This is a genomic window from Bacillus sp. NPDC077411 (assembly GCF_044543425.1).
Taxonomy (GTDB): Bacteria; Bacillota; Bacilli; order Bacillales; family Bacillaceae_G; genus Bacillus_A; species Bacillus_A bruguierae.
The window spans coordinates 1-57,671 of record NZ_JBITWA010000024.1 but is presented as its reverse complement, the minus strand read 5'-3'; the positions used below and the strand labels follow the sequence as shown (position 1 = coordinate 57,671).

The window sequence follows — 57,671 nt, the reverse complement described above, 5'->3', positions numbered from 1 at the left end:
TCTTGATTTATCCGTGGTTGCATCTTTGTATCCTAAAAACTTACATCTCTCAATTACAACATTACGACAAGCGTTAATATCCATCATATGAGCATTAATAACATCTTTGAAAGTAATATCTCTAAACGTTAGATTTTCCCCCCGAGCCCATCCTGTCATGTTAAATCCTTGGGGAAACTCAAGGACATTACCATCAAACGTTCCACCTTCAATACTTATGTTGCCGTTACCATTATAACCTTCAAACAAATTTCCTGAATTTCCATTTTTCACAATACCTCCTGGATGCCCTCTTAATAAAATCGCATTTTTCCCTAGACGTATTTTCGTATTTTTGTAAACAGTTAAATATTTTGTTATACGATAAATACCTGAAGGAATAAAAATATCAACTCCTCCTTCATGTAATGCAATATCTAATGCTTTTTGTATAGCTTCGGTTGTTAATGTACCTTGTGTTCCGTCTGCTTTTGCACCATACATTCTTACATCAACATAAGGAAAAGTTGAGTCCTCAGTTTTCACATTAGTTTCCATTTCAATATTCTCGTTACCTAAGGATTTATTTGAATTATTATCTATTTGATGAATCATGTTATCTCTCCTTTTTATAGAAACAGTTAAAGTTATATAATATTACATTGTTATATACTTATATTACTAGCCGTAATATAAAAGATTTCCCCTCACTACGTGATTTTAAAAACAAAAATACAGAAAAAATAAAAAATCCGACTCATAAGAGCCGGCTCTCGTCTTATCTAAGCCAATTTACATAAGATTCATCAAAATACATCCAACCTTCAACACCTTCACCTGCGACATAAATCCAGTCAACATATCGATAATGTACTTCATAAGCAGAACGTTTTGTAATTTTATTGATGACAACATCGCCAGTACTTGCACCTTTACGTAAGTTAATATCCACACCATTTACCCAAACGACACCTTGTGATTTGCCATCCTTATTAATTTTAGCTACATCATCACGAATCCAGTTACCTTCTGCGATTTTATACCAAAAATGAGATCCGTCATGATGCCATGCTAAGTATACATGATTACTACCCTTTAATACTTGTCGCTTAATTACTCCGTCAGTAGATGGATTTTCCCGTACATTTGCAACATCTGCTGTTACAGTGATACCGCCAAGGTTGTTATCTTGCCAATCTGGTGGAAGAACAACATTTTCTTCTGGAAGGTTGTTTTTCTTACTAATAAACCAAGATAAAGGCTTGTCCCCATTTAAGTAATTTAAGTCTACCTTTCCGATACCATCAAGCCATCCGCCTGTTTCACCGTCTGCATATTGCCAAATGTCACAAGCATATTTTGGTGGATTTGTACTGTATCGTGGAATCCATAAGAAATCTGCTTTTACGCTTTGTAAATTGTAAAGAGGATACAATTCATGAGATACATAGAACCCTACTTTCCAACCAGCCACTTTTAAAGTGTCAATAAATGCTTGAGAAGCCGCTGCTAAATTTGCACCACCACATGCAGCTAATGTATCTTTCTCACAATCTAACACTAGGAATTTGGCATTTGGATTTACACGCGCTAAAAAGTCTTTTGCTTCCACAATTGCATCATTTACAGACACATAGCAACCATAAGCATATGCAGCATGTGGAATGCCATATGATTCTAATGCCTCCACATATTCGTTGTATTTAATATCTTTCTTACTTGAACCATATTGCACACGACAAATAGCTAAATCTAATTGTGGTGCTAATACATCCCAATCTGGATTTTCGTTGTGGTATGAAATATCAATAATACGTTTAGTCATTATTTATTCTCTCCTTTGTTTTTGTTATTTAAAATCTCAACAGCGTTTGTTAGTGCTGCTGGTAACTTAATACCCATACGACCTGCATTTTCTAAGATTGATAACAATTCATTTCCTGCAAAGAAAAAAATAGTTGCCTCACGAATTGCACTGTTACTTCCAAACATGGCATCTACTTGAGCAGCAGCTCCGACCAATAAAAAAAGCACTACCTTTTTGGCAATGCCTCGAAATCCGATTTTACTTTTTAACTCCCCGTTATATCCTGCAGCAATCATTCCAGTAATATAGTCAATTGCAGCCATCGTAATTAGAATTTTCAGCGACACATCCCACCCCCCTAAAAAATAACCGCAAAAGCCACCGAAGGCAGCTATAAATGATTTAGTTAATACATCGATACGATCCAATTGTTTGCATCTCCTTTCAAAATAAAAAGAGAGACGATTTGTCCCTCTTTGCTTAAAAACAATTCCTCACTCCACATTAAAAAATATACCATCTAAAGCAGTGAATGGTTTTGTTGTTGTTGATGTGGTAGTAACTAAAATCACATCCCCATTCGTTTTTATTTCAATTCTATTTCGCTTGTCTGCTCCACCAGAAGCTTGGGTATTGTGAAACTTATTACGTTTAGGAGCATATGGAAAAGGCAATTTAAACAATACTAAATTAGGATCTTGACTTGTATAAGAATGGGTACATACTCCTTCGAAATATACAATTCCATTACTATCTTTTCCGTACCTTACAGAAACGTCAACACCATAGTTAGTTACGCCTGGTTCTAGAGTTGCATCAATCCATTTAATTGAATTAGAAACCGAAATTTCTGTATTCAAAGAAGTGTTAATTTTTTCGAACTCCAGTAATCCACATAACGAGAAATACATTTTACTACCAATAATATGACATACAACAGGGACGAAGCTGCCATTGTATTCATAGAATGTCACACCTTCGTTTTCATACCTAAAATTATTAATGTCTATATTTTGGTTATCAAATCTTCTAACTAACGCTCCTAACTCTTTTTTGTTAAGTTCAATAGTACTTAATATAGTGTTATTAAAATCAATAACCGTTAAGACAGGGTATGTTTTCCCACGTCCTAATACAATTTTATCGTCAATAATTGTAAGACCTTGTGTTTTTTCACCATTAGCGATAACGTTGCTAAAAAAGATGGTTTTAATTAAAATGGGTTCACTATTTACAACAGATTTAAAATCATAAATATACACACCCTCTGTTCGATCTGCACTACCAAAAGAAGTAACTAAATACTTATTATCTTTATCTTTCCCTAGTTTTGAACCTCCTAAAACAGGAATATTATCTCCTAATACTCCATCATCGTAATTAAAGATGGCTAGATTCTTATCATAAGTAGTCCGAACTAGGAAACATAACTTGTTGTTAATATCATAATAGAATGGTAATCCTTCTTGAAAAGCACCCTTTGATTTTGCGAATGACTTTGTGTCTATCAAATCACAATTTGGCAGGGAATATCTACTGATTTTAACATCTGTTCCACCGTTTATCTGCCGGGATATATACAACTCATTTTTTTCCTGATTTATAGCGAATCCTTGAGGAAAATCTAACTGGCCATCAAGCAAGATATTAGTAGAATACAAAACTTTTTGATGCTCTAAGAAATTCTCGAATTTTTTATTTAAAATATTTGATAATGATTCCAATGGCATAATGCCACCTCCCATAATAGTTTCGGTTCTAATACTGTTGATTTTTTTCTAACTCAAATCGGCTATCGATTTATTAACTAATTTCATATATTCCTCACCTATAGTTCTCATCTCCTTTCGTAGAGTAGAAAACTGAAACAGATTTCTTTGGAGATGGCTTTGCCATCTCTTTTCTGTTCCAGCTTCCCCTCATCAAACCGTACGTGAGGTTTTCCCTCATACGGCTTTCCGATGTTCTTCTTTCTTTGGCTTTCAACTACTTTCTCAACATACCGTCCTCCGTACCCCGAGGGATTCCTCGATGCTGCGCTTCCATGGTCTTCACATCTTCCATGGTCTTCACCTATATTCTCCAAGCTCGACTTCCCCTTGTCCTATTCCTAGTTTGTTTTTGACGAGGCGGCAAGGTTCACTTTATATTACGGTCTGCTGATTCGCTCGCACTTCTATTAGAAGTTACTTTGTCACAGGGCTTCAACCTTAGGATTTCTCCACCAGTTGCCTGTCAGCTACTAGGCGACTTGGTTCTTACCTAGACTGGACTTTCATCAGTAAGCAGTGCCCAGCTTAGCTGGGCACGCATAATAAAAAGCACTCCCTAAGAATTACGGTAAAATTAAAAAAGGCATGAGTCCTTTACAATATCGGACCCATGCCCAAGAAGCTGCCTAATGTAATAAACTGTCTAACTTTTGGGCGTCACTTCAATAAGAGCCGTCTCTTTTATTATCGAATCCAACGGATAATTTTTTCGTCAAATTCTACCCAACCTTTATCTTTAATGTAAATCCAATTGTTATCTCTAAACTCAATTTCCCACTGACCAACACCTACACGATCACGTATGCCACTATTATAATTAGCATGATGGTAACACTCTAATCCATTCCATTCATTCCAAATGACACCTTTACTTTTACCGTCTTTTTCGATACGCATTGCTGTTTCCGGAACCCAATTGTCATTTGCAATTTTAAACCAAAATCTTTTTCCATCCCATGCGCACGCTAAATAAACATGACCACTGCCAAGAGGAATCTTTCCTACTACTTCCGCAAACTCACTTGGCTCTTTATATACCCAAGATTGGCGTTGCATACATTGCAGCCATCCTAAGTTATTAGTTAGCCAATCAGACGGTAACGAGATATTCTGACGTGTATCTACATCCGTAGGATCAGTGTTGCCACCGTCCCCTTTCCCCAAATAGTCTAACGGGTTCACAGCATTACTCTTATTAATATCCCAGCGCCCTTTATGCAATTCAAAGTGTAAGTGTTGGCCACTAGACTGCCCCGTGTTCCCCATAACTCCAATTGTTTGTCCTTGTGTAACATAATCGCCTTCTTTAACCGTTCGAGAACCACTACGCATATGAGCGTATACAGTTTCCCATATAACTCCATCTATAGTATGCACAATCATAATACATTCACCATAACTGGATGAAGGATAAGAACGACTGACTTTCCCACTAGCCGCTGCATAAATCGGATGATCACCCGCTTCAGCAAGGTCTACCCCATGATGATCTGGTCTGTCACCTCTAAAACCGCTTGTTACTCTCGTTGTATCTGTTGGATAAATAAATTTTGCCATATTAATCTTCCTTTCTATTTTTACACAATATAAAAAAGGTACTTACATGAGCACCTTCGTTCACTGTCTATATTTATTATTTTTTGGATATATTATAGTTTTTCAAATTTTAAGATGAACAGAACGAAAAGCTCTCTGTCGTTACCTAACATCAAAATGTTCTTCTTTTAACCATGTACTGTTTCCAATATATAACACAGGTTGTTCATATCAAGCTGCACTTAAAATAAAATACTGTGTTTTATCATTAATTACGTTATCCGTAAAATATCCACCTTGTGCTTGGCTATATAGAATAACACACCAGCCAATTGGATATTTAGATATAGCAATTCCACGACCTATTGATTGCAGAGGTTTTTCAGAAGGATCAATTTAGAAACTAGTATCCTATTATATTCCACTTTATCTTAAAAAAATTTGAAAGTTTGGAGCATTTTAAACTAAAATTAAAGAATAATATCCATTATTATAATCACAAAAGAATTACGGTAAAATTAAAAGGCATGAGTCCTTTACAATACCGGACCCATGCCCAAGAAGCTGCCTAATGTAATAAACTGTCTAACTTTTAGGTGTCACTTCAATAAGAGCCGTCTCTTTTATTATCGAATCCAACGGATGATTTTTTCGTCAAATTCTACCCAACCTTTATCTTTAATGTAAATCCAATTGTTATCTCTAAACTCAATTTCCCACTGACCAACACCTACACGATCACGTATGCCACTATTATAATTAGCATGATGGTAACACTCTAATCCATTCCATTCATTCCAAATGACACCTTTACTTTTACCGTCTTTTTCGATACGCATTGCTGTTTCCGGAACCCAATTGTCATTTGCAATTTTAAACCAAAATCTTTTTCCATCCCATGCGTTCGCTAAATAAACATGACCACTGCCAAGAGGAATCTTTCCTACTACTTCCGCAAACTCATTTGGCTCTTTATATACCCAAGATTGGCGTTGCATACATTGCAGCCAACCTAAGTTATTGGTTAGCCAATCAGACGGTAACGAGACGTTCTTTCGAGTATCTACATCTGTAGGATCGGGCTCTTTAGGATTAGAACCATTTCCTATGAACCATTCAATAGATTTATTTCCAACTAAGTAGTTTAAATCTACATTACCAGAATTACCAGTTATGCCTGCAACGCTACCTCTATCAGTATATTGCCAAATATCACAGCTATAAGCAGGTTTACTTCCACCATAACGAGGAATCCATAGAAAATCTGCACTTACACTATTTAATCCATAACTTGTATACATGTGATGTGATACATATAATCCAACTTTCCAGCCTGCTGCTCGGCAAGTATCAATGAAAGCCTGAGACGCTTTTGCCAAGTTAGTTGGCCCGCAACTAGCAAGTGTATCATCTTCTACATCCAATACAAGAAACTTTGCATCCTTGTCAGCACGGTTCATAAAATCATTTGCTTCTACAATAGCATCCTGAACGCTTGTATAACATCCATAAGCATAATGACCAAATGGAACTCCATATGCTTTACAACCTTGTACATATTCCTTGTATTTTGAATCAATTTTATTAGATCCATATTGTACACGAATAATTGCAAGCTCCAACTCTTTACTCGCTTCTGCCCAATTAATAGTTCCATTATAATAAGATATATCTGCTATTTTCTTCATTCTTACATACTCCTTTTTTAATTACTGCAAGAAATTTTCCCTTTCTGCTAATAAGTTTATCTTTGAATGAATTTACAAAAACCGCTAAAGAAATACGCTAAAACTTCTCCTTTTCTCTATAGTTAACACCTCAGGAAGAAACCCACTTCGTATTTATCAACATAAAAGTTGTATATTAAGATACCTTCTATAACAAAGCTATTTTTAAGTTCATTATTGATGTAAAAATAAAGAAGAACCGGCTCATAAGAGCCCGCTCCTTTTTATCGAATCCAACGGATGATTTTTTCGTCAAATTCTACCCAACCTTTATCTTTAATGTAAATCCAATTGTTATCTCTAAATTCAATTTCCCACTGACCAACACCTACACGATCACGTATGCCACTATTATAATTAGCATGATGGTAACACTCTAATCCATTCCATTCATTCCAAATGACACCTTTACTTTTACCGTCTTTTTCGATACGCATTGCTGTTTCCGGAACCCAATTGTCATTTGCAATTTTAAACCAAAATCTTTTTCCATCCCATGCGCACGCTAAATAAACATGACCACTGTCAAGAGGAATCTTTCCTACTACTTCCGCAAACTCATTTGGCTCTTTATATACCCAAGATTGGCGTTGCATACATTGCAACCAACCTAAGTTATTGGTTAGCCAATCAGACGGTAACGAGATATTCTGACGTGTATCTACATCTGTAGGATCAGTTCCTCCATTAAAATCCACATATTGTTTAACAATTTCAGCGTAGAAAAAATTCCCACCATTTTTATATCGATAGCCACCATTATATGCCACAGCGATAGGGTGACTATATCGAACCATAGCGCCAGTGTTATTTCCAAGAGATGGTGCAACAACAGTTTTAGAATACTGTTCTGCCACCTGTAGTGAATGCTGTTTACTGTTAGAAGCTAACCAACGGATGTAAGCACGTCCAAAATTATATGCTTGAACAATAGCACTTAAATCATTAATACCGTACTTCTTTGCATCTGCAAAAGCTCCTTTTAAATGCATTACTCCGTAATAAATTGACTCCTTAGGGTTGTCAATTGAATTCATAGGCCTTCCTTGTGATTCGCTTGACTGCATAATATCGGGGGTCTTTTCGGAATCCCCATCACTTTCCACCATAATAATTCCAAGCACATAAGGCACTAACTCAGATACAGCTTGTGCAGTACATTCATTTTCTACCATTGTCTGCCATCGTAGAACCTGTTGCGGCAGATTAACTGTTTTAGTTGAAGCAACTAATTTATTCATTACTAAACATCTCCTTACTTTCCCTATTATTTTCTGTCTAAAAAACCTACTACATTTACTAAGTACATCTAACTGCTAAATGCTCATTATTCTGTAAAATCAATTCATAATACTTTCTTTCATAAGAAAAAGAGCAACCATAAAATAGTTGCCCTTTCGTCAAAACCTTATATTACTACTATAAATCATTTTTTCAATGGTTTCTGTACACCACATGTAACCTACATAAAGGTAACATTAAAATTCATCTAGAAACTTGACAATCTTTCTTATTTCAGCATGCTTACGTCGGATATAGCCTGTACTATAATGCAAATCAAAAGCTATTTGTTCTAAAGTCATTCTGTCCACATATTTCATTTTTAGTATTCGATTTTCTAATCCTGTAAACCTACTAATCAAATACTTTAAATCATACATAGCATTCATCTTATGAGCTAATTCATATTCAATTGCTTCAAGATGTTCTTCTACTTTCGCACCGTCCGATTCAGCAGTTAAACGCACATCCCGTAAATCACCACTAATCCATCGTTTTAATTCAACTTTTGTTTTATCTAAGTTGTAGTCCAAATAAGCAATGTCTTCTTCTAATTTCTGATAGTCTTTCATCCAGTCAAACAAATGATGATTCACCTACTTTCTTCTATTTGCATTCTGTTTTTGTTCAATACCACGAACTTTTGTAACCATATTCACCATTAATTGAGCCTTCGCTATGCCAACGGACCCATACTTTATTATTGAGCGTATCTTTAATGTTTTTTCAACTTGTGTAATTTGTGGCCTATCCTCCATCTCACAAACAACTCAATACCCGATTGAGACTTTTGTAAAACCTTTACCTATTTGTAAATCCATTTTCTTTTCTCCTTCTTAATCTAACGCTTCAATTTCTTCTAAAGATCTATTAGAAATCTCTACACTACGAATTCGAAAATCATAATGTTTACGATATTTCTCACGTATTAAGAGCCGTACTTCTTTTTCATTTTCAACTTTACAAAACTCCAATTTAAAACCGTAATTTGTTCAGTCATGGCTATTACCTTCTAGGGATAATGTAATTGTTATTTGCTAATTTAAGATTGCTCCAATTACTGCGTTCATCCATAAATGGCTACTAACCTTTCGTTTTAAGAATGTAATTACTGTTATTAATTCTGCTGTAGAGAATACACTAAATTCTCCTAATCATTCTTGGTGGAATCTACCGCCACGTTTTTCTATTTTCATAGAAATGTCATTCTCTTTTACAAACTGTTCGGCTGCAGTTAAATTGAATTGCTGTACTTTATTTCTTCCAAACAGCTCAATCAGCTTTTTCATAACATCCTGCATTACATAAAAATCTACAACTTTTACACTTTTATCTATTTCATCACAACATTTTTGACAAAGTGTTTTTTCGCATCCTTCAATATACATGGAACGCATTTCGAAACTTTCTATTTTATCTCCGCAAATGTCACACCAATCTCCTACCTTAAATAGATCAAACATGTAAACATCTCCTAGGATTTATATTTTTGCAATACAGCTTCTAATCTTTTACGCTCTTCATCTATATTTGAATGAGTATTTTGTTGATGCTGTTCTCTTGAATCTTCATTTTCTTGTTGATGTAGCCATTCTGGTACCACTTCATTTCGTTGTGTGTATCCTGTACCAGATTTCTTTCTATTCTTACTAAGCTCAAACTGTGTATCTAATGCAGCAACATCATTTAATGTTTTTACTTTTTGCTTTTCCCAGTTACTAAGAATGGAACGTATATATCTCCACTTTGGTGCATTTTCATCGAGAGCTTTGTTTACTGCATGTACAATTAGTTCGCTTCCTAAAGTGTTACAAAACTCTCCTAATTCTGTAATCGCAATTTCGCTTAAAGGGATTCCTTTTCCTAGCAAAAAGTTGTAACTTATTTTAAATTCTTCATCAATCAATTTTTGAGTTGTGATGTCATTATCAACATGATGATGATTAGTATTTTGTATATCAGTACTTAGTTCTTTAGTACTTTGTATATTAGTATTTAGTAGCTGGCGATTTTCCACCGGTGGTTTTTCAGCCGGTGGAAAATCATCCACTGGCTTTTCCACTGGTTGGTTTTCATCCACTGGGATTTCGTAAATAACAGTCTCCCATCTAATGATTTTGTTTTTTTCATTCCTTATAGGGAATCGTTTAACATATCCATGTTCTTTTAATTCCTGCATCCCAGCTCTCAAACTGTTAATACCATCTTTCGCATGGCTAGCTAATTCTTCTCTATAAAACACCCAATCATCTGGAAGAGTAAGAATATATGCCAAAATACCTTTTGCTTTCCAAGAAAGCCTTTCATCTTTTAAACTGGTATTATTTATGACAGAATAATTATTATCCTTTTTAACTCGAAAAATCCCCATAATATCTACCTCTCACGTTTTCAAACCTTTAATTACTTGCTATAATAAATGCAGTTCTATTTATTTTAGGAACCCATTGCCGTGGGTTTCTTTTTATTCATTTAACACGTACTCAATGATATGGTCCGGTATATCGACCTCACGCATTCTATTTGCTACCATTTCTACACGGTCACGCTCTTCCTTTTTGAAGAACAGCTTTGCTAGTTGCTCATTACATTCTTTAGCTTTTTCTCCCCATTCCTCATACTCTTTACAAGCTTGATAGAATTCTTTTGTTTTACCTTCTGTATTTTTCTGCCTAGCAATGCAAGTTAACAAGAATTGATTCTTTATGTAGTTCTCCTTCTTGTTACGCAATGATTTTGCTAACTCTACATCTTCTGATAAAACTAAGCTTTCAATTTCCATTAGATTCACCTTCCTTTTTTTAATCAGAGCGTTTAAACATATAAATCTGTTCTCAATTAAACGACGTTGCTTTTTATTTGGTAACGTATAATGAGCTAGTAATCTAAGATAATCAGATACTTTTACATTGTTGTAATCGATTATTAACATAATTAATCCATCCTTTCTTCTGCCCACTCTATTAAAAACGCTTGAACCTGTTTTGCTGGAAAATACCATTTCTTACCCACTTTAAATTTTGGGAACCGCGGATCAAAGAAGAACTGATCTTGAATTGTATTCCACGACATACATACACGCTTTTTAAGTTCTTTGGTATCCCAAAACGTTAATTCAGCATCATATTCTTTAACCTTCTTTTGAATTTCTTCCACACATAATTCCTTCACAACACCCTCGTCTATTTGAACATTTAACATAATCGTTTCCCCCCGAGTTTCAAACTATTGGTCTCCAGCCATTTATAAAGTTCAAAGCTTCCTCAAAATCCTTCTTCAAAATGTCACGATAACTATTAACATTGAATGCATCTTTCAAATTACGCCCCAATAATTTGAATAGCTTGCGAGTAGAATCATGTATTTCTCTATCTACATGCTCGTTTTCCCATAAGAAGTAGATTCTTTTGGCTTTACTCTTCTCCAGAATACGTTGCTGACCGTAATCAATAGTTAATTGCGTTTCAATTTTTTCTTCTAAGGATGTAACTCTGTTGTTTAAATCCAGTGTCCCTGTTGCTAGCAGTTTAATTTGACTGTAAGTGTTTCCTAGCATTTCTTGCTCCCCTTGTATTTGCCTTTTCATTTTTTCAAATTGCATAACATATGTAGCAGTAAAAAGTATTCCCTTTTCACCGGTTAATTTATTTGCTACCAAGTCACAACCCTTACGAGTTAAGAGATACTTTTTGTAAGCTTTGTTATTACCCTCAGTGGTATAATTGTCCTCTACAAAAAAATTCTGAGAACGCATTTTTGCGTTTTCTAAAATTTTTATATAATTTTCAATACTTCTTAATAAATCCGTGTGACGTTTACCTATCATATTTGCAACTTCTCTACTATCAACTAACAATTTTCCACCCTGATTTATAACTCTTAATGAAAACTTCTCTTCCACTACAGCTAGTTGGTCGTACATTCCGACTCCTCCCCACTATATTTAACTTGTATTTCCGTCATTTTTGCCAATAAATTAAGGTCTAACTCCAAAACAGAAGCTAACCTTATAAAAGTTTTCAAACTAGGAGTATACCTGTCATTTTCAATATCAGAAAGGTAATTCCTAGATATAGAAGCTGATTTTGATACTTCAATTTGTCGCAACTTTTTATTTTGACGACTTTTTTTGACTATCATCTCCAGTGTTTCATGCTATTCCATCAGTTAATCACCGCCTTACAAAACTTATTGTAAGGTATTTCCGTCATATTGTAAATAGATTTTCTATTGTTTTTCCGTCATTTTTGCATTAAACTTTTCACAAAGGTCGATAATACCGACATTTCAGGAGGGAAACATGCCTTATGAGCATATCAATAAACATAAAAAAATATAGGAAAGAAAAGAAAATGACACAAAAAGCCTTAGCAGAAAAAGCTAATATTTCACGCTCGTATTTAGGTGATCTTGAAAGTGGAAGATACAATCCTAGTTTAGACACATTAAGAACAATCGCTTCCGCTTTAGATATTGATATTAATTTATTACTTACTGAAGATGGAGCTACTCAAACAAGTAACCTTACTTCAAAAGATGAAAAAGACATAGCAAAGAGAATGGAAGAAATAAAAAGAGATCTTCAAGGTGAAGATGGTTTAATGTTCTCTGGCGAACCTATGAGTCCGGAAGCTGTAGAATCGTTATTGGACGCAATGGAATACATCGTGAAACAAACTAAAGTAATCAATAAAAAATACGTTCCTAAGAAATATCGTAATACTAACGATAACTGATGCGGGCTTAGGAGGGAAAATATTGAAATTCGTCATAAGAGATCTAGTCAAACAACTTTGCAAAAAATACAACACGAATAACCCCTATGAGCTTGCAGATTACTTAAAGATTAATATACTAAACTGGGATCTACACGAGGAAATAAACGGATTTTACAAATATGAAAAAAGAAATCGTTTTATTGTTATTAATAATAATTTATCTCCATCCATGCAAAGAACGGTTTGTGCTCATGAATTAGGACATGCAATCCTACACACTCATGCAAACACACCTTTTCTGCGTAAGAACACATTTTTTTCTGTTGATAAATTAGAGATAGAAGCAAATACTTTTGCTGCGCTTTTGTTAATTGATGATACAACCATTAATCTGGGAGATACAAAAGCATGTATAGCATATAAAAATAATATCCCAGTGGAACTCTTAGAGTTTTATAAATTTTATTGAAGGAGAGGAAATAAAATGGCTAGTTTTCAAAAAGTAAGTAACGGCTGACAATATCGTATTAAATTCAAAGACCCTTATACTCAAGAGTTTAAAGAAAAAACTAAACGTGGATTCAAAACAAAAAAAGAAGCCCAAATTGCTGCGGCTGAAGAAGAAAAAAATATTGAATGGTTTAGAAGTTGAAAGCACCCCTACATCATTAAAGTATTACCTTCGTGACTAGTTAAAATTATTTAAAGAAAATACAGTTAGAAAAAACACTTTTATTCTACATGAGCGTAATATTGAAAAACATTTAATTCCTTATTTCAAGAACATCAACTTAAAAGAGATTAAACCTATGATGTATCAAAATTTCATCAATCACTTGACTGATAAAGGATATAGTAAACGTACAATAGAAATTATCCATGGTACAATGCATAACGCTATGAAAAAAGCTGTTAGTTTAAAAAAAATTGAATACAATCCTTATGAAGACATAGTAATTTCTAATAAAAACAATAAAGAAAAAGAAGGTCTCAAGTATATGCGAACTGAAGACATCCCTCTTTTTCTAAAAAATGCTTATCAATATAACTATATCTATTATATCTTTTTCAAAACTCTAATCAATACAGGCATGCGAAAAGGTGAAGCTGCAGCATTACAATGGAGTGATATTGATTTCAAAGAACAAACCATCAATATCACTAAAACCTTAGATTTTTCAGTTAAACAAGGTGAAAATCTTTTCGGAGATACCAAAACATTCACTTCTAGACGTACTATTATGATGCCTAAGCCACTAACTAACGATTTACTTAATCACAAGAAATGGAAAAACGAAAACAAACTTGTTTTACAAGAAGCATATGAACATGAGTTAAACTTAGTATTTACTAGAGTAGACGGTAGATTTTTACCAAAATCAACTTTATTCAATGCGTTTTCGCGAATCCTTAAGAAAGCAGACTTGCCAAAATTAGAAATTCATTCACTTCGACATACACATGCAGTTCTTCTATTAGAATCTGGTGCAAGTATGAAATACTTTCAAGAACGATTAGGACACAAAAATATAGAAATTACCTCGAATATTTATTCACATATTAGCGACAAAATTAATAAAGTTTCCATCGCTGAATTTGAAGCATATATGAATGATATCTTAGGATAAAAAAATTTTTTCGATTTTTTGTGGCTCTTTTTCTGCTCATACCCTCAGCGTTGATTTACCCACAAAAAGAAAAAAGCCCCGATACCAGTAGTATCAAGGCCTCCCACTCTTAGTAAAGAGTCATATATTGATCGCGTTCCCATTGGTGAACTTGCGTACGGAACATATCCCACTCAATTTCTTTCGCTTCGATAAAGTGCTCAAGTAAGTGTTCTCCTAACGCACCGCAAATGATTTCGCTTGATTTTAGTTCATTTAATGCTTGTGCTAATGTAGCTGGCAAATCAATAATGCCTGCTTTTTCGCGTTCTTCTGGAGTCATTACATAAATGTTGCGATCTACCGCAGGTGGTACCGCTAGTTTATTTTTAATCCCATCAAGACCTGCTGCTAGTAATACAGCCATTGCTAAATATGGGTTTGCAGCTGGGTCTACGCTACGTACTTCTACACGCGTACTTACACCGCGAGATGCAGGGATACGGATTAACGGGCTACGGTTTTGTGCAGACCACGCTACGTAACAAGGTGCTTCATATCCAGGTACTAAACGTTTATAAGAGTTTACAGTTGGATTTGTTACAGCTGTAAAGCTTGGTGCATGTTTCAAAATACCTGCGATGAAGTGGCGAGCATCGTCACTTAATTGTAAATCACCATTTTGATCGTAGAATACGTTCTCACCATTTTTGAATAGTGATAAGTTACAGTGCATACCAGAACCGTTTACACCAAATAGTGGTTTTGGCATAAATGTTGCGTGTAAACCGTGTTTACGCGCGATTGTTTTTACAACAAGTTTAAACGTTTGAATATCGTCGCATGCCTTAATTGCACTTGCATATTTAAAGTCAATTTCATGTTGTCCTGGTGCAACTTCATGGTGAGATGCTTCAATTTCAAAGCCCATTTCTTCAAGTTCAAGAACGATATCACGACGGCAGTTTTCCCCTAAATCCATCGGAGCAAGGTCGAAATATCCGCCATTATCATTTAATTCTAATGTTGGATTTCCTTTTTCATCAACTTTAAATAAGAAAAACTCCGGCTCTGGCCCAAGATTGAAATCAGTGAAGCCTAGTTCTTCCATTTCTTTTAACATGCGTTTTAAGTTGTTACGTGGATCACCTTCAAACGGTGTACCATCTGCATTATAAATATCACAAATTAATCTCGCTACTTTCCCTTTTTCAGCAGTCCACGGGAAGACTACCCATGTATCTAAGTCTGGATATAAGTACATGTCAGATTCTTCAATGCGAACAAATCCTTCAATAGAAGATCCGTCAAACATCATTTTGTTATCTAGAGCTTTTGTTAACTGACTAACTGGAATTTCTACGTTTTTAATACTTCCTAAAAGATCCGTAAATTGCAGACGGATATACTTTACATTCTCTTCTTTCGCTAAACGGAAAATATCTTCTTTTGTGTACTTTGCCATGTTCAATTCCTCCTTAGTCCCTCTAAACATTCTCAAAATTATCAATCATTAATGAAAAAACCTTGAAATATCACCTTGTCGTAAAGACGTTCGATTAAATCTGCCTGTATGTTGCAGTTCATCTCGAAGAATTTTACGAAGCTCAGATTTCGAAATTTCCTTCACTTCTTCTCTTACTTGTTTCGCCTCTGATTGATTTTCCTTCATTAGTAGTACTTGCTTAATACCAGCCATGTTTAAACCTTGATCTAACAAATCTTTAATCTCTAACAATTTATCTACATCGTTAAATGAAAATAATCTACGATTTCCTTTTGTACGGGTTGGGGAAATCAATTTATGTTCTTCATAGTAACGAATTTGACGTGCAGATAATTGTGTTAAATCCATAACTATACTTATTGGAAACAGCGGAGCAGAACGTCGATCATTTTGCGTCACTTCAGTTCCCCCTTCGCCTTAACTTGATCTCATTTTATACCATGTTATGTATCATGTCAACAGATGTCAGCTTTTCTTACATGGTTTTTTGAAAAATTTTTTCACTCTTATTAAAATGGCTCAATTCATTACTTATATACAAAAAAGCCGCCAAAATTGGCAGCTTTTATTTAAGAAATTACTAATAGTTTTTTCTCAATAAGCGTATCAATAGCAGAACAAATCGCAATCTTCACATGCGAATATGTTAAGCCCCCCTGTACATAAGCAACATAAGGCGGACGAATTGGACCATCTGCTGATAATTCAATACTCGCACCTTGAATAAATGTACCTGCAGCCATAATCACATCGTCTTCATACCCCGGCATGTAATTTGGATATGGTGTAAAATGCGAATTAATCGGTGATGCATATTGAATCGCTTGGCAAAATGCAATCATACGTTCTTTATCATCAAATTGAACAGATTGTATTAAATCTGTTCGCGGCGCATCCCAAGTTGGCGATGTATTCATACCAAGCCTTTCTAAAAAGGCCGCTGTAAAAATCGCACCTTTTAGTGCTTGACCAGCAACATGTGGCGCTAAGAAAAACCCTTGATACATCTCTTGTAAACTATATAAAGATGCACCAGCTTCTGCTCCAATGCCTGGGGACGTTAAACGATATGCACACGCTTCTACATATTGCCCTTTCCCAACAATATAGCCGCCCGTTTTCACAATGCCGCCACCCGGATTTTTAATAAGTGAACCTGCCATTAAATCTGCACCGACATGACACGGTTCTAGCTCTTCTACAAATTCTCCATAGCAGTTGTCTACAAACACAACAACATCCGGTTTAATTTCTTTTACAAATGCAATCATTTCTTTAATTTCGGCAATTGTAAATGACGGGCGAGTTGCATAGCCCTTTGAACGTTGAATCCCAATCATTTTTGTATTTTCACGAATTGCCGCTTGCACTGCAGCAAAATCAACACGTCCCTCTTCTGTTAAAGCAACTGCCTGGTAACCGATATTATACTCTTTAAATGAGCCAACGCCTTTTCCGCGAACACCAACAATTTCTTCTAACGTATCATATGGCTTCCCAGTTATATATAACAATTCATCACCAGGGCGTAAAATTCCAAACAACGCTGTAGAGATTGCGTGAGTTCCAGAAATAATTTGCGGACGTACGAGACCTGCTTCTGCCCCAAATACATCAGCATACACTTTTTCTAACGTATCACGGCCGATATCATCATAGCCATATCCTGTTGTTGGAATAAAATGCGCGTCACTAATTTTATGATTACGAAAACTTTCTAACACACGAAATTGATTACTTTCAATTACTCCATCAATATATTTATGTATTCCCGCAATTTGCATTTCTACTTCTTTTACAATTGGGGCAATCTTTTCCCCATTCTTCAATCGATTAAACATCTTCTTTCTCTTCTCCTTTTCTCGTTGAATATTTATGGATTTGTCCGTTTAGCGGAGAATGAGCAAAAATATACCCTGTACATTCATATGCTTGCTTCTCTTCTCGAAACGTCATTGCTTTTAATACTGTTTCTGTTTTTAAAAGCGTCAACAATCTGCCTTCATGCACCGGAATCATTAATTCATACGAATCCATTCGCTTCATCATTTCTATTTCTACAACTTCTTTTAATTTTTCTAAATCCACCGCTTGAAAAGCACTTGTCATAATAAAATCATTCTTCGGGAACGGAATGAAGTTTGGATGTAACTTATCTTTTTTATTGTACACAGTAATAATTGGAATGTGATCAAATTCAAGATCTTGCAATAATTTTTTCACCGTCTCTTCATGCCCAATATAATTTGGATCAGCTGAATCGATAACATGCAAAATAACGTCCGCTTCATTTACTTCTTCTAACGTGGAACGAAATGCTGCAACTAACGATGTCGGTAAATCTTGAATAAACCCAACTGTATCTGTTAATAACACTGTATATCCACATGACAACTGCATTTTACGTGTCGTCGGATCAAGAGTTGCAAACAGTAAGTCTTCCTCAAATGTATCAGCCGCTGTTAATCTGTTAAACAGCGTAGATTTTCCAGCATTCGTGTATCCAACTAAAGAAACTTGAAAAACCTGATTTTCCTTACGTCGTTCACGGTATCTTTTTCGATGCTCTACTACACCAAAGAGTTGCCGTTTAATTTCATCAATGCGAGAACGAATATGACGACGATCCGTTTCTAACTTCGTTTCCCCCGGACCTCTTGTTCCAATACCACCGCCAAGACGAGATAACGCTTGCCCTTGTCCTACAAGACGCGGCAACGCATATTGTAGCTGTGCAAGTTCCACTTGCAATTTCCCTTCTCTCGACTTCGCGCGCTGAGCAAAAATATCTAATATCAGTTGTGTACGATCAATAACTCTCGCATCTAACTGTGCTGATAAATTTCGAATTTGGCTCGGTGTTAATTCATTATTAAAAATGATAACATCTGGTTCTAGTTCTTCTGCAAGCAAAGTAAGTTCTTCTAACTTCCCCTTCCCGATATACGTTGCTGGATGGAACTTAGAACGCTTTTGCACCGCCATAACTAACACTTCTGCTTGTGCTGTTTTTGCTAATGAAGCTAGCTCTTCCATTGAATGTTCAAAACGTTCGTCATCATCTTGGGGTAATTGACAGCCAACTAGTATCACTTTTTCTTTTTTTTCTAACAAATATCTTCACTCATCCTTTTCGAAAATTAAACCTTCTAATATAATAGCAGAGTAAAAACATTTCATCTAGTTAGTGGGGGAGAATTTCATGGCATGGGATTTATTTAGCATCATTGGTACAATTGCCTTTGCTTTAAGCGGAGCAATCATCGCGATGGAAGAAGAATATGATATTTTTGGGGTTTATATTTTAGGGATGGCAACCGCCTTCGGAGGAGGCGCAATGCGCAATTTATTAATCGGTTATCCAATTGTTTCGTTTTGGCAACAAGATATGCTATTTCAAATTGCACTATTATCAATAACTATTATCTTCTTATTTCCAAATAAACTTATTAAACATTGGAAACGCTGGGAAAATATCACCGATGCAATTGGTTTATCTGCTTTTGCAATTCAAGGTGCACTATATGCACAAAAACTAAACTTACCAATTAGCGCAACGATTGTAGCATCTGTGTTAACAGGAATCGGGGGTGGTATTATCCGTGATTTATTAGCACGCCGAAAACCACTTGTACTACAATCAGAGATTTATGCACTTTGGACAATTTTAGCCGGATTGTTAATTGGTGCTAAAATTGTTGCGAGTGACTCAGCATTGTATATTTTATTCGTTCTTATCGTATGTTTCCGTATGATTTCTATCTATTACAAATGGCATTTGCCACATCGTAGTGTAGAAAAGATTGAACATTTCAGTGATAGATAAACAAATGAACCCTTTACTTTTTTTGTAAAGGGTTTTTCTACTTTCCCCTATCCTAATCAAAAAAACATTCCACTTAATCCTCCTTATCATCATTAGTAACGAAAAATACCACTCATGAAAGTATTATTTTATTGCATGTTTTTTGCACATATCCGTAAATACTATTCCATAAAGAGAGGTGAGACAAATGACAAAGCACGTGAATAAAGGCGCGCAAAGAAGTTCCGTAGATCAATTTGGACATGATGTAAATTCCGCATACGAAAAAAGCAAAAAAATGGAGCGCTATCACAAGGCATATCAACAAAAAGCAAAAGAAGAACAGGGGTGAGGTAAAATGGCAAAAGGAAATAACAAACGTAATCGTGGACAAAGCAGCAGCGTTAATCCACAAGGACTCGCTTCAGATGTAGCAGATCAAAGTCCAAAAAGCCAATTAGAACAACGCGCAAAAACAAAGAATACGAAATAAAACACGAAGCATTACGCTTCGTGTTTTATTATAAACAATTTATGAACTGTGCGTTTCTTCTTCAAGTGTTAAATCACTACTAGAAATTGTTATTAAATCATATTTATCGTACGTTTCTTCCTGAAGCAGCCTCATCGCTTGTGTACGAATAGACTTTTCCACAATATTACGAACGTAACGCCCATTGCTAAAAGACGTAACCTGAGATGAATATTTTACTGCATTTAAATGATCGCGAAGATTCCACTCTGCCTCTTTTGATAATTGATACTCCCGTTCATCGTACATCCGTTTCCCTATCTCTAATAGTTGATTGACGGTGTAATCCGAAAACTCAATAATGAAAGGAAAACGAGATTGCAAACCAGGGTTTAGTGATAGAAAATGGTTCATCTCACGTGAATACCCTGCTAAAATGAGCACAAAAGCATGTTGCTTATCTTCCATGTGTTTAACGAGCGTATCAATTGCCTCCTTTCCAAAATCTTTTTCACCACCACGTGCAAGCGAATAAGCTTCATCAATAAACAAAATCCCCCCCATTGCTTTTCGAATGAGGTCACGCGTTTTTTGTGCAGTATGCCCAATATATTCACCGACTAAGTCCGCTCGTTCCGCTTCAACTAAATGCCCTTTTGACAACACATTCATCTCAAATAATAATTTCCCAATCATCCTAGCAACAGTTGTTTTCCCCGTTCCTGGATTACCTTTAAATAACATATGAAGAACTTGTTTCTCTGATTTCAAACCCATTTCTTGCCGCTTTTTATTTACATAAATCCATGCATAAATTTCTTTTATAATTTTTTTGATTTCCTGCATTCCAACAAGCTTGCTCATTTCTTCTTCAATTCGCTGCAACATTTCATGTTTTGTAACAGTTTCAGTTGAGAGATTTTGCTTTTGTTCTGTAGAAGAAACAGAAACCTTCTTTCGGTGATTCAGCACAATGTTAATTTGGTTATTATTCTTCTTTCGCATCGACTGTTCCATACAATCACCTCATTTTTATCATTTCACTGACGAATATTGTCAACATTTGCGCTTTCCCAAGAAATAAACATTTTCTGAAAATTTTTGTTATAATATAAGAAAACTAGGGAGGTGGGACTATGTCAACAAAAGAAATTAATGATACAGTACAAGCTTTCTCTGCTTATTTATTAAACAAGGGACGAAAACCTTCAACTATTAAACGATACGTCTACGACATCGAGGATTTTGTTCATTGGTTACAAAAAAACAAAAAAGTTTCTTCTAATAATATATGGGAGACTCTTTGTCCAAAAGACTATGAAGATTATTTTTCGGACTTAAAAATAAAACGGCATTACTCCGAAAAAACAATGCACCGTGTTTTCATTGTGTTAAATCGACTGTATCATTTTTTAAACTTGCCTAGCCCACTAAAAGACATGGACCTTATCATACAGCCAGATCGTACATTGCGAGATGAAGATTTCATTTCGCCACAAGAAGAACAGCGTTTAAAATATATTTTAACTTCTTTAGAAGGACTGTCAGATAAACAACGACCTGTACGTCCATTACTCATGGATCGAAACGTATGCATTATTATGCTTCTGCTCGATTACGGTTTATCGTTACAAGAACTTGTCTCATTGAATATGCAGCATGTCCATTTTGAAAATAATACATTATCTATTCCCGCCGTCTCTGGAATAGAACGAGTCATTTCATTAACTGAAGAAGATAAAAAAAAGCTATATCATTACTATAAAAAAATTCCCGAGCCAGTACGCCCAAAATACCATAGCTCGGATCCATTATTTGTAGCCTTTGATTTTAATCGAAATACATTCCGTTGGGTATATGAAAATGACGCTCCAAAAGCATTAACAGAAATTTCCGTACAAAAAATGATTCGACTTGAAGTAGCACGCGCAGGATTGCGCAAAGGTATCTCTGGTCAGCATTTACGCAATACATTTATTTTACGACTCATTCAACACCACATTCCTGAACAGGAAATTATAAAACGTATTGGTTTCAAGTCAAAGATTTCATTAAAAAGATATTATAACTATGCAAAGCAAAAAGAGAACGCCTCGTAATAGGCGTTTTCTTTATTTTTAAAGAGATTTCCACCAGTAAGAAGTGCCCAGGCTTAGCTGGGCACGCAAATAAAAAAGAGCGAATGATTCGCTCTTTTTGCTATGTACAATTCTTTACTATTCTAATTCGATTGAAACGTTCTTTTGTGGAACAAATGTAGAAATCGCATGTTTATAAATAAGCTGTTGCTTACCTTCTGTTTCCAACAATACAGTGAAATTATCAAATCCTTTAATTAAACCACGAAGTTGGAAGCCATTTAATAAGTACAGCGTGACAAACGTATTCTCTTTACGGAGTTGGTTTAAAAATTGATCTTGAATATTGATTGATTGCTTCATGTCGAATCCTCCTCTTTTTCTCTACTACTTATTATTCGACTTAAGTTGTAGCTTTCCTTCTGTGTACTGTAAAATTTCTCGAAATTTTTCACCACTTGTAACATCAAACCACTCAACATCCATTTTATTACGGAACCAAGTTAATTGTCGTTTTGCATAGCGGCGAGAATTCGTTTTTAAAGCGATTACCGCTTCTTCTAACGAAGTTTTCCCATCAAAATATTCATACAGTTCTTTATAACCAATCGCTTGAATAGATTGACAATCCCGAATTTCTTCTTCATACAAGCGCTTAACTTCATCTAATAAACCTTGCTCCATCATAATGTCTACACGTAAATTAATGCGACTATATAATAAATCTCGATCCATTGTTAGACCAATTAAAGCAACGTCATATAACAATTCATTTTCTTGTTGTTCTAATTGATCACTCATTTTTTGCCCTGTTGTATGAAAAATTTCTAAAGCACGAATGACACGTCTTACATTGTTTGGATGAATACGCTTTGCGCTTATTGGATCAACCTCTCCCAGCTTTCCATGTATATACTCTACACCATGTTCCTCTGCTAATTGTTCTAACTGTTTACGGTACGCATGATCTCCCGGCTCATCAGAAAACTGGTAATCATATAACACGGATTGTACATATAAACCTGTTCCACCAACAATTATAGGTAGTTTACCACGATTTGTAATATCTTCTATATGACCGCGTACAAGTTCTTGAAACTCAGCAACAGAAAAGGAATCTTCTGGATTTTTTATATCAATCATATAATGCGGAATTCCGTCCATCTCTTCTTCCGTAACTTTCGCCGTACCTATATCCATATTACGATAGATTTGCATTGAATCGCCGCTTATAATTTCCCCATTTAACGCTTTTGCCAATTCAATGCTAAGCTTTGTTTTTCCAACTGCAGTTGGTCCAATAATAACAACAACTTTGTCCTGTTTTTCTGTTCCCATACACTTCAACTCTCTTTATGTAACGTTATACATCTGATTATTATACCCAATCTTACCAATTTTAATAGCCAAAATGCAAGTTATCTTATTACGGTAATTGAAATTACAAATATATTTGTTAAAAAATATAATCTATTTTACATGTTTTGTCCAACCGCTTCATATACATAGTAAAAACAAAAATGGAGATGATACTATGAAAGTTGGACAAGCTACTATTGATTTCCGCTCATTAATAGAAGATTTAATTTTAGCAACAGCAACAAATGAAATAGATCGCTCCCAGGAAGAGGTATACTTTGCACTAAATTGTTTACTCCGCTCATTTCATATACTACTTACAAATGAAGAAACAGACACAATGAATACCGAATATATCCAAACTCAGTTTTGCACCGCATATAACATTTTGACAGGACGAACAATATATCCATTCTAAATAATCCTCCATCTTCATCTAATTGTTTAATGAGTTCGCTTACGAATGTTTTTAAGAGGCTTGTAAATTCATCGTGTGCCCTTTTATCACTTCACTTTACAATAAATACTCCATTAACAGTTGCTATATAAATCCATTTTAATTTTTCAACATCTTTGTCTAACTCCAGCGGCTAGAACAGTCGGTGGCTTCGCGTCTTCCGCCGAGGCAAAAAGCGCCTCTATGTCAGAAGCTCCATCCCCCTCTTGTTCTGAGCGAGCCGCTTCCGCTTTTCTTTATAAGTCGCTGCTATGCGGAATACAACATGATCTGCACTTGCTTTCTCCTTTTGTTTTAAACCTTGCATGTGGCAGAAAAAGGAACTGACCGCTTCTATGCATGGCCAGACGCTCTCGTCCTCCCCTAAAAAGAAAGGGGTTTTGATGTCATTTTTTTAACTTGTATATATAGTTTGGTGAGAATATTAACAAATAAAAAACACCTCTTTATTAAAGAAGTGTTTTTGTTTCGTTATAATGATGCTTGATAAATTGCTACAACATCTTGTTTATTTAATTTTTTAAACTGTCCAAACTCACCATATGCCATTGCCTTTTCTGCCATAATATCAATTTGGTCTTCATCAATTTTGTAATCAGCTAAACGAGCCGGCGCTCCAATAGATTTCCAAAATTGACGCAATGCTTCAATTCCTTCTAATGCTATGTCAACATCAGTTTTCCCTTCTGTTTGAACATGAAATACTCGAATCGCAAATTGTTTAAAACGATCTACATTTTCATGTAAAACATGTTTCATCCAATTTGGGAATAAAATTGCTAAGCCACCGCCATGCGGAATATCATACACTGCCGAAACAGCATGCTCAATGTTATGCGTTGCCCAGTCCCCGCTTACGCCCATCGCCAAAATACCATTTAACGCCATTGTACCGCAATATAAAATCGTTTCACGATGCTCATAACTTTCTAAATCATGCAGCAAATTCGGAGCTGTCTCAATAACCGTTTGTAAAATTGATTCACAGTAGCGGTCCTGCAATGCCGTATTTGTACCTTGGTGAAAATATTGCTCGAGTACATGCGACATAATATCAACAATACCGTAAATTGTTTGGTTACGCGGTACAGATATTGTGTGGTTCGGATCTAAAATAGAAAATTGCGGAAATGTTACTGGACTCCCCCAGCCATATTTCTCATTTGTTTCCCAATTTGTAATAACTGAACCTGCATTCATTTCAGAACCTGTTGCAGCTAGAGTTAATACTGTTCCAAAAGGTAACGCTTCTTTTGCGATAGCTTTTTTCGTAACAAGATCCCACGCATCTCCATCATACTTACTACCAGCGGCAATAGCTTTTGTGCAATCTATTACACTTCCACCGCCCACAGCTAAAACAAACTCGATATCATTTTCTTTACAAATTTGAATCCCTTTGTTTACTGTCGATAAACGCGGGTTAGGTTCCACTCCACTTAACTCAAAAATTTCTGCATCTATTTCTTTTAACATAGATATCACGTTATCGTAAATTCCATTTTGTTTAATACTTCCACCGCCATATACGAGTAACACCTTTTTCCCGTATTGAGGTATTTCTAATTTTAATTGTTCTAATTGTCCTTTTCCAAAAATAAGCTTTGTTGGATTACGAAACATAAAATTTTGCATACACTTCATCCTTTCTAGATAAAAGTAACTATACTTTTGTATATCATATATTTAGTTTTTTATAAAAAAATATGCTTATACAAAAAAAGAATCTCAGCTAAAACTGAGACTCTTTTAATAATAAGGTGAAATCATTAAGTATACGATAACTCCAGAAAGACTTACATATAACCAGATTGGCATCGTCCAACGTACAATTTTACGATGACGAGTCAATTGATTTGTAAATCCATATACTAAAGAAAATAATGCAAGCGGCACAATAATAGCAGCAAGGAAAATATGCGTAATTAAAATAAAGAAATATACATATTTAATGATTCCTTCTCCACCAAAATGCGTTGCTGGCGCTAAATAATGATACGTTAAATACGAAACACAAAATATTAATGTTGTTGTAAATGCGGCAAGAATAAATCCTCTATGTAGCTTTACATTCTTTTTAATAATCGAGAACAACGCTGCTAGTAAAAACACGAATGTAAAACTATTACAAATCGCATTGACAAGTGGCAAAATTGTTACATCAAAATGCACTTCTCCTTTGTATCCAACTGGTCCAAAAAACAAAAATAAAATAATCGCATTGACGATCACAGAAAGCGTTATTACAACAGGAGCATAGCTCTTCTGTTTCACAGAACGATCAGTCAAATTACTCACTCCCTCATTTTTCTTAAAATATACAGTAGCTTCATTATTTTAACATATTATCAATATTGTAAATGTGACAAATGTTTGAATAATTATATAACGTAAAACTCCCATCAGCGCTGTTCTTATCGATATTTAAATGAAAAGATAAAAAATCCTCCTTAAGTCTTTTACCACTTAAGAAGGATTGTATCGTTTCACACTAAAAATTTCAAACTATAACACTCACATTAGTTTTTATTAAGAAACATATCGCTATATGCTTGAAAAATCTCAGTTAATTGAAAACCAATCAGAGACATTGCTGTTAATGAAAAGAAACCAATTAATACGAAACGAATCCACATACGAATCTCCTCCTTGTATCATTCATTTAAAATTCAGATGACAAATTGGATGATAGTGGTCGTCTCCTTCTTTTTTCTTTACAACAGCGGTAATATAACGAATAAAGAGCATAATAATTATAGGGAAATATACATGCTTCAAGTTTGTCTGTCTTAGTGATATTTCTCCTTGTATGTCGGACGGGGACGTTAAAGAAAAATTAGCACTATTCATTTTCCCATATAAAAATAGGAATTGAATACATAATACAATACTTACAATTGACATGATATCTTCCCAATCAGTCGTATACAAAAAATTATATATATCTAGCACATATTCCTCCAACGTTACCCCTCCTTTCTTTTTTTATTATTTTCCTAATATTCGTATAAAAAGTCAAGAAAAATATTTTATATACACTGTGGTAATATTGATTACATATAATGGAATCTCCTAATTGATCCATCTTCACCTGTACCTCTTATTGTTATTTACATCTACTTTATCCAAGTTATAACAAGAATATTTTCAGTCCAAGGCCGCATTACCCAAAGTTTTTTCTGTCCCATCGGTAGGAAAGATCCTCCAATCATTATTCCTTCAAAACAATCCCCATCAAAAACAATTCAACCAACTCTTTGTAAAATATTATCTTTTGTAGAATCTGCATTTTTTTCGACTCAAGTAAAATATACATATGATTTATTGTCTTCATTTCCAGAAAAGATGCCTTCTCGTGAAGGATTTAGTCTTATTTCTCAAGCTTATTCTCCTGGAAAATTAGCTCCCGTTCAATTAGTAATTGATACAAAAGGAAAAGAAGTAGCTATCGAATCTGAATTGAAGAAAAATACGAAAATTGGTGCAATCTCTCAACCACAAAGCGGAAAAATACATGAAAATTTAAAAGTATATCATGTGAATTTTGCTATTAATCCATATTCGCCTGAAGCAATGAACGAAATTCCTAAATTTCACAAAGCAGCTGAAGACGCTTTAATGAAAACTGGTATAACAGACGTACATTCGAGAGTTTGGATTGCCGGTCAAACTGCTACTCAATATGACACAATGATAACAAGCAATAAAGATTCAAGCCTAATCATCCCGATTATCATTGGTCTTATCTCGCTATTACTCGTTGTATACTTACGCTCTATTACAGCTATGCTGTATTTAATGGCTACTGTTATACTATCATTTGCTTCAGCTCTAGGACTCGGGTGGTTAATTATTCATCATATAATGGGAGCAGAAGCAATTCAAGGCGCTATCCCTCTGTACTCCTTTGTATTTTTAGTTGCTCTTGGTGAAGATTACAACATCTTTATGATCTCAAGCATTTGGAAAAAAAGAAAAACAATGCCACTAAAACAAGCAATTCGAGAGGGGGTTCAAGAAACAAGTCGTGTTATTACCTCAGCAGGTGTAATACTCGCTGTTACCTTTGCCGTACTTGCTACCTTACCAATTCAAGTACTTGTACAATTTGGGCTAATCACTGCATTAGGTGTGTTAATGGATACCTTCATCGTTCGTCCTTTCTTAGTACCTGCTATCACTGCTTTACTTGGGCGATTTGCATTTTGGCCAAGTAAAATACAAATTGCAGAAGAACAAACAAACCAAATTGATTCATAAAAATAAGGTCATAGTGTATACACTATGACCTTATTTTCTTACTATTTAAAGCCAAACTATATAAATAATAGTAAACAGTATCTCTATTATTTATGGGTGAAATATAAAACGTAGCGCCCGACTTAAAACAGTCGGTACTACAGATCCATGATTTTCTCCCTCAGCCTCACGAAACGAGAATCGTAATCTGCTATGCCGCATCTTGTATAATCGATCAGATAACGCATTTACATCTTGAACCATATGATCTTTTTCTAATGACCCCACTGTAAGAAATACACCAATCTCAGAATCTATTTTATTTAATTCATTTATAAAATTAGATTCTTTTTCTAAAACGGATTGATTATTCCACCAAATAGAAGGGCTGCTTATAAAGTATGTTTGAAATGCATGTATGTTTGTAAATAAGACATGTAAAGCAAATAACCCACCTAACGAATGGCCGCATAATGTTTGTCTCTTTGTATCAATCGGAAAATATTTAGTAAGCTCAGGTTTTAGCTCTTCTTGAATAAACTCTAAAAAATGATTCGCTCCCCCTGTTACCGGCCACGGTTTACCATCTGGTTTTGGCGGCAAAATAAGAGATGATGCTGGAGGAGTGAAATCATAAAATCGATATGTAGAAGAAAAACTTTCTTTTATTTGATAGCCAATTCCAACAATAATTGCTGGTACAATTCCTGTTTTTTCAGATCTAACTGCTTGGATGCGCACAGCTTCTTCAAACGTTTGAAAAAAAGCATTCCCATCTAATACATAAATAATAGGATAACCTGAAGGTGGTTCTGGCTGTTTCGGCTTTGCTATATAAATTTGATACTGACGATTTTCTCTTTTCGAATACATCATCCATTGCTCTGTGTTAGAAATTACGACATTTTGTGTCTCTGGTACAGGCTGCATTGTCGCCCTCCTCTTACATGTTTAATTTGTTGCATAAACTTTTGCACATCCTTCTTGTAATGCACTATCATACCCAAAGCACACCGGAGCACCATTATAAGGATCTATCATTACCCTTGCATCAATATGAAACACACGTTTCAATACTTCATTTGTAATGATTTCTAATGGGCTCCCAATCTTAATGATTCCCCCTGCTTTCATCGTAATGATTTCATGTGAAAAACGTGCTGCATGATTAATATCATGTAAAACCATAACAACTGTACATTTATGTTCTTGGTTCAATCGTTCAACAATTTGCAGTACTTCTAGCTGATGAGCCATATCAAGATAAGTTGTTGGTTCATCTAATAGTAAAACTTCCGTTTCTTGTGCTAAAGCCATTGCTAGCCATACTTTTTGTCTTTGTCCTCCTGATAAATTTCCAATTTGACGGTTGCGAAAAGGAGTGGTATTTGTAATTTCCATTGCCCATTCAATCATTTCTTTATCTTTTGATAATAATTTATTCACATTATTACGATGCGGATATCGTCCGTAAGAAATAAGCTCTTCTACTTTTAATTCTGATGGAGCAATTGGATTTTGTGGTAATAACGCAAGTTGCTTCGCAATTTGTTTTGTTGAAATGGTATGTAAATCTTGTCCTTGCAAGTAGACCTTTCCACTTTTCTGCTTTAAAATTCGCCCCATTGTTTTTAGTAGCGTAGATTTCCCGCATCCATTTGGCCCAATAATCGTCGTCACTTTTCCTTCTTGTATTTCTACATTTAAATCACGAAATACCGTAAGCTTTTCATAGCTCGTTTCTAAATTTTCTGTACTTAAAACACTCACTCATCTTCACTCCTTTTACGCTTTCGCTTTAAATAACAAATATAGAAAATACGGTACACCAATGATAGAAATGACAATTCCAACCGGTAACTCTATTGGTGCGAAAACAGTCTTTGCAATAAAATCAGAAACAATAACAAGTAACATACCAATCACACCACATATCGGAATAACTTGATTATGATGAATTCCAACGAGACGTTTTGCAATATGCGGTGCCATCAGCCCAGCAAATCCAATACTTCCAGAAACAGAAACGCAAGCACTCACTATCCCAATACCGCTTAATAATAAAATGGATTTCTCTTTTTCGACTGAAATTCCGAGACTTTTTATACTCGTCTCTTCTAGTTGAAACATATCGAGTAAATATGCTTTCCTTTGTATAATAGGCACTAAAATAATTAACCATGGTAACATCGCAATAATATATTTCCAATTTGCATTATATATGCTCCCTGAGACCCAAACTGCTGCCATTTCAAAATCAGTAGCTTTCATTTTCAAAGATAAATATACAGAGAAAGAACTAAGACCGTAACCAATTGCTATTCCTGTTAATAATAGGCGTTGTGAATCTAATCTTCCGCCTTTCCAAGAAAACATATAAATTAAGATTGCAGAACCAAGTCCCCCGGCCAAGCCAAATAACGGCAGAAGCATAATAGAAAACCAGTCTGTACTCTTGATTTGTCCTTGAAAGAAAAACATAAAGACAACAATAGCCGCCCCTGCACCCGCATTAATTCCTAAAATACCTGGATCTGCCAATCCGTTTCGTGTAACTCCCTGAATAGCAGCTCCCGCAACGCCAAGACCAAACCCTACTAACGCCGCAATTACTATTCTGGGAAGCCTAAAATCAAATATAACTAAATCATGTTCAGGCACAGGATTTATTCGAAATATCGTCCGAATTATATCCATAACTGTCATATCAAATGTACCATTCGTTAAACTAATATAAATGGCAACTATAACTAAAAACAGGATTACACTAAATGTGACCATATAACACTGCCATGAATCTCTATGCATGTTTCTCTCCTCCTCTTGTTCGAATTAAATAAAGGAAGAAAGGAACTCCAATCAATGAAGTAACGACCCCTATTGGTGTTTCAAATGGATAATTTACAAATCTACTCAATACATCACATAAAGCGAGAAAAACTCCGCCTATTATACCAGCACACGGTATAATCCACCTATAGTCTACTCCAATTAAAAAACGAGTAATATGAGGGATGATTAATCCTACAAAACCCACCTTTCCAACTACAGCTACAGCAGTACCTGTTAAACAAACAACAGATAGGATTGCAGCAACTTTCACAAGTTTTGTACGTTGGCCCAAATTAATCGAAACCTCTTCTCCTAACGAGAGAATTGTAATAGATTTTGAAATCACAAGTGCCAAAACAATACCAATAACACCAAATGGAATAGATAATTTTAATATCTTCGGATCGATTTGATCCAACTTCGCATTGTACCAAAAACTAACATTTTGAGAAAGTTGGAAATAAGATGCAATTGCTATTGCCGTACTATTTAAAAATGTTCCTATAACAGTTCCTATAATAGCTAAACGAACCGGCGATAATCCATTTCGAAGCAATGAACCAAATCCAAAAACAATTCCCGCTCCTAATGCCGAACCAAGCATAGAATATAGAATCATATTCACTGAAGACATCCCTGGAATAAATACCATACAAATCGTAATAACAAACACTGACCCCTCTGTCACACCCATAATAGAAGGGGATGCAAGATAGTTTCTTGTCATCCCCTGCATAAGTGCTCCTGATATGGCCAAAAATGCTCCTACTAATAACGCACCAATTGCTCTCGGTAAACGAGATGTAATAATAATATTATGATTTACATTTCCTGAATCAAAATGGAATAGCGCATTCCAAGCTGTTTCAAAAGTAATATTTTTTGCTCCATACAATATGGATAACATAATCGTTAATAAAATTAACACAGGTGCCAAACATAAAATCATCATTGGTACCGCATTCATTTTCCGCATATCATTCAACGCACCTTACTATTTATTTAGATAAGTTTTTTTCTGCAGCTTTTAAGAAAGCTGTTTTACTCCAAGCTGTACCGCCTTGTGCCATCGGATCAACAGCGTTTACGAATACTTTTTCATCTTTTACAGCGTTAATACTTTGCCAAATTGGATTGCTTTGTAAATCTTCTAGCGTTTTCGGATTATCTTTATTTTCGCTTCCTTCAAATTGAACAAAGATATAATCCGGATTCATTTCTGCAAACTTTTCTAAAGCAATTTTTTCTTGCTTTTTAACTGCTTTAATCGCTTCAGGAGCCGTTAAGCCTAAATCTTTATAAATTACTGGATTGAAATAAACATCTTCTGGATACAGATTAATGCTTCCTTCTCTCAATCTTATTACAACAACTTTTTTATCTTTTAATTTATCTGCTACTTTTTCTTTCGTTTTCGCAGCATCCGCTTTATAATCTTTTATAATTTTTTCCGCTTTATCTTTTTTACTAGTTAGCTCACCCATTAATTTTAGGTTATCTTCCCAATGTGTTGAAATATGAGAAACAGGGAATGTTGGTGCTACTTTTGTAAATTTTTCCGCTGTCTCTGCTGGGAATTTAGAACTAGATGTAATAACATCTGGCTTTAATTTAAGTAGTGTTTCAAAATTCGGCTGCATTTTTTCACCAATAGATTCTGCACCTTTTAAATCTTTAGCTAAATAGTCAGGTATTTTCCCACCTACTGTAATTGCAGCTACTGGTTTCACTCCAAGTATGGCTGCATCTTCCATTGATTCTAAACTAGCTGTTGCAATTTTTGTTACTTTTGCAGGTACTGTATATTCTTTACCAAGGTATGTGATTTTCTGTTTTTCATCTTTCTTTGCTGTAGCTTCTACACTTTCCGTTTTCTTCTCACTTGAGCTTTTTTCTGCACTATTACATGCAGCAAGACCTAAACTTAATACTGTAACCATTCCTAGTGTAAATAACTTTTTGTTCATATTAAAAAGTGCTCCTTTCAAAAATAAAAATTTATAACTTTGTCAATCTAATAAAATAGTATTCTTATCTATGTATTGCAGTACAATTCGCCAATATTGACACGCACATTCTTCACTTTACCTATTAAACATATTATCTTTTAATCCCCCTTAACCACCAATAGTGATAATGATAATTATTATCACTATTGATTATATGCATAGACTAAAATTATTTCAAGAATAATTTGCAAAGTTTTAACAAAAAATAGAAAATAATAGTTAGAAATCCATATTCCTCATAAATCTTTTTCTTTTACACCTACTAATTTTTGAACAACGAACCCTATAAAAGAGGTAAGATAAAATGGAAGTCTCACTTTATGGCGAGTTCTTTATCCATTACACTCTAAAAAATTAATACGGATTTATATAAATAATTCTATATAATCCAAAACCCCGAATAGGAACACTATTCGGGGTTTTGTCTTTTAAGCTTTTTCTTCAAATAATCGTGCAATTTCAATAATAACTTGAACGGCTTTTTCCATATTATCTACAGATACATATTCAAATTTACCGTGGTAGTTTTCCCCACCAGTAAAAATATTTGGTGTTGGTAAACCCATATACGATAACTGCGAACCGTCAGTTCCTCCGCGAATTGGTTGAATATTTGGTTCGATATCAAGATTTTTCATTGCTTCATATGCAATATCAACAATTTCTTTCACCGGTTCAATTTTTTCAAGCATATTGTAATACTGATCATTCATCTCAAGAATAATATTTTCTGTACCATACTTCTCTTGCATCTGTTTTGTAATGGCTGTTATTCTCTCTTTTCGAGCATGAAAATTTTCGCGGTCAAAATCACGAATAATGTAAGTAGATTGACTTCGCTCCACATCACCATTTATAGAAATAAGGTGATAGAATCCTTCGTATCCCTCTGTATATTCCGGTGCTTCTTCTACCGGTAGTTGCCCGTGAAATTCCACCGCGAGCTTATTGGCATTTACCATCTTATTTTTAGCTGTTCCAGGATGAGTACTATTCCCTTTAAAAGTGAGCTTGGCACCAGCAGCATTAAAGCTTTCATATTCTAATCCACCTAGCGGACCTCCATCCATTGTATACGCAAATGAAGCCCCAAAAGTTTCTACATCAAAATGAGATGGACCGCGGCCAATTTCTTCATCAGGTGTAAATGCTACTCTAATTTTCCCATGTTTAATTTGTGGTTTATGTAATAAATAATTCATTGCTGTCATAATTTCTGCAATGCCCGCTTTATCATCTGCACCAAGGAGCGTTGTTCCATCGGTTGTAATTAATGTATGACCTTGATAAGATGGGAGCTCTGGAAATAATTCTGGTGTTAATACAACACCTAGCTCCTTATTTAACGTAATTGCCTTCCCATCAAAATTTTCATGAATTTGCGGCTTAACATTCTTCCCTGTAAAATCCGTAGCTGTATCCAAATGAGCTAAAAATCCAATTACAGGAACCTGCTTGTCCGTATTTGGAGGAAGCGTCGCCATCACGTAGCCATTCTTATCCATCGTTACTTCCGATAATCCAATTGCTTTCAGCTCTTCTACTAGTTGCTTCGCAAATTCAATTTGGCCAGGCGTTGATGGTACAGTATGACTTTCTGCATCAGATTGTGTATCCACCTTAACATATCTTGTAAAACGTTCGATAATTTCTTTTTTCATACTACCTCACTCCTTTTTATCTATCTTTATTTATTATAAGCCTTTGTTACTTTTCTTTACAGTTAAAGGTTCGTAATACTATTACGAACCTTCTTTTTATATCACCATAATTATTATTTAATTTAACAATTTAACTGGCGCTGTGTAAATTGTGTCAATTGAACCGTCAACATTTGTGACTTCAATTTTCACACGGAACGTGCCTGTTTCCGAAATTGATTCGCCATTACCTGTTGAAACGATAATTTCTTCATTTGTCCCAGCTGGTAACATAGAACCCCAGTTGAAATCAGCATCATAATAACCCCAACCAGTTGCGTATTGCTTTTCGATAGAAGCTTTGTAATGTACATCATAAGCTTTATCATTGGTAGTTTTTACGATGATATTTTGCCCCATATGGTGTTCCGTAGCATGTAATTGAATCGTGAAATTGTTCACCGTTTCGCTAGGACCACAGATGTAACGACAGTTTTCATCTGCATGTGCTTTTGGTGTTTCTAAATTCATCACCGTTAAACCGCCTAAAGCTAAAGTTCCTGCTAATAATACTTTACCAAATGTTTTCACTTGAAATTCCCCCTAAGTATATTCTCAATTCGTTCGGTAGATGTCACATTAAGTAGTTTTATAACATTAATCTAATCGAACGATTTTTTTGCCTCGAGTGCATTCGCTATTAATCTTTCATCTTATAGTAATCTAATCTCCACATAAAATTCCATAGTTTTGATTCCCATATATGTATCTTGATGTACATAGAATAAATTCGTTAATACGTCCATTGCCGATGATACGTTTTGTTTGTTTATTTATCCCACCCTCTCCATTACCGTTTATTGGTAAAACATTGTTTTCATTATATAATACTATCATCTATTTACAAGTGAAAATAATTCTGTATGCAAAATAAGTGCTAAAAAAACGAACCTATAGTATGGCTCGTTTTTACATGTTCCATGATAACCCTGCTAATTCCTCATTAACATTTTGTTCAATTTTTTGATGATACGATTTTTTAACATCTTCAATCATAGATTCATAACCTTGTTTGAATTGAAGGTAAGTTCCATTCAAACACATAAAGACGAACAATTTTTCAGCGAATGCAATCATAATTTTCTTGTTAAAAAATCCTCAGTTATTCCTTCTTCCATTAATTTGTCGATATTCTTTATGGAAGCTTAATGGTAGACATACTGTTTAATATGCAAAGCTTTGATTTCTTCCAGCTCGATTACCTCAAATTTATTTTCAAGATATTAAAAAAAAGCAGTGATATTAGTTTTCCTACTTTTTAATGTTCTAGGAGTATGTCCTTTGATTTGTACATGGAATAAAAATTCTTTTAATAAATCTTTTAATAACAAAAAAACGCCTCCTCAATGAGTGATTTTACAATCTACCCATGAGAAAGCGTTTATCGTAATTAATTACGGTTAATATCGTCACGTTTATCATAATTGACAATATTTTACATTGTAAATTTAGGCTATCATAATGATACAAACCTTGATTTATCAAGCTTTAAGGTCTGCCTTGTTATATTATTCACCTAAATCAACATTGTGGTACACTTGCTGAACATCTTCTAAATCTTCTAATGCATCGATCATTTTTTCAAATTTTACTTGTGCATCTTCTGGAAGTGTTACTTCGCTTTGTGCAAGCATTGTTAGTTCTGCAACTGTAAATTCAGTTATGCCAGCATTTTTAAATGCCTCTTGCACTGCATGGAATTGATCCGGCTCTGCATAAACGATAACTGCTTCCTCTTCTTCCAAGATGTCACGCACATCTACATCTGCTTCCATTAAGATTTCAAGTGCTTCATCTGCTGTCTTACCTTCAAGACCAATAACAGCAGTTGCATCAAACATATACGCTACTGATCCGTTTACTCCCATGTTACCAGCATTTTTGCTAAATGCAGCACGTACATCTGCTGCAGTACGGTTCACGTTATTTGTTAATGTATCTACGATTACCATTGATCCATTTGGTCCGAAGCCTTCATAACGAAGTTCGTCATAGCTTTCCTCTGAACCGCCTTTTGCTTTTTCAATCGCACGGTCAATAATTGTTTTCGGTACGCTGTACGTTTTTGCACGTTCAAGTACAACTCTTAAAGTCTGGTTAGATTCTGGATCTGGTTCCCCTTGTTTTGCTGCTACATAAATTTCACGTCCAAACTTTGCATAAATACGACTCGTATTTGCATCCTTTGACGCTTTTTTGTCTTTAATATTGTTCCACTTACGTCCCATACTTGTTCCACTCTCTTTCAACTTTGAATCTACATAAAAAATAGTAATATAAAATATGCTGTTTCTTCAACAATTTTTCATTATATTTCATATTGTTCACAAAAAAGACAAATTGAAGATGTCACATTTATTCACTACATTGTATTATACCTTATTACAAGTTTAATAATCAAAGAAAGACCGGTCATTCTTATCTATATAAATACAAATTAAAAAATCCACATATAAACCCTCTTTCTTTTTAGGGGGGCGAGAGCATCTGGCCATGCATATAAACCCTTTTCTTTTTAGATGGACAAAAGCATCTAGCCATGATGCACAGTTGCGGTCAGAACCTTTTCCTGCCGCGGGCAATGCTGAAAACAAAGGGAGAAAACGAGTGCAAGGCACTTTTTTCTCCCTAGCAGCACTTATATACTGAAAAAATCAAAATGAATTTATCCCGCATTAACGGGCAGTAAGACCCCCACCTTCAGATTTAGAGAGAAACGAAGAAGATAGGTGGGGGACAACTGCCCGTAAAAGCCCGATTGGTGAGGGCTTTCCATCAGTGGGGGATGAAGAATCCCCCCATTAATGGAAGTTTCACTTTATATATTGATGTATACTGCCAACTCCATTAGACTTTTTTGAAGACGCTTCGAACGATAGGTAAATATTAAAATTATTATGACATATTCTCGTATAGTAGACTTTACTATTAAATAGATTACAAACTGCACTTCTTCAAAAATAGTAATATATTTTGGGGCATGAAATAACATGCAAGTATACAAAAAACTTTTCTCTTCAATTTATTCCTTTACATTTATCTTCTGAAATAGTTTCTTTTCTCAAATGACTATGTTTTTTTGAATAAGCAAAGTATACAAATGCTCCAATTGCTAACCAAATTCCAAAATACAACCACGTTGTTAAAGGCAAGTTAACCATTAAAAATAAACAACATACAATTGAAATAATCGGTACAAGCGGTACAAGTGGTACCATAAATCCCCGCTGCAAGTCTGGATGCCTTTTACGAAGAATGATAACAGATACCCCCACCATCGCAAACGTTAAGAGTGCCCCAATATTCGCTAAATTTGATAACTCTTTCAAATCAATAAATCCAGCAATTAAAGCACTACCCATTCCGGTTAACCAAGTTGAAAACGACGGCGCTTCCGTTTTTTTATTGATTTTCGCGAAAGCTTCTGGCAATAAACCATCACGGCTCATCGCAAAGAATACGCGTGTTGTTGCATAAATGTAAGCGAAGATTACCGCCATAATTCCAATTACAGCTCCGAATGCAATTATGCCTGCCACTTTATCTTGTCCCACAACTTCTAATACATAAGCCATTGCTTCTGGTACATCTAATTCTTTATAAGATACCATTCCAGTCATTACAAGACACACTGCGACATAAATAATTGTACAAATTACTAATGATGCAATAATACCGATTGGTAGATCGCGCTGCGGATTTTTTACTTCTTCTGCTGAAGTTGCTAGCGCATCAAATCCTAAGAAAGCAAAGAATACAGCCGCTCCTCCTGCAAAAACGCCGCTTAAGCCATACGGTGCAAATGGAATCCAGTTTGCTGGTTTTACATAGAACACACCAACGGCAATAAATAATATAACAATACAAATTTTAATTAACACCATTGCATTATTCACACGTTTACTTTCTTTCGTCCCACGTGATAATAACCATGTTAGTACAAGTGTAATCATTACTGCTGGCAAATTCACAATACCGCCCTGTGATGGGATTGTTAATAATGCTTTCGGTATCTCTAATCCAAATCCACTTATTAAGTTGTGAAAATACCCAGTCCATCCACCAGCTACTGCTGCGGTTGTTACAACGTATACGGATAGTAACGTCCATCCCATTAAATGTGCTACAAACTCTCCAATTGTTGCATATGAATATGTGTATACACTACCTGATACCGGAAGTGTAGAAGCGACTTCGGCATAGCATAAAGCTGCAAATCCACAAACAATTGCTGCAATCATAAATGAAAAAATCACTGCTGGTCCAGCATCTCTTGCCGCAACCAATCCAGTGAGCACAAGAACTCCTGTACCAATTATCGCACCAATACCTAACATTGTTAAATCAAACGCCCCTAATGTTTTCGTTAAAGTCTTACTTTGACTTTCTCTTAACAATTGGGCAACAGATTTCTTTTTAAATAGATTAACTATAAGACTTACCCCCCTCTTATTAAGAAGAGCTAAGAGGATTTCTCTTAGCTCTTCTCGTGTTCTATGAACATATTTCTTAGTCTCATTTTTTATTTAACAAATTTTAGATTATTACTTTACTTCATTCGCAAAGAAATGCTCACATACGCTAGAAATACGAGTTAAATCAACATTTCCACCAGAAATAATCGCTACTACTTTTTTTCCTTTTATATAGGAATCAACTTTACCAGCAAGAAGAGCAGCTGTCGCTAATGCTCCTGCGCCTTCTACAACAGCTTTTCCGCGTTGTAATAAATCTTTCATAGCTACTTCTAACTCATCTTCTGATACAGTTACAATATCATCTACTAATTCTTCTACGATTTCAAAAGTTAAGTTTCCTGGAATTTTTACTGCGCAACCATCAGCAATAGTTGGTGCTTCATAATGCTCTACAATTTCACCTTTATCATACGAAGCTTTCATTCCATGAACATTATCAGCTTGAACACCGATTATATTAATTGAAGGATTAAAAGTTTTAAGTGCTACCGCGATACCAGCAATAATTCCGCCGCCGCCAATAGGTACAATTACAGTATCAACATCCCACATATCATCAAGAATGTCGAGGCCAATTGTTCCCTGACCTGCCATAACTTGTACATCATCATATGGATGTAAATATGTTTCTCCAGTTTCTTTTATAATTTCTTCACATTTTGCTTTTGCATCATCAAACGTATCACCATATAAAATGACTTCTGAGCCGTATCCTCTCGTTGCTTCAACTTTCGCTTTTGGAGCAGAAGTTGGCATTACAATTTTACTTTTAATTCCAAGTAAATGTGAAGATAACGCAACACCTTGGGCATGGTTACCAGCAGAACAAGCAATAACTCCACGAGCTTTTTCTTCATCTGTTAAAGTAGAAATTTTATTGAATGCCCCGCGAAATTTAAATGATCCTGTTAATTGCATATTTTCTAATTTTAAATATATTTCCCCGCCTGTTTTACTTGTTAAATAAAAGGATTTAACAAGCGGTGTTTTACGAGCGTTTCTATCAAGAATTTGTTTGGCATTTTTAATATCATCAATATTTAGCGGCAAAGTTTTAGTAATCATATTATAACACTTCTTTCAATTGTTTATAATCTAACCCTAACGTTGTTCCTAGATTTTCATAAGTGATGGTTCCTTTATAAATATTGATACCATGTACTAATGAAGGTTTGTTTTGAATCGTCTCTTCTAAACCATCGTTCGCAATCGCTAATAAATAATCGATATTTCCATTCGCTAATGCCATAGTAGAAGTACGTGGAGTTGCCCCTGGCATATTTGGTACAGCATAATGAATGACATCGTGCTTAATAAATACAGGATCATTATGTGTTGTATAGTGATCAATCGTTTCAATCGTTCCACCCTGATCGATTGAAATATCAACAACAACACTGCCCGGCTTCATGGACTGAATCATGTACTCTTTCACAATTTTTGGTGGTCTAGCACCCGGAATTAAAATTGTTGAAATAAATAAATCTGCAGTTTTAATAGCTTTCTCTAAGTTTTCAGTAGTAGATTCGATAACTTCAACTTGATCATTTGCGTATTTTTCTTTTAAATAAGCAATTTGTGTTTGATTTAACTCTAAAATCGTTACGTGGCAACCGATTCCAACGGCCATATCACAAGCATTAATTGCAGCGTTACCTCCGCCTAAAATTACAACATTACCAGCTGGAATACCTTCTATTCCTGATAATAAAATACCTTCTCCTTCATGTTGTTTTTCTAAATAATAAGCTCCCATAAACACTGCACGACGCCCAGCAATTGCACTCATCGGTTTTAATAATGTTAAAACTCCATTTTCACTAATTGTTTCTCCAGCAATAGCTGTTGTTCCCGCTTTTCTCATCGCTTCCACACACTCTTTTGAAGCTGCTAAATGTAAAAATCCCCAAACAATTAAGTCTTTCTTAAAATATTTATATTCTTCCACTAAAGGTTCTTTTACTTTTACTACCATATCAACATCCCAGGCTTGCTCTTGATTAACTAAAGTAGCACCTGCATTTGTATATTCTTCATTTGTATAACCTGATCCTAGACCAGCATCTTTTTCTATTAATACTTCATGTCCAGCTTCAATTAATTTCTGGGCATTTTCTGGTGTCATCCCTACACGAGCTTCACCTTTTTTAATTTCTTTTACTACGCCAATTTTCATGCTGCCACATCCTTTTACTTTTAAAATGTAATATACACCATTACATTATTTTTATACGATCCAGACAAACGTTCTTACATTTCCTCGTTTGTCTGGATCGCTGTTCACACCTACAAGATACACTTAGAAAAATGATGAGTCAACACTCTGTGAAATAGTTCACAAAATGTTTTTTTTTATATTTAAAATAAATTTTTTCTTACAAAGAAGCATTGAAACCACTTTTTAAGTATGCTAGACTTTGTCACGAGTAACATCTCTTATGAATTCAAATAAACCGCAATTTTATTTTTTTATTTACATTTGTGAACATCTTCACATTGAATAATATGGAAATACCTTTATAAGACGTATATATTTCTATAAACTTGTGAATGATATCACAAATAAAATTAAATCTTACAATATAAAGCACTATTAAAAAAATGAGAGGGTATACTATTAAAATTGAGACAAAAATGAATTCATTAGAGATTGTATGTATTTTGCGAAACAGGAGTGATTATGATGTCACAAGAACAACTAAAAAAAGAGATTGGCTTCTTCGCAGCATTAACCACTGTTATTGGTACTGTTATTGGAGCAGGTGTATTTTTTAAACCTACTGCATTATACGGCGTAACTGGGTCAGCAAGTTTAGGATTACTCGCATGGGTAATTGGAGGAATCTTAACTGTTTGCTCAGGTTTAACTGCAGCCGAGCTTTCAGCAGCTATTCCTGAAACAGGTGGAATGATGGCATATCTAAAACGCACTTATGGAAACTTAACTGCTTTCCTACTAGGCTGGGCACAAACTGTTATTTACTTCCCTGCCAATATTGCAGCACTTGCAATTATTTTCGGAACACAAGCAGTTAGTTTATTTGGATTAAATGCGAATGAACATAAATTGATGATTATTGGAGTTGCCATTATTACTGCAGCTTTCGTAACCTTTATGAACTCCTTAGGAGCGAAAGCTGCCGGCGGAATTCAAATGGTATCAACTATTTGTAAATTAGTTCCTTTAGCATTACTTATTATTTTTGGATTATTGCATAAAGGCGATGTAACTCTACAACTGTTTCCAGTTGAAGCAGGACCAGGTAAATCATTTATTTCTGCACTTGGATCTGGCTTACTTGCAACAATGTTTGCTTATGATGGATGGATTCATGTAGGAAATATCGCTGGAGAAATGAAAAACCCTAAAAGAGACTTACCTAAAGCAATCGTAATCGGATTATCTACTGTTATGGTTGTTTACTTACTCATTAATATTGCTTTCCTTATGGTAATGTCTGCAACAGCACTTGCAGGAACTGATACACCTGCATCTCAAGTAGCGACAATTTTATTTGGAGCAATGGGAGGAAAATTAGTTACAATCGGTATTTTAATTTCCGTATTTGGAACAATCAATGGATATATCATGACAGGAATGCGTATCCCTTATGCAATGGCATTAGAAAATAAACTACCGTTTAGTAAATGGTTTGCAACATTATCTAAAAATGGCCACGTTCCTTATAATTCTGGAATCTTTATGTTATGTGTTTCGATTATCATGATGGTTATCGGTGGATTCAACACATTAACAGATATGTTAGTGTTTGTTATATGGATATTCTATACAATGACTTTCGTAGCAGTATTCATTTTACGTAAAAGAGAACCAGATCTTGTGCGTCCTTACAAAGTACCGCTATACCCTATTATCCCTATAATTTCCATTTTAGGCGGATCATTTATCGTTATTAATACTCTTTTCACACAAACGTTGCTAGCATTATGTGGTATCGGCTTAACCGCTTTAGGTCTTCCTATTTACTTTGCAATGCGAAGCAAGCATGTAGAACCTAATAAATAATCATTTATAGACGTGTATAAAATCCTTATGCTAAATAGATAATGGATTTTATACACGTTTATTTTTTCATAACTCTATAGATATCCGAAACCTAAAGATTGCAATTCAAATACCACTTTGTATATCCTTCGTTCCTTTAGGAGATGTTATTTCCCCCTCATTTCTTAATACCATTTTCACTACAACGGTCATTACAATCATCGCAATACTTACAAACAGTATAGGAACATAAACCTTTATACTAAAAGCTTCAAATATGACACCATATATGACCTGACCTACAGGTGCCATACATTGTGAAACAGCCGTAATAATTGCCATGACTTTCCCTAAATTTTCATTGAGTGTTTTCTTTTGCACAGCGGTAATGACAAAAATAGAGATAATAATCATCACCATCGCAATAAGGATTGCACACAAGATAAAGAGTATAAATGATGGATAGTATCCGAAGCTAAGTACAAGAGGTGTAATCGATAAAGCCATTGGTACAATCAATAAGGCCATTATGAGAAACCAAAGATACAGTTTTTTCATTTGCATCTTTTTTGCAAAAAAACCGATGGATAATGCCCCTAAAATTGTAGCAAAATCTATGAGCCCCATTCCAATACCATACATTGTGTCACTACTTTTCATGACTACTCGTAAAATGATGGGGCCGCCAACAACAAACAACGGTGTGAGAATTAAGTTGAGAAAAGCTGCAAGGATTATACATTTCAAAATAAAAGGCTGTTTAACTACATAGATGCACCCTACTTTTAAGTCTTTTACGATTGTCGATATAATATGTCCATCGTGTTCCCTTTTAACAAACGGGATATGAATAAACATTGCTAATACTGCGGCTAAGAAAAAAGCGATACAACTCATCACAACAAGCATTTCTAAACCTACAATACCATACAATACTCCACCTAAAACAGGAGCTGCTACGCTTGATAGTGCTTGAACGCCATTCACGATACCATTCGCCTGCTCCAGCTTATTTTCCGTAACTAACAAAGGAACACTTGCCATGACAGCTGGCGAATACATGGCGCTAATCATCGCTAGTAAAATCATAACAACACTGATCAGTATCACAGAAGTATTACCAGCTGCTAACAACAAAAGAAAACAAAATACAATGGTACTGCTTGCAAAATCAAAAATCACCATTAAGTTGCGGCGGTTGAATCTGTCAGCAATAGCCCCGCCAAGAGGTGATAACAAAAGTGGTACATTCGATACGGCATACAAAGTCGCATATATGTCCGCCCGGCCTGTTATGTCCAACACATAGAGAGATAAAGCAAAACGTAAGAGAGAAGAACCTAATACTGATATGATTTGTCCCATTACCATTAAATTAAAAGCTTTAGGAAAAGGCTTTATATTGCTATTATTTCGCATAATATATACACCTTTCATTAAGGAATTAGACCGACTACCGGTCTATAATTTTGTATAAAATACTAAAGCTAAATGTAGAGACAAGTATATTAATATTTATGAAGAAACTTGCCCTACATTTTCCCGTGATCTTATTGGCCATTTTCAGACTGTCCCATTAAAATATCTAAAATGTAATCAAAACTGCCTTTTTTAGCACCAAGAGTCATCTCCATCATGTTAATAAACGCCTTTGCTCTTTGCATCGCTTCGTGAGGCTGCCATTGAAACAACCCTTCATCGAATATTACTTGTGCAGAAGCTAGTAAAAATTCTATTGTTTCTTGTGGATAATCTGTCACAAAAACATTTTCATTGATTCCTTTCTTAATCACCTCCGTCAAAACAGGTGTTAAATGTACAATAGACTGAACTAAACTTCTCTGATGCATTTCAGCATTACTTGGTTGATGAAATTGCTCAATCATTTTTTCTTTGTTTCCCCCAAATTTTGGTGCTTGTGCCATTAAAATATGAAATAATTTATCAAGTACAGGGATGTTAGGATCTGAAGCAATCTTTTTTGCTGCCGCTACATCTGCATCTATAATTCGCATAATAATAGCATCCATTACTTCCTCTTTTGATTTGAAATAATGATAAAATGTTCCTTTTGCAATACCGATTTCCTGCAGAATATCGTTTACGGTCGTTTTCCTATATCCTTTAGAAACAAACAATTTTTCTGCGGTATCTAAAATTTCATTTCTGCGTTCTTCATGCTCTTTTACAATTCGCATCCATTAGCTCCTTTCAATTAGACCGACTACCGGTCTAATGTAATTATATGTATAATATATAAAAAAGTGTATTTTTTGTATCCATATTTCTTGTATATAACTGACTAAAAACATAAAAACCCTTATAACCGTAAACAAAAAAGAGCAATTTATTATGCTCCTTTTTCACCAATTATTACAAAACTACTCCTATCGCAAATCCATCATATCCTTTACTTCCCACAGTCTGTAGTGCCGTTGAAGATAGTTGTGATTCAGATGCAAGAGTATCAAAAAAGCAACGAATTCCTTGAACATTAGAATCAGTACTAGAAGCGTTCACTACCTCTCCTTTGCGAACCACATTGTCCCCTATAATTACTGTACCTTTTCGAGATAACTTGAGTGCCCACTTTACATATTCCGAGTTGTTTTGTTTATCTGCATCAATAAAAATGAAGTCAAATGGGCCGACTCCCTCATCATGTAATTTCGGCAATGTTTCGAGAGCAGGTCCAATTCGTACTTCTACTAAATTGGATAACCCCGCACTGGCTATATTTGATTTTGCAACGTCAGCGTGATATACCTCTGATTCAAGCGTAATTAAACGCCCGTCTGCTGGTAAAGCTCGTGCCAGCCAAATCGTACTATATCCTCCTAATGTTCCAATTTCTAATATTCTTTTCGCTCCTTTTATTAGCGCTAGTAAGTGAAGGAATTTTGCTTGATTCGGAGCAACATCTATTGCAGGTAATCCTGCCTTAGAATTTGCTTCCAATACATTCTCAAGAGTTTCATCTGCAGGTAATAACTGCTTTGTAATATATGCATCCACTTCAATCCATTTCTGTAAATCTTCCATTATAATTCGCTCCTTTGTTATATGTATTCCTAACTAACTAATTCCAATTCTATTATTTAGGTTTCTTCTTAAAGTCGTTCTCTCCTATTCTTTATTTAGTATACTTCGTTCAAAATTGAAAAAAAGGTTATAATTTAACGACGAATTTCCCCTTTTTAATATATTTCTCCAATCTAATTTTTCTCCTATCATACAAGAAATTCCCTATAGAATAGACTTTTTTAAGTGTCTATATATCCATTTTAATTTTTCAACATATAAGTCGCTGCTATGCAGAATACAACATGACCTGCACTTGCTTGCTCCCTTTGTTTTAAACCTCTCATGTGGCAGGAAAAGGTCCTGACCGCTTCTATGCACGGCCAGATCCTCTCGCCCGCCTAAAAAGAAAGAAGGTTTTTATGTCGATTTTTTAATTTGTATTTATATATTCTATAGGTGACATTTTATTCATTCAGCTTGTTTTATTTCTATCATCTATCAATACCTGTCTAGAAAAAGTAGGAGTAGTAAATTCTTTTATGGAATCATTCAATACATATACAACAATAGATAAAATCATAGTTACCCTGAACAGTTGATAATGTTAATAGGAATGCTAATGGTTGCTCCAAAAGTAGGAAGTGTAGCGATAACAGTTGGTATCCCAGGCCCATCAATAGCTGTGAAAACTGTGGAAAAGTTTCCTGAAGCATCAGTAGTAGTAGAAGTAGGAGATACCGTCCCCAAAGCAGGAGGCATTACTAAAAATGAAACAGGAATACCAGCAACGGGTACACCTCCATCAACTAACACTTGACCAGAAAGAGTTGTAGTATTAGGTCCTGTTCCAAAAGAACATACTGTAACCCCAGGAGGACCGAAAGTAAAGGCAGCTAAGACATTACAGTTATTAATAATAGTAATAGTGACAGGAGTACTACTTACTCCGAAAGCAGTAGCGATAACAGCTGCCATCCCAGGTCCGTCAGTAGCTGTGAAAATGGCACTAAAGTTGCCAAGCGCATCTGTAAATGCAGGATTAGGGGATACGGTACCAAGAGCAGATACTGTAAAGGAAACAGGTGTACCTGCTGGAGGGGGACTTCCATCTACCAACACTTGACCAGTAAGAACCGAAGTATTAGGCCCTGTTCCAGAAGCGCATATCGTAGTTAGATCAGCATTCAATGTAACAGTTACTGTGGATGGAGGAGTAGGAGGTACAGTTGCTAATAAATCCAGAACATTTTCGAATTTGAATTCCAAGAGCATTTCCTTCTTGATAACGTCACGAAGTGTTCTTTGAACACTTGAGTCGATAGCAAGAAGATTGGATAACGAAACGACAGGAGGAGAAAGTGTTCTTCCTGACGGTAATGTTCCGAGAACAAATTGAAGCTTTTCAGCCTCAGCGTTGACAATATGAGCTAAAGCTAATTCTTCTAAAGCAATGGAAGCCAAAAGCAATGGAACAGTCTGGGCTGTAGTAATCGAAATTCGCGGTGTTATATTAGGGATATTCGGAAAAGACAAAACCATTCACCTCCTTTAAGCTTAGATTATAGTAAAAAACAAAAGAATGTAGGGTTGTACAACTTCTCTATATTTTATTCAATAAGCATTCAATAGATTGCATATTTGTCCATATAAAAAGTGGATTTTCAACGGAAAGAACCTTTGTATTTGATCTATGAAACAATTACAATATAAATTTAATTCCATCTCATTGATTTTTTACTATATAAAATAGACAACGTAACTATACAAATTATTAACGATAAGAAGCATACAATTACAATGATATACAAATATTCCATTTCGATACTATCAAAATAAAGACTTCTAACTGGGTATGACCAAGGGAATAGTATCCAATACTTTGTCGAGGAGATAAAAAAGCTTCCGAGCCCACCTATAAACCCTACTATTAATGAAAGTAATGGTATTTTATAAAATATTATATTTATTAGAAAATGAAGATTAACTATAATTAAAGAGCTAATTACCATAAAAAGTATAGATAAACTTACACTTTGATAAACAGTGCCGGGATTATCTACTGTTAATACTATTGGTAAGCTAGTTATGATTAAAGCACATATTAAATAGCAAAAAATAGTTATTAAAAAAAACAAAAACTTATTAATTAATATAGTTTTCAAAGTGATCCCATGATAAATAGCGGACATATACCCTTTTCTTCTAAATTCGTTTACAAAAGAAAATGATACTAATAGACCTATAGAAATAGGTAAAAATAGTCTACAAAAAAGGCTCATAATCGCTATATACATTGCAATGCCATCTTTTAATTGGGCAAGTAATGTTAGAAAGACTTGAAAACTAATTGGCATCAAAAGAAATACGAGTAGCAGGATATACAATCCATTGTTAAGACTTTTTTTATATTCACCTATAATACCCATTTTTTCACCCTTTATTATTCATATGTATAATACTTAAAACTCACAGATAATAACATTATCCCTAGAATATATACTGAAGAGATTGCGAGATACAATAAAATAGTTGTTTCTTTAAAAACTAAGTCATTTACTATATTAAATGCATAAAATATTGGAAATATCTTTGTGAATATTACAGGGAACAATCCATATGTTACGATAAGGAAAATCCAAATAACTGACAAAGACGCGGCAAGAATCCCTTTTTTTATAATTAGATGAAATAGCAATTGCGAATATGGTATTGTTAAGGATAAAAAAGTACAAAGTATCATCATTTTTAAAAAATAGGGCATTGATATTTCATATTGATTCAAACAAGTATAAATACCTATAATTAAAAAATTAAAAATAGTAAAGACGAAATAGAACTGCAGAAACAATAAATTTTTAGATATTAATAATTTAAATTTCGAAATAGGCTTAGTATAAATAATGGCCCAAGTTCCATATTTATTTTCCGAAGAAATGATAAAATACCACATACAAGCAGAAAAAATGATTAACGTTAGTGTATTAAAGTTCATTGTAAGTGCTATAAGATTTTTGGGTTGAAACATGTCAGGATGATTCTTGTTATACATAAAATAACTTATACACAAAAAACTTGATAATAATGAAAAAAGCAAAGAAAGTAATAATAATTTTCTCCCACCAATTTTCTTCATCTCGCCATTTAGGCTTTTAATGATAAATTGCATTATTATAAAAGCTCCTTTTGTTTAGTTAAAGATAAAAATACTTCTTCTAATGTTTGTTTTTTGGGGCTAACTTCAAAAATATCTATATCATTTCTAATTAATATTCTGGTTAAATTAGGAACACCATCTTGATTGATTACTATTTTAAATACCCCTTCTTTTTCTATACTATAAGGTATGCCTTCGTTACTTAATATCCTTTCTGTAGCATCCGTATTATTAATATGAACGATATACTCTCCCGAAGTAATAATACTATCTAATTTCCCTTCATAGATTACACTCCCCCTATTTAATAATGCAATGTGATCTGCTATCATTTCAATTTCAGCTAAATTATGGCTAGAAATAAAAATAGTCTTCCCCTCATTTTTTACTAAATGAAGCAATAAATTTCTTATTTCATGTACTCCCTCTGGGTCTAATCCATTTGTTGGCTCATCAAGAATCAATATTTTAGGATTATTGAGAATAGCAAACGAAATACCTAGCCTCTGTTTCATTCCTAAAGAAAAATTTTTAACTTTTTTATCTTTTGCTTTATATATCCCTGTAGTCTTTAATACTCTGTCTATATCATCTAAGGGTTTATTAATCATTTTTTGTACATATGCTAAGTTTTCATATGCTGTTAAATTAGGATAATAGGTAGGTGAGTCAATAAAACAACCGACATTTTCGAATAATTCCTCTTTCCATTCTTTTATATCTTTATCATTAAATAATACCGTTCCTTTATCTGATGGAATTAATCCTAATAACATTCGCATAGTTGTCGTTTTTCCTGCACCATTTGGTCCAATAAAAGCATATAAACTTCCTTCAGGAACAGATAGGTTTAAATCCCTTACAATGGGTTGATCTGCAAAAGACTTTGTTAAATTTTTAGTTTGAATTGCTAATTTCATTTTGTTTCTCTCTCTTTCCTAATCTTTTATTTTCTCGCGAATATAGCCATAGCTTTTTTTATTTCATTCCTTTCTTTTTCATTCGTTTTAGATCTTCTAGCATCATTTCATCTTTATCCACTAATGTGATACGAGAATATGTTTTAATCTATTTATAAACTGTTACTCCTGACATGCCATAATCGCTGCTTAATTCTTTTACAAATTGTCCTGAATAATATAATTCAACCACTATTTTTTAAAATTCTTCATTACATTTTTTTCCTTCTTACAACCCATTGTAAGGAATTAACTAAGTTGTGTCCATATGACTATACTAACTCTAGTTATTTCATTTCATACAAAAGGAATTTGTTCTCTTTTCCCGAAAGTGTATGCTAACTAAATTAATTTATCCCGCTATTCGTGGGCAGTAAGACCTCCACCTCAAGATTCGGAGAGAGTATTGTCCAGTTCCAGTGGCTAGAATGTTCGGTGGCTTCGCTTCTTCCTACGAGGTAAAATACACCTCTACGTCAGAAGCTCCATCCCCCTCACATTCTGGACGAGCCACTTCCACTTTTCTTCATTGTCCAGCTCTAGCGGCTAGAATCTCCGGTCGTTTCGCCCCCTCCGACGATTCTGAGCGAGCCGCTTCTGCTTTTCTAAAGAAGATAGGTGGGGGATAACTGCTGGCATGTGCCCGATTGGGCGGGCTTTCCATCAGTGGGAGATGAAAAAACTCTCCACTGATGGAAGTTTCATTTTATTTGTACACATGGCTACAAAAAGGTATAGGAACAATCTTATTAACCCCTAATTATCCTCAATAATTTAAAAGGCTAACACTAAAGTTAAGGAGAAAAAGTGTATGGGAAAAAAAGTATTGTTTTTTGGAGATTTTGGAATTGATGATACGATAGCTCTTACATATGCACATTTAACAGATAAAATTGATGTGATAGGAATTGTTGCGGATTATGGGAATGTCCCCAAAACAGAAGTGATTAGAAATGTTCGTTTTTTACTTAAAAGTGTCGGAAAAGAATATATAGAAGTTTTTGGCGGGGCGGAACATTCCATGACTGCAGAGGTTGAAACTTTTTATCCAGAAGTTCACGGCGCGTTTGGGATAGGGCCCATTCATCCAGGACTAGAACTTAAAATGTTTGAGAATTTCTTTGAAGTTCTTAAACTTATTGAACAATACAAAAATGAACTAATTATCGTGAATACTGGAAGGTTAACTTCTCTTGCAACCTTATTTCTCCTTTATGAAGATGTGATGAAAAATGTCCATTCTTATTATATTATGGGGGGAGCTTTTCTATATCCGGGAAATGTTACTCCAATTGCAGAAGCTAATTTTTATGGTGATCCTGTAGCGGCTAATATTGTAATGAGATACGCAAAAAATTTATCAATTTATCCTTTGAATGTTACACAACTGGCTATTGTAACACCAGAAATGGTCAATTATATTCACTCTAAAGGAAAAACTAAGTTTTTAAAGCCTCTTTTAGACTATTACTATTATCAATTTTATCAAAAAAAAGTTCCTGGAATACAAGGTAGTCCAGTTCATGATGTGCTGACTTTGATTGCGCTTAATCGTGATGATATTTTTACATACTATCAATCGTCTGTAATGGTTAATGTACTTGAGACTTTACGAGGACAAAGCATAGGGGATTTTAGATCCACTTTTGAACCCGAAACATTTGGTAATCGTCCAAAACATAGGATTGCAATACAGATGAATTACGAACAGTTTTTTAAGGAATTTATGACTGTAATGACTGGTGAACTATTTTAGCGAAAAATCTTATATAGGACTGTGAAATACCATTATATCAAAGTCACATGTTGGTTTAAAACACAGACACACCGTTCATAAAAAGATGAATCGGAATTATCTGCACTTGGGTTTTTCTTGTTAACGAGGTGCTGCCGCATGCCCATCAAGTTAAGATTTTGAAGTACTCCCTCAACGAAAATATACGCTAAATAAAACATTCGGGTCACCACCTAGAATTAGTACAACTATTACACATGAAAATAGTGAAGGCTTCCTCGATTTCATCGAGAAAGCCTTCACTTGTTTAAAGAATATAAACTTTTTCAGTGGACTCAAAGAAATTCTACACTTTTTTCCGTAAATAGAAATAAAACAACACACCATCTACCGTATTCGTTACTCCATATTCCACTTTATGAAGTTCTAAAATATTCTTGGAAATAGCAAGTCCAAGCCCCGTTCCACCTTGTGAGCGTTGACGAGCTGTATCAATCCGGTAAAAACGTTCCCAAATTTTATCTATTTGTTCCTCTTCAATATGGGCACCTTTATTTTCGATACAAACTTTTATACAATTTTGCTCGTCTATTGTAGAAATAATAATATCTTCTTTTTCTGGTGTATAGCGAATTGCATTCGTAATGAAGTTAACAATTACTTGTTCAATACGGTTTTGATTGGCAATAACTTCAGCTGGATATACATATTTGTAAACATGAAGTTCTTTTTTCTCTATCTCTGATGAGAGCTGCTCACATATTTCCTCAATCATCTCATCAATATAAAAAGAATCCATCTTCATGTTATATGTACCAGATTCAAATTTAGCTAATTCCAGCATATCTAAAATTAACATATCCATCTTATCCACTTCTTTTTCCATCGCCTGAAAGTAATATTCTTTTTTGTGCTCTGCTACTCCATCTTTTAAAATAGAAATACAACTTTTCATAATACTTAGTGGCGTCTTCAATTCATGTGAGACACCTGAAATAAACTCTTTCCGTGTATTTTCTAATTTTCTTTCTTTTTCGATGTCTTGTTCCAATTGTTCAATATGTGAATGTAGTGTATTAGATAACATATTAATATTTTGTGATAAATCACCAATCTCATCTTTTGAAGTAATTGGAATCTTTTCCGAAAAATCTAAACGTGCAATTTTTTTCGTTGTATCATTTATTCGTAATAAAGGTTTGGCAATCTGTTTTGAATAATAAAAGGAAGCAAGAAAAATAAGAACCAATACAAATGCAATGAGATATACATAGTAATCTTTTACCATTTGTACAGCTTCATCTACCGGCTGCAAGGAAGCCATCGCGAATATATAGGTCAACGAGCCATCTTTTTCTTTTATCGGTTTAATTAATAATTTATATTTTATATCATTTTTTTCATAGTCATTTATTTGTAAGGAGTCTTGTGTCTGTTGATTTTCATTTAACAACAAATCCGTTTGAAACTCTCTTATACTTTCCATAAATAAGTTATTTTTATAAATTGCATTGTCTCCCGCCGTTTTATCAGGAAGTTGAAGTTTCACAATGCTACCTGTAAAAAAAGCATAAGGGACTTCGCTCTTTTTTTTATTGCCCTTTTTTATTTCCAAATTAATTTCATTCATTTTCTTATTAAGTGTTTTATTTGTCCAATTTAAACTTCCATTTGCCATAGTAATTGAAGACGGAATAAATGTATCATCTTTCTCAATCCCAAAAAGAGAGACTTTTGTACCTGGCTTACGAAATATCTCTTCATGTTCAATCTCATCGATGTTCAAAAGATTATATAAGGGAATTGTAACGGTTGCTTTTCCCAATTCATTTTGTGAAGCACGATCTAACTTCACCTCTAAATAAAAATCATTCAAACCCCTTAAATTCCCATAACAATCTACTGTTGTAATCCACGTATTATTTTCTCGATAAAAGTCTTGTTCAAGTTTTTGAATTGCTTCTGTATTATGATTACTTAAATACGATTTCTCAAAAGAGGTCATATTTGTTTGAATATTATTCACTTTTCGATTCTCATAATATTTTTTAAAAAATATCGTTTGTCCAATAAAAATTGTTGCTAAAATTAGCATGCATAAGGCTGCCGTAAGGATAAATAGTTTTAGTACAATACCTCTTCTCATACATCCCCCTCAAATTTATACCCCATCCGAACAACAGTCGTAATATACTTCGCCTTGTCTCCTAATTTATTTCGCAAATTACGAATATGGCTATTCACGGTCCGATCATCACCAACAAATTCATAGCCCCAAATCTTTGTAATCAATTGTTCCCTTGTCAGAACAATCCCTTGGTTCTTCATAAGATACGTTAATATCTCAAACTCTGTATGTGTCAGATTAATATCAATCCCATCTACAGTAACGATACGCGATGGAAAGTGAACATAAATCCCATTAATAGATAACGTGTCATTATCATTACTTGGAGATTTACTTACAAGCTTTCGGTTTTCAAGCAATCGTTTTGCTCTTGCCAACAAAATAGGTGGACTATATGGCTTTGTTACATAATCATCTGCCCCTAATTCAAATCCAAGTAGCGTATCATCTTCATCAACACGTGCTGTTAGCATAATAATTGGCACTTGAGATGTCTTACGAATCCTTCGGCAAACGGACCAACCATCTAATTCTGGTAACATAATATCAAGAATAACTAAATGAACCTCTTCTTCTTCAAACAAGGATAAGGCTTCTTTCCCATCACTTGCCTCAAATACTTTATATTGTTCATTTAAAAAATAATCCTTCAAAATTTCACGTAAAATATCTTCATCTTCAACAATTAAAATGTTTTTAGACATATCCTACTGCTCCTTTTTTTAATTCAACAACAAATAGACCAACAACCTATTGCATAATATCAAGAATAACGAAATGAACTTCGTTTTTACAATCGTTTTATTTTTTTATTTCTTTCATTTTAATATTTGCCTGTTTATAAAAAGCTACTTTCTCCTGATTATATTCATTAGTGTATTTATTAAATCTATCCTTTTCTGAATGAATTTGTTCATAAGATTGATTGATCGTTTTTATTTTCTCACTAATTGATTTTAGTTTTTCATCTTTCGCTTGTAGCATTCTATACAGTTCTTGTTCTAATTGTAATAATTGTTTATAACTATGATGAAATTTACCGAAAGAATCAGCCCGATTTTTATATGTCTCTTTAATTTTTTCAGCCTGCTCTTGTAGCTTCTTATCTTCTAATTTCTTTATATATTTATCAACAGGATTCATTTCTTCTTCTGCATTTCTTAAGGAAATTTTCTCCTTCTCTAATATTTTTTCACGATCACGTATATTTGTTACAGCTTAATCTAACTTTTCTTTTACTACTTGATTATTCTCTTTTCCCTCATGTGTAATTTGAGTATATAACTCTTGGCCTTGCTTTTCTAATGCTGCTAATGTTTTCGTATCCTCAAACATTTCCTTTTCCTGTTTTGCAGCATTTTCAAATGCCATATATAATTCTTCTTCTGCTTTTTGTCCTAAACATCCGGACAACAAGAATACTGATAATGCTATTATAAATGCCTGTTTTCTATATCTCATCTGCAATTCCTCCTACTTAGATACGATTATCCTTCCAAAAGTTTAATGGGAAATGAGAGGATTCATCATACACTTCAAATTCATAACCTTTGTTACGAAGATCATCAATAATTCTTTGCAACGCCTGCACTGTCTGTGATTTTTCATGCATTAAAATGACTTCACGATTTTGGCTAACTTGAGAAATTGTTTTTTGAACAACAGCATCCGGATTTCCTGGGAACTGCCAATCTAAAGAATCTATTGTCCAGTCCCACTCTTTCATACCAGCAGCTACCATTTGATCTCGTAATGCCTCTGTAAGCCCAGGCATACTCCCATACGGACAACGAACAAGCTTTGGATGAACTCCAGTTACTTCTTTCATGATATCCTGCGCTTGTTGCATTTCTTCGACAAATTTGCCTTGCGTATACAACTTTCCATAATTATGTGTCATACTATGAACACCTGGGTAGTGTCCTTCATTTACTAAACGCTTTACACTTTCTTTATGAGCTGGGATGTTTCCACCAATCATAAAGAACGTTCCTTTTATATTATTACGCTTTAAGATATCTAAGATTTCTTTTTGAAACACACTTGGTCCATCATCAAATGTTAAGTATGCTATTTTACGAACCTGACCATTGTATTCATCTGGTGCCGTTTTTTTCATTTCTACTTTTGTTTGTTCACTTGCAAGCTGAACAACATTTTCTTGATTCATTACTCCCTTTGCAGGTGATGTAAAAGATTGAAACATAAAAAAACCTAGTGTGATACAAGCAAATATTGAAATAATGACTGCTATTTTTAGTCCTTTTGTAAACATTCTATTATGTCCTTTCTAGTAATCTTTATTTTTAAAATTTCAATGAAATAATTTTATTTACTGAAATGAAAACTTTAAATATATACAAATCCATTTTAGTTTTTCAACATATAAGTTACTGCTATGCAGAACACAACATGGCCTGTACTTGCTTTCCCCCATTGTTTTAAACTTTGTATTTGGCAAAAAAAGGGCCTAATCGCTTCTATGCACAGCCAGATGCTCTCGTCCCCCCTCTAAAAAGAAAGGGATTTTTATATCGTTTTTTAACTTGTATATAGAGAGTGAATTTCGTCTTAAATTATTTTTCCCATTTAATTAAACTACTAACTTTTGAAATATTCTATAATACCGCTAACAACTCCAGAAGTTACGTTTGTTTGAAACTCCTGCGAATATAAATGCAAGTACTAAATTTCCTTAACCATCTATAAAGTGAAACTTCCATCACCAATCGGGCTCTTACGGGCAGTTATCCCCCACCTATCTTCTTCGCTTTCTCTAAATTTTGAGGTGGGGGTCTTACTGCCCTAAAGTAGCGGGATAAATCTTGCAACGCCTTCTGGATGTACTGATATGGTATAGGTTTCATGTAAAGATTAAATGCAGATAACATGCAGTTCTTTTAAAAATTGTTATGTACAGAAAGTGAAAAAGCTCTTGATTATTTTTTAATAAATAAAAAGAATCCATTTTGAAAAATGGATTCTTAACTAGCAGTTTTACGTTTTATTTTTATAAAAAGCTTAATCATTTTCTATCAGTATTGCTCCGCAATCGCGCCCGATTGCTGAACAAAAGTAGATTTAGATTTTTTTATACAACCTTGAAATACTCCTTTCTTACCCGTTTGTACAATCATCTAAATTTATCAACTAACCAAGGCTTTATCAATGCCAGAACCGTTATAGGTTGCATAGCTTTGGTGTGGTCCATACAAATGGCATTCCAATCGTTCTCGTTTTATCTTTTTACAATGATGAATGTGAAAGAATGATTTCCACGTTTTAAATAAAATTTCGATTTG

At 34.5% G+C, this 57,671-nt stretch carries 57 protein-coding genes and 5 pseudogenes (1 of these 62 running past the window's edge); 12 read left to right on the top strand and 50 right to left on the bottom strand.

Going from position 1 to position 57,671, the window contains the following annotated elements:
* From ACIGHG_RS22005 to ACIGHG_RS21980, 6 genes are all read right to left on the bottom strand, one after another.
* On the bottom strand, nt 1–594 hold the 5' portion of the coding sequence (locus tag ACIGHG_RS22005) for a right-handed parallel beta-helix repeat-containing protein (protein ID WP_396550573.1). The gene continues 1,137 nt to the left of window position 1, outside the view; only the first 594 of its 1,731 coding nucleotides appear in the window; the start codon lies at nt 592–594; its stop codon lies beyond the left edge, outside the window.
* Nucleotides 595–757: 163 nt separating this feature from the next.
* The gene (locus tag ACIGHG_RS22000; RefSeq protein ID WP_336472379.1) at nt 758–1,804 is read right to left on the bottom strand and encodes a GH25 family lysozyme; all 1,047 of its coding nucleotides are present in this window, start codon (nt 1,802–1,804) and stop codon (nt 758–760) included.
* Entirely contained in the window at nt 1,804–2,214 is a 411-nt protein-coding gene (locus ACIGHG_RS21995; protein ID WP_336472378.1) for a phage holin family protein, read from the bottom strand. The genes ACIGHG_RS22000 and ACIGHG_RS21995 overlap by 1 nt, the downstream gene beginning before the upstream one ends.
* Nucleotides 2,215–2,280: 66 nt before the next feature.
* Nucleotides 2,281–3,516 (bottom strand): hypothetical protein, encoded by a 1,236-nt coding sequence (locus ACIGHG_RS21990; RefSeq protein WP_336472377.1) that lies wholly within the window; start codon nt 3,514–3,516, stop codon nt 2,281–2,283.
* 107 nt (nt 3,517–3,623) lie between these two features.
* The gene (locus ACIGHG_RS21985; protein WP_396550570.1) at nt 3,624–3,872 is read right to left on the bottom strand and encodes a hypothetical protein; all 249 of its coding nucleotides are present in this window, start codon (nt 3,870–3,872) and stop codon (nt 3,624–3,626) included.
* A gap of 370 nt (nt 3,873–4,242) precedes the next feature.
* Nucleotides 4,243–5,115, bottom strand: coding sequence for a M23 family metallopeptidase (locus ACIGHG_RS21980; protein ID WP_396550568.1), 873 nt, complete (start codon nt 5,113–5,115; stop codon nt 4,243–4,245).
* A 413-nt stretch (nt 5,116–5,528) separates the two neighbouring features.
* Between ACIGHG_RS21980 and ACIGHG_RS21975 the strand changes: the two are divergent.
* Nucleotides 5,529–5,666, top strand: a pseudogene (locus ACIGHG_RS21975) (IS3 family transposase); the annotation flags it as partial.
* Nucleotides 5,667–5,720: 54 nt separating this feature from the next.
* Here ACIGHG_RS21975 and ACIGHG_RS21970 read toward each other — a convergent pair.
* From ACIGHG_RS21970 to ACIGHG_RS21920, 11 genes are all read right to left on the bottom strand, one after another.
* Complete coding sequence (locus tag ACIGHG_RS21970; protein ID WP_396550566.1) at nt 5,721–6,782, bottom strand: GH25 family lysozyme; 1,062 nt, start codon at nt 6,780–6,782, stop codon at nt 5,721–5,723.
* Between the two features lie 263 nt (nt 6,783–7,045).
* Complete coding sequence (locus ACIGHG_RS21965) at nt 7,046–8,062, bottom strand: lysozyme family protein (RefSeq protein WP_396550564.1); 1,017 nt, start codon at nt 8,060–8,062, stop codon at nt 7,046–7,048.
* Between the two features lie 237 nt (nt 8,063–8,299).
* Nucleotides 8,300–8,686, bottom strand: coding sequence for a hypothetical protein (locus ACIGHG_RS21960; protein ID WP_396550579.1), 387 nt, complete (start codon nt 8,684–8,686; stop codon nt 8,300–8,302).
* Between the two features lie 12 nt (nt 8,687–8,698).
* On the bottom strand, nt 8,699–8,860 hold the full coding sequence (locus ACIGHG_RS21955; RefSeq protein WP_396550562.1) for a hypothetical protein: 162 nt from the start codon (nt 8,858–8,860) through the stop codon (nt 8,699–8,701).
* Between the two features lie 78 nt (nt 8,861–8,938).
* Nucleotides 8,939–9,076 carry a hypothetical protein gene (locus tag ACIGHG_RS21950; RefSeq protein ID WP_396550560.1) on the bottom strand — a complete coding sequence of 46 codons (138 nt, stop codon included), beginning with the start codon at nt 9,074–9,076 and terminating at the stop codon, nt 8,939–8,941.
* A 180-nt stretch (nt 9,077–9,256) separates the two neighbouring features.
* Nucleotides 9,257–9,565, bottom strand: coding sequence for a hypothetical protein (locus ACIGHG_RS21945; RefSeq protein WP_336473279.1), 309 nt, complete (start codon nt 9,563–9,565; stop codon nt 9,257–9,259).
* An 11-nt stretch (nt 9,566–9,576) separates the two neighbouring features.
* On the bottom strand, nt 9,577–10,473 hold the full coding sequence (locus ACIGHG_RS21940) for a DnaD domain-containing protein (RefSeq protein ID WP_336473278.1): 897 nt from the start codon (nt 10,471–10,473) through the stop codon (nt 9,577–9,579).
* 93 nt (nt 10,474–10,566) lie between these two features.
* Complete coding sequence (locus ACIGHG_RS21935) at nt 10,567–10,884, bottom strand: hypothetical protein (RefSeq protein ID WP_336473277.1); 318 nt, start codon at nt 10,882–10,884, stop codon at nt 10,567–10,569.
* A gap of 152 nt (nt 10,885–11,036) precedes the next feature.
* The gene (locus ACIGHG_RS21930; RefSeq protein ID WP_336473276.1) at nt 11,037–11,303 is read right to left on the bottom strand and encodes a group-specific protein; all 267 of its coding nucleotides are present in this window, start codon (nt 11,301–11,303) and stop codon (nt 11,037–11,039) included.
* Nucleotides 11,304–11,322: 19 nt separating this feature from the next.
* Nucleotides 11,323–12,024 carry a Rha family transcriptional regulator gene (locus tag ACIGHG_RS21925; RefSeq protein ID WP_396550557.1) on the bottom strand — a complete coding sequence of 234 codons (702 nt, stop codon included), beginning with the start codon at nt 12,022–12,024 and terminating at the stop codon, nt 11,323–11,325.
* The gene (locus ACIGHG_RS21920; protein WP_396550555.1) at nt 12,009–12,242 is read right to left on the bottom strand and encodes a helix-turn-helix domain-containing protein; all 234 of its coding nucleotides are present in this window, start codon (nt 12,240–12,242) and stop codon (nt 12,009–12,011) included. The genes ACIGHG_RS21925 and ACIGHG_RS21920 overlap by 16 nt, the downstream gene beginning before the upstream one ends.
* A gap of 167 nt (nt 12,243–12,409) precedes the next feature.
* On the opposite strand from ACIGHG_RS21920, the gene ACIGHG_RS21915 reads away from it, so the two are divergent.
* The 3 genes and pseudogenes from ACIGHG_RS21915 (at nt 12,410) to ACIGHG_RS21905 (ending at nt 14,448) form a co-directional block, all read left to right on the top strand.
* The gene (locus ACIGHG_RS21915) at nt 12,410–12,838 is read left to right on the top strand and encodes a helix-turn-helix domain-containing protein (RefSeq protein WP_336473273.1); all 429 of its coding nucleotides are present in this window, start codon (nt 12,410–12,412) and stop codon (nt 12,836–12,838) included.
* Between the two features lie 22 nt (nt 12,839–12,860).
* Nucleotides 12,861–13,289 (top strand): ImmA/IrrE family metallo-endopeptidase, encoded by a 429-nt coding sequence (locus ACIGHG_RS21910; protein ID WP_336473272.1) that lies wholly within the window; start codon nt 12,861–12,863, stop codon nt 13,287–13,289.
* 57 nt (nt 13,290–13,346) lie between these two features.
* A pseudogene (locus ACIGHG_RS21905) lies at nt 13,347–14,448 on the top strand (tyrosine-type recombinase/integrase).
* Nucleotides 14,449–14,557: 109 nt separating this feature from the next.
* Here the strand turns inward: ACIGHG_RS21905 and glnA are convergent.
* The 4 genes from glnA to hflX all read right to left on the bottom strand — a co-directional run bounded on the left by glnA (nt 14,558) and on the right by hflX (nt 19,048).
* Nucleotides 14,558–15,892, bottom strand: a complete 1,335-nt coding sequence (gene glnA, locus ACIGHG_RS21900; RefSeq protein ID WP_090912947.1) for a type I glutamate--ammonia ligase — start codon at nt 15,890–15,892, stop codon at nt 14,558–14,560.
* A gap of 48 nt (nt 15,893–15,940) precedes the next feature.
* Nucleotides 15,941–16,282 (bottom strand): MerR family transcriptional regulator, encoded by a 342-nt coding sequence (locus ACIGHG_RS21895; RefSeq protein ID WP_090913681.1) that lies wholly within the window; start codon nt 16,280–16,282, stop codon nt 15,941–15,943.
* A gap of 221 nt (nt 16,283–16,503) precedes the next feature.
* Nucleotides 16,504–17,775, bottom strand: a complete 1,272-nt coding sequence (locus ACIGHG_RS21890; protein ID WP_396550553.1) for a methionine gamma-lyase family protein — start codon at nt 17,773–17,775, stop codon at nt 16,504–16,506.
* Entirely contained in the window at nt 17,768–19,048 is a 1,281-nt protein-coding gene (gene hflX / locus ACIGHG_RS21885; protein ID WP_336473270.1) for a GTPase HflX, read from the bottom strand. The genes ACIGHG_RS21890 and hflX overlap by 8 nt, the downstream gene beginning before the upstream one ends.
* A gap of 88 nt (nt 19,049–19,136) precedes the next feature.
* On the opposite strand from hflX, the gene ACIGHG_RS21880 reads away from it, so the two are divergent.
* The 3 genes from ACIGHG_RS21880 (at nt 19,137) to ACIGHG_RS21870 (ending at nt 20,232) form a co-directional block, all read left to right on the top strand.
* Complete coding sequence (locus ACIGHG_RS21880; protein ID WP_336473269.1) at nt 19,137–19,760, top strand: trimeric intracellular cation channel family protein; 624 nt, start codon at nt 19,137–19,139, stop codon at nt 19,758–19,760.
* A 187-nt stretch (nt 19,761–19,947) separates the two neighbouring features.
* Nucleotides 19,948–20,091, top strand: a complete 144-nt coding sequence (locus ACIGHG_RS21875) for a hypothetical protein (protein ID WP_336473268.1) — start codon at nt 19,948–19,950, stop codon at nt 20,089–20,091.
* A 6-nt stretch (nt 20,092–20,097) separates the two neighbouring features.
* Nucleotides 20,098–20,232, top strand: a complete 135-nt coding sequence (locus ACIGHG_RS21870) for a hypothetical protein (protein WP_272188028.1) — start codon at nt 20,098–20,100, stop codon at nt 20,230–20,232.
* A 39-nt stretch (nt 20,233–20,271) separates the two neighbouring features.
* Here the strand turns inward: ACIGHG_RS21870 and spoVK are convergent, their stop codons facing one another.
* A complete protein-coding gene (gene spoVK / locus ACIGHG_RS21865; RefSeq protein WP_090912937.1) occupies nt 20,272–21,228 on the bottom strand; it encodes a stage V sporulation protein K in 957 nt (318 codons plus the stop codon).
* Nucleotides 21,229–21,347: 119 nt separating this feature from the next.
* On the opposite strand from spoVK, the gene ACIGHG_RS21860 reads away from it, so the two are divergent.
* Entirely contained in the window at nt 21,348–22,310 is a 963-nt protein-coding gene (locus ACIGHG_RS21860; RefSeq protein WP_336473267.1) for a tyrosine-type recombinase/integrase, read from the top strand.
* Between the two features lie 117 nt (nt 22,311–22,427).
* Here the strand turns inward: ACIGHG_RS21860 and hfq are convergent, their stop codons facing one another.
* Together hfq and miaA are read right to left on the bottom strand one after the other, a co-directional pair.
* Complete coding sequence (gene hfq, locus ACIGHG_RS21855; protein WP_000813896.1) at nt 22,428–22,652, bottom strand: RNA chaperone Hfq; 225 nt, start codon at nt 22,650–22,652, stop codon at nt 22,428–22,430.
* A gap of 24 nt (nt 22,653–22,676) precedes the next feature.
* Nucleotides 22,677–23,627 (bottom strand): tRNA (adenosine(37)-N6)-dimethylallyltransferase MiaA, encoded by a 951-nt coding sequence (gene miaA / locus ACIGHG_RS21850; RefSeq protein WP_336473266.1) that lies wholly within the window; start codon nt 23,625–23,627, stop codon nt 22,677–22,679.
* Between the two features lie 196 nt (nt 23,628–23,823).
* Between miaA and ACIGHG_RS21845 the strand changes: the two genes are divergently transcribed.
* Entirely contained in the window at nt 23,824–24,066 is a 243-nt protein-coding gene (locus ACIGHG_RS21845; protein ID WP_090912932.1) for a hypothetical protein, read from the top strand.
* A 510-nt stretch (nt 24,067–24,576) separates the two neighbouring features.
* Here the strand turns inward: ACIGHG_RS21845 and ACIGHG_RS21840 are convergent.
* The 3 genes from ACIGHG_RS21840 to ACIGHG_RS21830 form a co-directional block, all read right to left on the bottom strand.
* Entirely contained in the window at nt 24,577–25,740 is a 1,164-nt protein-coding gene (locus ACIGHG_RS21840; RefSeq protein ID WP_336473265.1) for an iron-containing alcohol dehydrogenase, read from the bottom strand.
* Between the two features lie 114 nt (nt 25,741–25,854).
* Complete coding sequence (locus ACIGHG_RS21835) at nt 25,855–26,394, bottom strand: DUF420 domain-containing protein (RefSeq protein ID WP_090912928.1); 540 nt, start codon at nt 26,392–26,394, stop codon at nt 25,855–25,857.
* Between the two features lie 369 nt (nt 26,395–26,763).
* The gene (locus ACIGHG_RS21830; RefSeq protein WP_336473264.1) at nt 26,764–27,069 is read right to left on the bottom strand and encodes a hypothetical protein; all 306 of its coding nucleotides are present in this window, start codon (nt 27,067–27,069) and stop codon (nt 26,764–26,766) included.
* 330 nt (nt 27,070–27,399) lie between these two features.
* Between ACIGHG_RS21830 and ACIGHG_RS21825 the strand changes: the two are divergent.
* Nucleotides 27,400–28,365: pseudogene (locus ACIGHG_RS21825) on the top strand (MMPL family transporter); the annotation flags it as partial.
* Between the two features lie 90 nt (nt 28,366–28,455).
* On the opposite strand, the gene ACIGHG_RS21820 reads toward ACIGHG_RS21825, so the two are convergent.
* The 12 genes from ACIGHG_RS21820 to ald all read right to left on the bottom strand — a co-directional run bounded on the left by ACIGHG_RS21820 (nt 28,456) and on the right by ald (nt 41,539).
* The gene (locus ACIGHG_RS21820) at nt 28,456–29,274 is read right to left on the bottom strand and encodes an alpha/beta hydrolase (protein ID WP_396550546.1); all 819 of its coding nucleotides are present in this window, start codon (nt 29,272–29,274) and stop codon (nt 28,456–28,458) included.
* A gap of 21 nt (nt 29,275–29,295) precedes the next feature.
* Nucleotides 29,296–30,114, bottom strand: coding sequence for an ABC transporter ATP-binding protein (locus tag ACIGHG_RS21815; RefSeq protein WP_396550545.1), 819 nt, complete (start codon nt 30,112–30,114; stop codon nt 29,296–29,298).
* Nucleotides 30,115–30,129: 15 nt separating this feature from the next.
* Nucleotides 30,130–31,152 carry a FecCD family ABC transporter permease gene (locus ACIGHG_RS21810; RefSeq protein ID WP_336473261.1) on the bottom strand — a complete coding sequence of 341 codons (1,023 nt, stop codon included), beginning with the start codon at nt 31,150–31,152 and terminating at the stop codon, nt 30,130–30,132.
* Nucleotides 31,145–32,152 (bottom strand): FecCD family ABC transporter permease, encoded by a 1,008-nt coding sequence (locus tag ACIGHG_RS21805; protein WP_336473260.1) that lies wholly within the window; start codon nt 32,150–32,152, stop codon nt 31,145–31,147. The genes ACIGHG_RS21810 and ACIGHG_RS21805 overlap by 8 nt, the downstream gene beginning before the upstream one ends.
* 22 nt (nt 32,153–32,174) lie before the next feature.
* The gene (locus ACIGHG_RS21800; protein ID WP_396550542.1) at nt 32,175–33,143 is read right to left on the bottom strand and encodes an iron-hydroxamate ABC transporter substrate-binding protein; all 969 of its coding nucleotides are present in this window, start codon (nt 33,141–33,143) and stop codon (nt 32,175–32,177) included.
* 470 nt (nt 33,144–33,613) lie between these two features.
* On the bottom strand, nt 33,614–34,846 hold the full coding sequence (pepT, locus tag ACIGHG_RS21795) for a peptidase T (protein ID WP_336473258.1): 1,233 nt from the start codon (nt 34,844–34,846) through the stop codon (nt 33,614–33,616).
* Nucleotides 34,847–34,963: 117 nt separating this feature from the next.
* A complete protein-coding gene (locus ACIGHG_RS21790) occupies nt 34,964–35,416 on the bottom strand; it encodes a hypothetical protein (protein ID WP_396550540.1) in 453 nt (150 codons plus the stop codon).
* Between the two features lie 378 nt (nt 35,417–35,794).
* The gene (locus tag ACIGHG_RS21785) at nt 35,795–35,962 is read right to left on the bottom strand and encodes a hypothetical protein (protein WP_336473256.1); all 168 of its coding nucleotides are present in this window, start codon (nt 35,960–35,962) and stop codon (nt 35,795–35,797) included.
* A gap of 431 nt (nt 35,963–36,393) precedes the next feature.
* Nucleotides 36,394–37,113, bottom strand: a complete 720-nt coding sequence (locus ACIGHG_RS21780; protein WP_090913679.1) for a YebC/PmpR family DNA-binding transcriptional regulator — start codon at nt 37,111–37,113, stop codon at nt 36,394–36,396.
* 789 nt (nt 37,114–37,902) lie between these two features.
* Complete coding sequence (locus ACIGHG_RS21775; RefSeq protein ID WP_336473283.1) at nt 37,903–39,318, bottom strand: amino acid permease; 1,416 nt, start codon at nt 39,316–39,318, stop codon at nt 37,903–37,905.
* A gap of 111 nt (nt 39,319–39,429) precedes the next feature.
* Nucleotides 39,430–40,428, bottom strand: coding sequence for a bifunctional threonine ammonia-lyase/L-serine ammonia-lyase TdcB (gene tdcB / locus ACIGHG_RS21770; RefSeq protein WP_336473255.1), 999 nt, complete (start codon nt 40,426–40,428; stop codon nt 39,430–39,432).
* A 1-nt stretch (nt 40,429) separates the two neighbouring features.
* A complete protein-coding gene (gene ald, locus ACIGHG_RS21765; RefSeq protein WP_336473254.1) occupies nt 40,430–41,539 on the bottom strand; it encodes an alanine dehydrogenase in 1,110 nt (369 codons plus the stop codon).
* A 507-nt stretch (nt 41,540–42,046) separates the two neighbouring features.
* Here ald and ACIGHG_RS21760 point away from each other — a divergent pair.
* Complete coding sequence (locus tag ACIGHG_RS21760; RefSeq protein ID WP_336473282.1) at nt 42,047–43,390, top strand: APC family permease; 1,344 nt, start codon at nt 42,047–42,049, stop codon at nt 43,388–43,390.
* Between the two features lie 105 nt (nt 43,391–43,495).
* Here ACIGHG_RS21760 and ACIGHG_RS21755 read toward each other — a convergent pair whose 3' ends face one another.
* From ACIGHG_RS21755 to ACIGHG_RS21725, 7 genes and pseudogenes are all read right to left on the bottom strand, one after another.
* Nucleotides 43,496–44,788 (bottom strand): MFS transporter, encoded by a 1,293-nt coding sequence (locus tag ACIGHG_RS21755; RefSeq protein ID WP_396550537.1) that lies wholly within the window; start codon nt 44,786–44,788, stop codon nt 43,496–43,498.
* Between the two features lie 131 nt (nt 44,789–44,919).
* Nucleotides 44,920–45,567, bottom strand: coding sequence for a TetR/AcrR family transcriptional regulator (locus ACIGHG_RS21750; RefSeq protein WP_336473252.1), 648 nt, complete (start codon nt 45,565–45,567; stop codon nt 44,920–44,922).
* Between the two features lie 175 nt (nt 45,568–45,742).
* Nucleotides 45,743–46,411 (bottom strand): O-methyltransferase, encoded by a 669-nt coding sequence (locus tag ACIGHG_RS21745; RefSeq protein WP_396550535.1) that lies wholly within the window; start codon nt 46,409–46,411, stop codon nt 45,743–45,745.
* Nucleotides 46,412–47,611: 1,200 nt separating this feature from the next.
* Nucleotides 47,612–47,926: pseudogene (locus tag ACIGHG_RS21740) on the bottom strand (alpha-helical endospore appendage domain-containing protein); the annotation flags it as partial.
* Nucleotides 47,927–48,105: 179 nt separating this feature from the next.
* Nucleotides 48,106–48,819 (bottom strand): ABC transporter permease, encoded by a 714-nt coding sequence (locus ACIGHG_RS21735; protein ID WP_396550534.1) that lies wholly within the window; start codon nt 48,817–48,819, stop codon nt 48,106–48,108.
* Nucleotides 48,820–48,833: 14 nt separating this feature from the next.
* Nucleotides 48,834–49,559 carry an ABC transporter permease gene (locus ACIGHG_RS21730; protein WP_336473249.1) on the bottom strand — a complete coding sequence of 242 codons (726 nt, stop codon included), beginning with the start codon at nt 49,557–49,559 and terminating at the stop codon, nt 48,834–48,836.
* Between the two features lie 2 nt (nt 49,560–49,561).
* On the bottom strand, nt 49,562–50,467 hold the full coding sequence (locus tag ACIGHG_RS21725) for an ABC transporter ATP-binding protein (protein ID WP_396550532.1): 906 nt from the start codon (nt 50,465–50,467) through the stop codon (nt 49,562–49,564).
* Between the two features lie 850 nt (nt 50,468–51,317).
* Between ACIGHG_RS21725 and ACIGHG_RS21720 the strand changes: the two genes are divergently transcribed.
* Nucleotides 51,318–52,262 carry a nucleoside hydrolase gene (locus ACIGHG_RS21720; RefSeq protein WP_336473247.1) on the top strand — a complete coding sequence of 315 codons (945 nt, stop codon included), beginning with the start codon at nt 51,318–51,320 and terminating at the stop codon, nt 52,260–52,262.
* 325 nt (nt 52,263–52,587) lie between these two features.
* Here the strand turns inward: ACIGHG_RS21720 and ACIGHG_RS21715 are convergent, their stop codons facing one another.
* The 4 genes and pseudogenes from ACIGHG_RS21715 to ACIGHG_RS21700 all read right to left on the bottom strand — a co-directional run bounded on the left by ACIGHG_RS21715 (nt 52,588) and on the right by ACIGHG_RS21700 (nt 56,644).
* Nucleotides 52,588–54,387 carry a sensor histidine kinase gene (locus ACIGHG_RS21715; protein WP_336473246.1) on the bottom strand — a complete coding sequence of 600 codons (1,800 nt, stop codon included), beginning with the start codon at nt 54,385–54,387 and terminating at the stop codon, nt 52,588–52,590.
* The gene (locus ACIGHG_RS21710) at nt 54,384–55,073 is read right to left on the bottom strand and encodes a response regulator transcription factor (RefSeq protein ID WP_336473245.1); all 690 of its coding nucleotides are present in this window, start codon (nt 55,071–55,073) and stop codon (nt 54,384–54,386) included. The genes ACIGHG_RS21715 and ACIGHG_RS21710 overlap by 4 nt, the downstream gene beginning before the upstream one ends.
* Nucleotides 55,074–55,170: 97 nt before the next feature.
* Nucleotides 55,171–55,830 (bottom strand): annotated as a pseudogene (locus ACIGHG_RS21705) (YkyA family protein).
* A gap of 16 nt (nt 55,831–55,846) precedes the next feature.
* On the bottom strand, nt 55,847–56,644 hold the full coding sequence (locus ACIGHG_RS21700; protein ID WP_396550529.1) for a peptidoglycan-N-acetylglucosamine deacetylase: 798 nt from the start codon (nt 56,642–56,644) through the stop codon (nt 55,847–55,849).
* Between the last annotated feature and the right edge of the window lie 1,027 nt (nt 56,645–57,671).

Coding starts and splice junctions, on each gene's coding strand:
- ACIGHG_RS22000 (WP_336472379.1), bottom strand. CDS start 1,804: ATGACTAAACGTATTATTGATATTTCATACCACAACGAAAATCCAGAT.
- ACIGHG_RS21990 (WP_336472377.1), bottom strand. CDS start 3,516: ATGCCATTGGAATCATTATCAAATATTTTAAATAAAAAATTCGAGAAT.
- ACIGHG_RS21980 (WP_396550568.1), bottom strand. CDS start 5,115: ATGGCAAAATTTATTTATCCAACAGATACAACGAGAGTAACAAGCGGT.
- ACIGHG_RS21970 (WP_396550566.1), bottom strand. CDS start 6,782: ATGAAGAAAATAGCAGATATATCTTATTATAATGGAACTATTAATTGG.
- ACIGHG_RS21965 (WP_396550564.1), bottom strand. CDS start 8,062: ATGAATAAATTAGTTGCTTCAACTAAAACAGTTAATCTGCCGCAACAG.
- ACIGHG_RS21955 (WP_396550562.1), bottom strand. CDS start 8,860: ATGGAGGATAGGCCACAAATTACACAAGTTGAAAAAACATTAAAGATA.
- ACIGHG_RS21945 (WP_336473279.1), bottom strand. CDS start 9,565: ATGTTTGATCTATTTAAGGTAGGAGATTGGTGTGACATTTGCGGAGAT.
- ACIGHG_RS21940 (WP_336473278.1), bottom strand. CDS start 10,473: ATGGGGATTTTTCGAGTTAAAAAGGATAATAATTATTCTGTCATAAAT.
- ACIGHG_RS21935 (WP_336473277.1), bottom strand. CDS start 10,884: ATGGAAATTGAAAGCTTAGTTTTATCAGAAGATGTAGAGTTAGCAAAA.
- ACIGHG_RS21930 (WP_336473276.1), bottom strand. CDS start 11,303: ATGTTAAATGTTCAAATAGACGAGGGTGTTGTGAAGGAATTATGTGTG.
- ACIGHG_RS21925 (WP_396550557.1), bottom strand. CDS start 12,024: ATGTACGACCAACTAGCTGTAGTGGAAGAGAAGTTTTCATTAAGAGTT.
- ACIGHG_RS21920 (WP_396550555.1), bottom strand. CDS start 12,242: ATGATAGTCAAAAAAAGTCGTCAAAATAAAAAGTTGCGACAAATTGAA.
- ACIGHG_RS21915 (WP_336473273.1), top strand. CDS start 12,410: ATGAGCATATCAATAAACATAAAAAAATATAGGAAAGAAAAGAAAATG.
- glnA (WP_090912947.1), bottom strand. CDS start 15,892: ATGGCAAAGTACACAAAAGAAGATATTTTCCGTTTAGCGAAAGAAGAG.
- ACIGHG_RS21895 (WP_090913681.1), bottom strand. CDS start 16,282: ATGGATTTAACACAATTATCTGCACGTCAAATTCGTTACTATGAAGAA.
- ACIGHG_RS21890 (WP_396550553.1), bottom strand. CDS start 17,775: ATGTTTAATCGATTGAAGAATGGGGAAAAGATTGCCCCAATTGTAAAA.
- ACIGHG_RS21880 (WP_336473269.1), top strand. CDS start 19,137: ATGGCATGGGATTTATTTAGCATCATTGGTACAATTGCCTTTGCTTTA.
- ACIGHG_RS21875 (WP_336473268.1), top strand. CDS start 19,948: ATGACAAAGCACGTGAATAAAGGCGCGCAAAGAAGTTCCGTAGATCAA.
- ACIGHG_RS21870 (WP_272188028.1), top strand. CDS start 20,098: ATGGCAAAAGGAAATAACAAACGTAATCGTGGACAAAGCAGCAGCGTT.
- spoVK (WP_090912937.1), bottom strand. CDS start 21,228: ATGGAACAGTCGATGCGAAAGAAGAATAATAACCAAATTAACATTGTG.
- ACIGHG_RS21860 (WP_336473267.1), top strand. CDS start 21,348: ATGTCAACAAAAGAAATTAATGATACAGTACAAGCTTTCTCTGCTTAT.
- hfq (WP_000813896.1), bottom strand. CDS start 22,652: ATGAAGCAATCAATCAATATTCAAGATCAATTTTTAAACCAACTCCGT.
- miaA (WP_336473266.1), bottom strand. CDS start 23,627: ATGGGAACAGAAAAACAGGACAAAGTTGTTGTTATTATTGGACCAACT.
- ACIGHG_RS21845 (WP_090912932.1), top strand. CDS start 23,824: ATGAAAGTTGGACAAGCTACTATTGATTTCCGCTCATTAATAGAAGAT.
- ACIGHG_RS21840 (WP_336473265.1), bottom strand. CDS start 25,740: ATGCAAAATTTTATGTTTCGTAATCCAACAAAGCTTATTTTTGGAAAA.
- ACIGHG_RS21820 (WP_396550546.1), bottom strand. CDS start 29,274: ATGCAGCCTGTACCAGAGACACAAAATGTCGTAATTTCTAACACAGAG.
- ACIGHG_RS21810 (WP_336473261.1), bottom strand. CDS start 31,152: ATGCATAGAGATTCATGGCAGTGTTATATGGTCACATTTAGTGTAATC.
- ACIGHG_RS21805 (WP_336473260.1), bottom strand. CDS start 32,152: ATGCGGAAAATGAATGCGGTACCAATGATGATTTTATGTTTGGCACCT.
- ACIGHG_RS21800 (WP_396550542.1), bottom strand. CDS start 33,143: ATGAACAAAAAGTTATTTACACTAGGAATGGTTACAGTATTAAGTTTA.
- pepT (WP_336473258.1), bottom strand. CDS start 34,846: ATGAAAAAAGAAATTATCGAACGTTTTACAAGATATGTTAAGGTGGAT.
- ACIGHG_RS21785 (WP_336473256.1), bottom strand. CDS start 35,962: ATGATTGCATTCGCTGAAAAATTGTTCGTCTTTATGTGTTTGAATGGA.
- ACIGHG_RS21780 (WP_090913679.1), bottom strand. CDS start 37,113: ATGGGACGTAAGTGGAACAATATTAAAGACAAAAAAGCGTCAAAGGAT.
- tdcB (WP_336473255.1), bottom strand. CDS start 40,428: ATGATTACTAAAACTTTGCCGCTAAATATTGATGATATTAAAAATGCC.
- ald (WP_336473254.1), bottom strand. CDS start 41,539: ATGAAAATTGGCGTAGTAAAAGAAATTAAAAAAGGTGAAGCTCGTGTA.
- ACIGHG_RS21760 (WP_336473282.1), top strand. CDS start 42,047: ATGTCACAAGAACAACTAAAAAAAGAGATTGGCTTCTTCGCAGCATTA.
- ACIGHG_RS21755 (WP_396550537.1), bottom strand. CDS start 44,788: ATGCGAAATAATAGCAATATAAAGCCTTTTCCTAAAGCTTTTAATTTA.
- ACIGHG_RS21750 (WP_336473252.1), bottom strand. CDS start 45,567: ATGCGAATTGTAAAAGAGCATGAAGAACGCAGAAATGAAATTTTAGAT.
- ACIGHG_RS21745 (WP_396550535.1), bottom strand. CDS start 46,411: ATGGAAGATTTACAGAAATGGATTGAAGTGGATGCATATATTACAAAG.
- ACIGHG_RS21735 (WP_396550534.1), bottom strand. CDS start 48,819: ATGGGTATTATAGGTGAATATAAAAAAAGTCTTAACAATGGATTGTAT.
- ACIGHG_RS21730 (WP_336473249.1), bottom strand. CDS start 49,559: ATGCAATTTATCATTAAAAGCCTAAATGGCGAGATGAAGAAAATTGGT.
- ACIGHG_RS21725 (WP_396550532.1), bottom strand. CDS start 50,467: ATGAAATTAGCAATTCAAACTAAAAATTTAACAAAGTCTTTTGCAGAT.
- ACIGHG_RS21720 (WP_336473247.1), top strand. CDS start 51,318: ATGGGAAAAAAAGTATTGTTTTTTGGAGATTTTGGAATTGATGATACG.
- ACIGHG_RS21715 (WP_336473246.1), bottom strand. CDS start 54,387: ATGAGAAGAGGTATTGTACTAAAACTATTTATCCTTACGGCAGCCTTA.
- ACIGHG_RS21710 (WP_336473245.1), bottom strand. CDS start 55,073: ATGTCTAAAAACATTTTAATTGTTGAAGATGAAGATATTTTACGTGAA.
- ACIGHG_RS21700 (WP_396550529.1), bottom strand. CDS start 56,644: ATGTTTACAAAAGGACTAAAAATAGCAGTCATTATTTCAATATTTGCT.